The 57,671-nt window shown below is 42.2% G+C and carries 54 protein-coding genes, 5 tRNA genes, 1 pseudogene and 1 riboswitch (2 of these 61 running past the window's edge); of the genes and pseudogenes, 29 read left to right on the top strand and 31 right to left on the bottom strand.

The genetic code is table 11. The annotated features are described in order from the left end of the window. Positions 1-279: the 3' portion of a cytochrome c3 family protein gene (locus tag AACW90_RS04555; protein ID WP_390231442.1), read on the top strand. It extends 234 nt beyond the left edge of the window; the window shows 279 of its 513 coding nt (coding positions 235-513); its start codon lies beyond the left edge, outside the window; the stop codon is at positions 277-279. On the opposite strand, the gene AACW90_RS04550 is transcribed toward AACW90_RS04555, so the two are convergent. Beyond that, positions 250-924, bottom strand: coding sequence for a glutathione S-transferase (locus AACW90_RS04550; protein WP_390231439.1), 675 nt, complete (start codon positions 922-924; stop codon positions 250-252). The two genes, AACW90_RS04555 and AACW90_RS04550, sit on opposite strands and share 30 nt — an antisense overlap. 92 nt (positions 925-1,016) lie before the next feature. Here AACW90_RS04550 and AACW90_RS04545 point away from each other — a divergent pair, with 92 nt between their 5' ends. Beyond that, on the top strand, positions 1,017-1,244 hold the full coding sequence (locus AACW90_RS04545; protein ID WP_390231437.1) for a cysteine-rich CWC family protein: 228 nt from the start codon (positions 1,017-1,019) through the stop codon (positions 1,242-1,244). 53 nt (positions 1,245-1,297) lie between these two features. On the opposite strand, the gene AACW90_RS04540 is transcribed toward AACW90_RS04545, so the two are convergent. Further along, a complete protein-coding gene (locus AACW90_RS04540; protein ID WP_390231435.1) occupies positions 1,298-1,600 on the bottom strand; it encodes a DUF1330 domain-containing protein in 303 nt (100 codons plus the stop codon). Positions 1,601-1,797: 197 nt separating this feature from the next. Here AACW90_RS04540 and AACW90_RS04535 point away from each other — a divergent pair, with 197 nt between their 5' ends. Both AACW90_RS04535 and AACW90_RS04530 read left to right on the top strand, forming a co-directional pair. Further along, positions 1,798-3,189 carry a sensor histidine kinase gene (locus AACW90_RS04535; protein ID WP_390231432.1) on the top strand — a complete coding sequence of 464 codons (1,392 nt, stop codon included), beginning with the start codon at positions 1,798-1,800 and terminating at the stop codon, positions 3,187-3,189. Beyond that, positions 3,186-3,818 (top strand): response regulator, encoded by a 633-nt coding sequence (locus tag AACW90_RS04530; RefSeq protein WP_275134322.1) that lies wholly within the window; start codon positions 3,186-3,188, stop codon positions 3,816-3,818. The genes AACW90_RS04535 and AACW90_RS04530 overlap by 4 nt, the downstream gene beginning before the upstream one ends. Before the next feature lie 82 nt (positions 3,819-3,900). Here AACW90_RS04530 and AACW90_RS04525 read toward each other — a convergent pair whose 3' ends face one another. The 3 genes from AACW90_RS04525 to AACW90_RS04515 form a co-directional block, all read right to left on the bottom strand. Further along, positions 3,901-4,380, bottom strand: coding sequence for a cytochrome c3 family protein (locus AACW90_RS04525; RefSeq protein WP_390231429.1), 480 nt, complete (start codon positions 4,378-4,380; stop codon positions 3,901-3,903). 12 nt (positions 4,381-4,392) lie between these two features. Continuing rightward, positions 4,393-4,959 (bottom strand): multiheme c-type cytochrome, encoded by a 567-nt coding sequence (locus AACW90_RS04520; protein WP_390231426.1) that lies wholly within the window; start codon positions 4,957-4,959, stop codon positions 4,393-4,395. Positions 4,960-5,042: 83 nt separating this feature from the next. Continuing rightward, a complete protein-coding gene (locus AACW90_RS04515) occupies positions 5,043-6,089 on the bottom strand; it encodes an ethylbenzene dehydrogenase-related protein (RefSeq protein WP_390231423.1) in 1,047 nt (348 codons plus the stop codon). Positions 6,090-6,356: 267 nt separating this feature from the next. Here AACW90_RS04515 and AACW90_RS04510 point away from each other — a divergent pair. Beyond that, positions 6,357-7,070, top strand: a pseudogene (locus AACW90_RS04510) (transposase). Here the strand turns inward: AACW90_RS04510 and AACW90_RS04505 are convergent. From AACW90_RS04505 to AACW90_RS04490, 4 genes are all read right to left on the bottom strand, one after another. Beyond that, complete coding sequence (locus AACW90_RS04505; RefSeq protein ID WP_390231420.1) at positions 6,984-7,388, bottom strand: PAAR domain-containing protein; 405 nt, start codon at positions 7,386-7,388, stop codon at positions 6,984-6,986. The pseudogene AACW90_RS04510 and the gene AACW90_RS04505 overlap by 87 nt on opposite strands. A gap of 140 nt (positions 7,389-7,528) precedes the next feature. Further along, a tRNA-Ser gene (locus AACW90_RS04500) sits at positions 7,529-7,619 on the bottom strand. A gap of 142 nt (positions 7,620-7,761) precedes the next feature. Then, positions 7,762-9,561, bottom strand: a complete 1,800-nt coding sequence (locus AACW90_RS04495; RefSeq protein WP_390231417.1) for a DUF3413 domain-containing protein — start codon at positions 9,559-9,561, stop codon at positions 7,762-7,764. A 19-nt stretch (positions 9,562-9,580) separates the two neighbouring features. Further along, a complete protein-coding gene (locus AACW90_RS04490) occupies positions 9,581-9,808 on the bottom strand; it encodes a YejL family protein (RefSeq protein WP_195703843.1) in 228 nt (75 codons plus the stop codon). 84 nt (positions 9,809-9,892) lie between these two features. Here AACW90_RS04490 and yejK point away from each other — a divergent pair, with 84 nt between their 5' ends. Continuing rightward, positions 9,893-10,900 carry a nucleoid-associated protein YejK gene (gene yejK, locus AACW90_RS04485; RefSeq protein WP_390231414.1) on the top strand — a complete coding sequence of 336 codons (1,008 nt, stop codon included), beginning with the start codon at positions 9,893-9,895 and terminating at the stop codon, positions 10,898-10,900. Between the two features lie 312 nt (positions 10,901-11,212). Further along, positions 11,213-12,325, top strand: a complete 1,113-nt coding sequence (asd, locus tag AACW90_RS04480; protein WP_390232065.1) for an aspartate-semialdehyde dehydrogenase — start codon at positions 11,213-11,215, stop codon at positions 12,323-12,325. Positions 12,326-12,424: 99 nt separating this feature from the next. Here the strand turns inward: asd and AACW90_RS04475 are convergent, their stop codons facing one another. Then, on the bottom strand, positions 12,425-13,276 hold the full coding sequence (locus AACW90_RS04475) for an ion transporter (RefSeq protein WP_390231411.1): 852 nt from the start codon (positions 13,274-13,276) through the stop codon (positions 12,425-12,427). Between the two features lie 577 nt (positions 13,277-13,853). On the opposite strand from AACW90_RS04475, the gene adhE reads away from it, so the two are divergent. After that, on the top strand, positions 13,854-16,538 hold the full coding sequence (gene adhE / locus AACW90_RS04470) for a bifunctional acetaldehyde-CoA/alcohol dehydrogenase (RefSeq protein ID WP_390231408.1): 2,685 nt from the start codon (positions 13,854-13,856) through the stop codon (positions 16,536-16,538). A gap of 138 nt (positions 16,539-16,676) precedes the next feature. On the opposite strand, the gene AACW90_RS04465 is transcribed toward adhE, so the two are convergent. From AACW90_RS04465 to znuC, 4 genes are all read right to left on the bottom strand, one after another. Next, positions 16,677-17,360 (bottom strand): SDR family oxidoreductase, encoded by a 684-nt coding sequence (locus AACW90_RS04465; protein ID WP_390231405.1) that lies wholly within the window; start codon positions 17,358-17,360, stop codon positions 16,677-16,679. A 207-nt stretch (positions 17,361-17,567) separates the two neighbouring features. After that, the gene (locus AACW90_RS04460) at positions 17,568-18,083 is read right to left on the bottom strand and encodes a VC2046/SO_2500 family protein (RefSeq protein ID WP_390231402.1); all 516 of its coding nucleotides are present in this window, start codon (positions 18,081-18,083) and stop codon (positions 17,568-17,570) included. Between the two features lie 88 nt (positions 18,084-18,171). Then, the gene (gene znuB, locus AACW90_RS04455; protein WP_390231399.1) at positions 18,172-18,957 is read right to left on the bottom strand and encodes a zinc ABC transporter permease subunit ZnuB; all 786 of its coding nucleotides are present in this window, start codon (positions 18,955-18,957) and stop codon (positions 18,172-18,174) included. Continuing rightward, positions 18,950-19,732, bottom strand: coding sequence for a zinc ABC transporter ATP-binding protein ZnuC (znuC, locus tag AACW90_RS04450; RefSeq protein WP_390231396.1), 783 nt, complete (start codon positions 19,730-19,732; stop codon positions 18,950-18,952). The genes znuB and znuC overlap by 8 nt, the downstream gene beginning before the upstream one ends. 91 nt (positions 19,733-19,823) lie before the next feature. On the opposite strand from znuC, the gene AACW90_RS04445 reads away from it, so the two are divergent. The 4 genes from AACW90_RS04445 to AACW90_RS04430 all read left to right on the top strand — a co-directional run bounded on the left by AACW90_RS04445 (position 19,824) and on the right by AACW90_RS04430 (position 23,624). Beyond that, a complete protein-coding gene (locus tag AACW90_RS04445) occupies positions 19,824-20,693 on the top strand; it encodes a zinc ABC transporter substrate-binding protein (protein ID WP_390232062.1) in 870 nt (289 codons plus the stop codon). Positions 20,694-20,890: 197 nt separating this feature from the next. Beyond that, complete coding sequence (locus AACW90_RS04440) at positions 20,891-21,118, top strand: FeoA family protein (RefSeq protein ID WP_195703834.1); 228 nt, start codon at positions 20,891-20,893, stop codon at positions 21,116-21,118. After that, entirely contained in the window at positions 21,118-23,397 is a 2,280-nt protein-coding gene (gene feoB, locus AACW90_RS04435; protein ID WP_390231392.1) for a Fe(2+) transporter permease subunit FeoB, read from the top strand. Before AACW90_RS04440 ends, feoB begins: the two co-directional genes overlap by 1 nt. Then, positions 23,394-23,624: a FeoC-like transcriptional regulator gene (locus AACW90_RS04430; RefSeq protein ID WP_195703832.1), complete on the top strand. Its 231-nt coding sequence runs from the start codon at positions 23,394-23,396 to the stop codon at positions 23,622-23,624. Before feoB ends, AACW90_RS04430 begins: the two co-directional genes overlap by 4 nt. Before the next feature lie 38 nt (positions 23,625-23,662). Here the strand turns inward: AACW90_RS04430 and AACW90_RS04425 are convergent, their stop codons facing one another. Continuing rightward, positions 23,663-24,091 (bottom strand): HIT domain-containing protein, encoded by a 429-nt coding sequence (locus AACW90_RS04425; protein ID WP_390231389.1) that lies wholly within the window; start codon positions 24,089-24,091, stop codon positions 23,663-23,665. A 134-nt stretch (positions 24,092-24,225) separates the two neighbouring features. Further along, positions 24,226-25,959: an arginine--tRNA ligase gene (gene argS / locus AACW90_RS04420; RefSeq protein ID WP_390231386.1), complete on the bottom strand. Its 1,734-nt coding sequence runs from the start codon at positions 25,957-25,959 to the stop codon at positions 24,226-24,228. A 217-nt stretch (positions 25,960-26,176) separates the two neighbouring features. On the opposite strand from argS, the gene AACW90_RS04415 reads away from it, so the two are divergent. Next, positions 26,177-26,770, top strand: a complete 594-nt coding sequence (locus AACW90_RS04415) for a VOC family protein (protein WP_390231383.1) — start codon at positions 26,177-26,179, stop codon at positions 26,768-26,770. A 135-nt stretch (positions 26,771-26,905) separates the two neighbouring features. Here the strand turns inward: AACW90_RS04415 and gloA are convergent, their stop codons facing one another. The 9 genes from gloA to AACW90_RS04370 all read right to left on the bottom strand — a co-directional run bounded on the left by gloA (position 26,906) and on the right by AACW90_RS04370 (position 34,406). After that, positions 26,906-27,322: a lactoylglutathione lyase gene (gloA, locus tag AACW90_RS04410; RefSeq protein ID WP_390231379.1), complete on the bottom strand. Its 417-nt coding sequence runs from the start codon at positions 27,320-27,322 to the stop codon at positions 26,906-26,908. Between the two features lie 75 nt (positions 27,323-27,397). Continuing rightward, positions 27,398-28,033 carry an endonuclease III gene (gene nth / locus AACW90_RS04405; protein WP_390231376.1) on the bottom strand — a complete coding sequence of 212 codons (636 nt, stop codon included), beginning with the start codon at positions 28,031-28,033 and terminating at the stop codon, positions 27,398-27,400. Positions 28,034-28,052: 19 nt separating this feature from the next. Continuing rightward, the gene (locus AACW90_RS04400) at positions 28,053-28,742 is read right to left on the bottom strand and encodes an electron transport complex subunit E (RefSeq protein WP_390231373.1); all 690 of its coding nucleotides are present in this window, start codon (positions 28,740-28,742) and stop codon (positions 28,053-28,055) included. Beyond that, the gene (rsxG, locus tag AACW90_RS04395; protein WP_390231370.1) at positions 28,735-29,370 is read right to left on the bottom strand and encodes an electron transport complex subunit RsxG; all 636 of its coding nucleotides are present in this window, start codon (positions 29,368-29,370) and stop codon (positions 28,735-28,737) included. Before rsxG ends, AACW90_RS04400 begins: the two co-directional genes overlap by 8 nt. 8 nt (positions 29,371-29,378) lie before the next feature. Continuing rightward, positions 29,379-30,425, bottom strand: a complete 1,047-nt coding sequence (gene rsxD / locus AACW90_RS04390; RefSeq protein WP_390231367.1) for an electron transport complex subunit RsxD — start codon at positions 30,423-30,425, stop codon at positions 29,379-29,381. After that, positions 30,425-32,929, bottom strand: coding sequence for an electron transport complex subunit RsxC (gene rsxC, locus AACW90_RS04385; protein WP_390232059.1), 2,505 nt, complete (start codon positions 32,927-32,929; stop codon positions 30,425-30,427). Before rsxC ends, rsxD begins: the two co-directional genes overlap by 1 nt. Positions 32,930-32,934: 5 nt before the next feature. Next, positions 32,935-33,513, bottom strand: coding sequence for an electron transport complex subunit RsxB (rsxB, locus tag AACW90_RS04380; RefSeq protein WP_390231364.1), 579 nt, complete (start codon positions 33,511-33,513; stop codon positions 32,935-32,937). After that, complete coding sequence (rsxA, locus tag AACW90_RS04375) at positions 33,513-34,094, bottom strand: electron transport complex subunit RsxA (RefSeq protein WP_195703822.1); 582 nt, start codon at positions 34,092-34,094, stop codon at positions 33,513-33,515. The genes rsxB and rsxA overlap by 1 nt, the downstream gene beginning before the upstream one ends. Before the next feature lie 236 nt (positions 34,095-34,330). Next, positions 34,331-34,406 (bottom strand) — tRNA-Asn (locus AACW90_RS04370). Positions 34,407-35,065: 659 nt separating this feature from the next. Between AACW90_RS04370 and uvrB the strand changes: the two genes are divergently transcribed. The 3 genes from uvrB (at position 35,066) to AACW90_RS04355 (ending at position 39,293) form a co-directional block, all read left to right on the top strand. After that, positions 35,066-37,096, top strand: coding sequence for an excinuclease ABC subunit UvrB (uvrB, locus tag AACW90_RS04365; protein WP_390231360.1), 2,031 nt, complete (start codon positions 35,066-35,068; stop codon positions 37,094-37,096). Between the two features lie 298 nt (positions 37,097-37,394). After that, positions 37,395-38,843: a quorum-sensing sigma-54 dependent transcriptional regulator LuxO gene (gene luxO, locus AACW90_RS04360; RefSeq protein WP_390231357.1), complete on the top strand. Its 1,449-nt coding sequence runs from the start codon at positions 37,395-37,397 to the stop codon at positions 38,841-38,843. 105 nt (positions 38,844-38,948) lie between these two features. Continuing rightward, on the top strand, positions 38,949-39,293 hold the full coding sequence (locus AACW90_RS04355; RefSeq protein WP_390231354.1) for an Hpt domain-containing protein: 345 nt from the start codon (positions 38,949-38,951) through the stop codon (positions 39,291-39,293). Positions 39,294-39,420: 127 nt separating this feature from the next. Here AACW90_RS04355 and yvcK read toward each other — a convergent pair whose 3' ends face one another. Further along, positions 39,421-40,308: a uridine diphosphate-N-acetylglucosamine-binding protein YvcK gene (gene yvcK, locus AACW90_RS04350; RefSeq protein WP_390231351.1), complete on the bottom strand. Its 888-nt coding sequence runs from the start codon at positions 40,306-40,308 to the stop codon at positions 39,421-39,423. A gap of 170 nt (positions 40,309-40,478) precedes the next feature. Further along, positions 40,479-40,633: riboswitch (molybdenum cofactor riboswitch) on the top strand. On the opposite strand from yvcK, the gene moaA reads away from it, so the two are divergent. The 10 genes from moaA (at position 40,622) to oppF (ending at position 49,456) form a co-directional block, all read left to right on the top strand. Further along, positions 40,622-41,611, top strand: a complete 990-nt coding sequence (gene moaA, locus AACW90_RS04345) for a GTP 3',8-cyclase MoaA (protein ID WP_390231348.1) — start codon at positions 40,622-40,624, stop codon at positions 41,609-41,611. (Overlaps the previous riboswitch by 12 nt.) Before the next feature lie 22 nt (positions 41,612-41,633). After that, positions 41,634-42,146 (top strand): molybdenum cofactor biosynthesis protein B, encoded by a 513-nt coding sequence (gene moaB / locus AACW90_RS04340; RefSeq protein ID WP_390231345.1) that lies wholly within the window; start codon positions 41,634-41,636, stop codon positions 42,144-42,146. A gap of 6 nt (positions 42,147-42,152) precedes the next feature. Further along, a complete protein-coding gene (moaC, locus tag AACW90_RS04335; RefSeq protein ID WP_347997272.1) occupies positions 42,153-42,632 on the top strand; it encodes a cyclic pyranopterin monophosphate synthase MoaC in 480 nt (159 codons plus the stop codon). Continuing rightward, entirely contained in the window at positions 42,629-42,874 is a 246-nt protein-coding gene (gene moaD / locus AACW90_RS04330; protein WP_390231341.1) for a molybdopterin synthase sulfur carrier subunit, read from the top strand. The genes moaC and moaD overlap by 4 nt, the downstream gene beginning before the upstream one ends. A gap of 1 nt (position 42,875) precedes the next feature. Continuing rightward, on the top strand, positions 42,876-43,334 hold the full coding sequence (moaE, locus tag AACW90_RS04325) for a molybdopterin synthase catalytic subunit MoaE (protein ID WP_275134288.1): 459 nt from the start codon (positions 42,876-42,878) through the stop codon (positions 43,332-43,334). Between the two features lie 546 nt (positions 43,335-43,880). Then, positions 43,881-45,509, top strand: coding sequence for an ABC transporter substrate-binding protein (locus AACW90_RS04320; RefSeq protein ID WP_390231337.1), 1,629 nt, complete (start codon positions 43,881-43,883; stop codon positions 45,507-45,509). A 108-nt stretch (positions 45,510-45,617) separates the two neighbouring features. Next, entirely contained in the window at positions 45,618-46,538 is a 921-nt protein-coding gene (gene oppB / locus AACW90_RS04315) for an oligopeptide ABC transporter permease OppB (RefSeq protein ID WP_390231333.1), read from the top strand. A gap of 15 nt (positions 46,539-46,553) precedes the next feature. After that, positions 46,554-47,456 carry an oligopeptide ABC transporter permease OppC gene (gene oppC / locus AACW90_RS04310; protein ID WP_275134285.1) on the top strand — a complete coding sequence of 301 codons (903 nt, stop codon included), beginning with the start codon at positions 46,554-46,556 and terminating at the stop codon, positions 47,454-47,456. 30 nt (positions 47,457-47,486) lie between these two features. After that, complete coding sequence (locus tag AACW90_RS04305; RefSeq protein WP_390231330.1) at positions 47,487-48,458, top strand: ABC transporter ATP-binding protein; 972 nt, start codon at positions 47,487-47,489, stop codon at positions 48,456-48,458. Positions 48,459-48,466: 8 nt separating this feature from the next. Then, the gene (oppF, locus tag AACW90_RS04300) at positions 48,467-49,456 is read left to right on the top strand and encodes a murein tripeptide/oligopeptide ABC transporter ATP binding protein OppF (RefSeq protein ID WP_390231327.1); all 990 of its coding nucleotides are present in this window, start codon (positions 48,467-48,469) and stop codon (positions 49,454-49,456) included. A 213-nt stretch (positions 49,457-49,669) separates the two neighbouring features. On the opposite strand, the gene AACW90_RS04295 is transcribed toward oppF, so the two are convergent. From AACW90_RS04295 to AACW90_RS04280, 4 genes are all read right to left on the bottom strand, one after another. Beyond that, positions 49,670-51,148, bottom strand: a complete 1,479-nt coding sequence (locus AACW90_RS04295; protein ID WP_390231324.1) for a peptide MFS transporter — start codon at positions 51,146-51,148, stop codon at positions 49,670-49,672. Positions 51,149-51,473: 325 nt separating this feature from the next. Then, positions 51,474-51,558 (bottom strand) — tRNA-Tyr (locus AACW90_RS04290). 110 nt (positions 51,559-51,668) lie between these two features. Next, positions 51,669-51,753, bottom strand: a tRNA-Tyr gene (locus AACW90_RS04285). Between the two features lie 143 nt (positions 51,754-51,896). Beyond that, positions 51,897-51,981, bottom strand: a tRNA-Tyr gene (locus AACW90_RS04280). 352 nt (positions 51,982-52,333) lie between these two features. Between AACW90_RS04280 and AACW90_RS04275 the strand changes: the two genes are divergently transcribed. Beyond that, the gene (locus tag AACW90_RS04275; protein ID WP_390231321.1) at positions 52,334-53,425 is read left to right on the top strand and encodes an efflux RND transporter periplasmic adaptor subunit; all 1,092 of its coding nucleotides are present in this window, start codon (positions 52,334-52,336) and stop codon (positions 53,423-53,425) included. Beyond that, positions 53,425-56,538 carry a vibriobactin export RND transporter permease subunit VexH gene (gene vexH / locus AACW90_RS04270; RefSeq protein WP_390231318.1) on the top strand — a complete coding sequence of 1,038 codons (3,114 nt, stop codon included), beginning with the start codon at positions 53,425-53,427 and terminating at the stop codon, positions 56,536-56,538. The genes AACW90_RS04275 and vexH overlap by 1 nt, the downstream gene beginning before the upstream one ends. 72 nt (positions 56,539-56,610) lie before the next feature. Here the strand turns inward: vexH and AACW90_RS04265 are convergent, their stop codons facing one another. Further along, positions 56,611-57,180 carry an outer membrane beta-barrel protein gene (locus AACW90_RS04265; protein ID WP_390231315.1) on the bottom strand — a complete coding sequence of 190 codons (570 nt, stop codon included), beginning with the start codon at positions 57,178-57,180 and terminating at the stop codon, positions 56,611-56,613. Positions 57,181-57,345: 165 nt separating this feature from the next. Here AACW90_RS04265 and AACW90_RS04260 point away from each other — a divergent pair, with 165 nt between their 5' ends. Next, positions 57,346-57,671, top strand: partial view of an Lrp/AsnC family transcriptional regulator gene (locus tag AACW90_RS04260; RefSeq protein ID WP_390231312.1) — the 5' portion only. The gene runs 133 nt beyond the window's last position; the window shows 326 of its 459 coding nt (coding positions 1-326); it begins with the start codon at positions 57,346-57,348; its stop codon lies off the right edge, out of view.

The raw sequence follows: 57,671 nt of genomic DNA, 5'->3' as shown, positions 1-57,671 counted from the left end.
AAAGAAGCCTATGAATCGGGCCATTACGAAACGCGTTTTTATCCGCGTGACGTTAATAATGCGTTTTGTCTCGGCTGCCATGAAGATTATGATGGACTGAGTGAACGTACCCTAGAGTTAGAAAAGGTGACGGGTATAAACCCGCACAGGCCACATTTGTCGCAAAGAGATTGTGCTAGCTGCCACAAGATGCATCGCCGCTCTCGTTTCAGTTGCTCTGAGTGTCATAAAGGGGATTGGGAACGAGCGTTACCTGCCGGGTGGCAGATCGCAAAATAAGAAGGCTTCTCGGTTGTCGAGCCATTCAGGATATTTTGTCATCGTTTTTGTGTAGTGAGATTGTTGGTAATGCTTTGTTAACCAGTATCGAAGGTTCGGGTAGGGGGCATTTGCGTACCATTTACGGTCCACACGAGAAAACTGACGGATAAATGGTAGAAGGGCATAGTCCACTAAACTAGGAGCATCCCCCATTAAATAGCCACGAGCAGTAAGGCGATGCTCTAATTCAATAATAAACCGTTCACACTCTTGTCTATGGTCAATCACGGAGTCGTCATGGTAACGGGATGCCGCTTTATACGCGTTGAGTGTACAAACGAATTCTTTATCATTGAGATTGATAAGTTTCAGCATTTCTTTGAAGCCACTTTTCTGACCACTCAATAAAAGGTTGTCAGGGTCATTTTGTGTAAGAGCCCAAACCATAATATCAATGCTTTCATCGACCACCGTTCCGTCGCTTAGTAATAGGATAGGCACGGTACCTTTTGCCGATGTAGCTAACATTTCGTCAGGCTTATTCCTCGTAACAATTTCACGTAACATCACGGGTTGCTGTGCCAACAATAGTCCTAATCTTGCACGTATGCAGTATGGACATTGTCGTAGTGAGTAAAGAATGGGGAAGGGATTATCATTCACCGAGTGACCTACTTTGCGTGTTTCGTATTGGCAATCTTTAGTGTAGATGATAGTGTCGGGTCATTGCTACAAAGCGAAAGGGTATTCAGATAATGACCAATGAACTTGATGACAAACATTGTCCATTTTGTAAAAAAGAAAACCGTTGTATGGCCCAGAGTGCACCCAATTCATGTTGGTGCAATGAGGTAAAAGTCCCTACCGAGTTACAAAAACTAGTTCCAATAGAGTGGCAACACAAATCCTGTATTTGTGCTGCTTGTGTCACTCGTTTTAACCAGGACCCTTCTGCGTTCCAAATCAAAACCGTTACGAAATAGTTCTATAGTGACCATGCTTTCCGCTGCGAGTATACGGTGTCTTCAACGTGTCGTTACACTAGGTCGTCTTTACCTTCAATTAAAAAGTGATGACTGATAGAACCAGCAGTGCGTGCTTTAAAATGTGGGGTGTACTCGGGGTCGTTCATGAAGTTGACCGCCGCTTCCTTTGATGGCCATTCAATGATTACGCGCAGAGCTACTGGTTCGCCTTCACCCTCTAAGCGTTCATGACTAGCGGTTCGAGCAAGGTATATACCGCCGTATTTCGCGACAACCTTGTTTGTTGGGGCAATATAGTCAGGAATCCAATCTTCAGTTGATGGGGTTACTTCTAGTACTGAGTAATAAGCCATTTGTTTTTCCTTTAAGAAGAATGAAGCTTAAGGACGTGACGGGTTGATAAAGAGCATAGTTGTGTTTGTAGGAATTGACAATATTCACGAGAATTACTGGTTTACTAGCGGATATGAGCCTTACGTAACCGTAATGAATGAACGAGTTTGCTAATATTCACTGATATGTATTCTATTTATGTCACGGTTACTTTTTGATGAAAGAGCTATTTGAGTTCAGTCTTTATCTTCTTTATGGCCTAATTTTTGTCGTTATTGGTTTTACTATCTTTTTTAGAGATTTCCGATTTAGTAATCTTTCGATTGCTTCTGCGTTACCCACTTTGGCTGTATTCGGATTCATACATGGACTGCATGAATGGTCTGAAATGTACCTGTTTGTTTACAAACAAGAACTAAGCATGCATACCACGGTTAAGCTATTCAAAGTGTTCAAATTGTGGCTCTCTTTCTTGGCATTGGGTTATTTCGCAATTCAAATGCTATCGATGACGAAATGGCGCTTGAGAAAGCAGTTATTGATTGTCGCTGAGCTCGTCAGTGTCGTCTTTCTGTTTAGTGTCATTTATCGATATTTTCATCAAGACTTGAATGACTTTGTTAGAGACACAACCTTGCAGACTCGTTGGCTGTTTGGATCTTGTGCCGGGATTTTAGCCGGTGCTTCTTTGATGAATTATTCACAGAAGTTGAAATTGGAAGAACGAAAAGCGGCCAGTGCGGTTGGCCGATTAGGGATATGCATTATTATTTATGGGCTATCTGCCGGAATTTTTTATATAGAAGATCTCGCTATAGGTGCGTCCATTAGAACGGCAATAGCGTTTATGATTTGGCTCTATTTAAGGCAAACATTGAAACTATTTGAAGACGAAAGGCAGCTACAAATAGAGGGGGCCATTCGGCAGTTTCACCATGATAGTAAACTTAGAGAGTTAGGCGAACTGTCGTCGAGTATTACTCACGAAATCAAAACGCCACTTAGTAGTGCGTTGATGCGCTGTGATTTGTTAGAGAAACAGATTGATCAAGATGACGTTGACAGAGAAAAAATGAAACGACAGCTCTCTTATATTCGAAAAGGGTTGCTGAAGGCCGCGCATATTAGTCAGGAGTTACTGCAATTTTCGCATAAGAGAAATGCAATAAAACAAAAGGTCTCGATGGATGAACTCGTCAACGAAGCGCTTAACCTGATGGAACATAGGCTACATTATTTTGATATTCAAAAAATTATTATGCCTAATCTCTTTTTTTATGCGGACAAAGAACAGTTAGAAGAGGTGCTGATCAATTTGATTAACAATGCGATTGATGCATCAGAAGAGAACAAAAAAATAGTGATAAAAGCAGAGCAGAAAGGCCTACGAGTAATTTTATCTGTCATTGATTTCGGAACAGGTATAGACGAAGCCATATTGGAAAAAGTCACATTGCCTTTCTTTACAACGAAAGATAAACATCATGGTACAGGGTTAGGTTTAACCCTTTGCCAAAAAATAGTCGATCAGAATGGGGGCAGCCTCTTAATTGAAAATACCGGTACCGGATTGTGTGTCAGTATAGAACTGCCTATGGAGAGCCAATGAGTCTTAAATTACTTGTCGCTGAAGACGATTTAGATCTAAGAGAAGTCATTACAGAAGCATTAAGCGCAGACGGCTTTGTTGTGGATGCTTATGAAAGCGCGGAGCAAGCGATCAGTTGTGCCACTCGCTACCAGTATGATGTTGCGTTGCTGGACTTTGTGATGGGAGGAATGAGTGGTATTGACGCCATTTCAATTCTAAAGCAGCTTAACCCCAACATGGGAATTGTCATTATCACCGCGTTTGGCACGATAGACACCGCCGTTGAGGCGATGAAGAAAGGGGCCGACGAGTTTTTGACCAAACCTTTTGATGTTCAAACACTGTCTGTTACGCTTAAAAAAGTGCATGCGGAAAAAACACTGAAATCCCCTCGTTTCGATAAAGACAGCGACCTGGTGTTTAGTGCGCTTGCAAACCCTATTCGCCGAAATGTTATCTATCAGCTTAAAACCCACCAAAAGCTCAAGTTTATGGACTTATGTAGGCTGGTGGGGATAGAAGATCATACAAAGTTCAATTTTCACCTTCGTCAACTAACGAAAAGTGGATTAGTCGAAAAAGACGATGACAAAGAGTATACATTGACCAAAGTTGGGTTAGAGATTGAGTCGCGGATATTGACCTAATCGTTGCTTGGTTGTCGCGTTCAAAGAAAAGGGGTGTACCCATGATGTTGGATCATTGAGTACACCTTGTCTGTTTAGCTAATTACCGTGATGGAAATTCTCTGTTTTGTTTTTTCAATTTGGATTCAATAATCTTTGGGTGCTCGAAGTAAACAGACTGATTAATACTGGCCTTCATCGCGTCAGAAAACACGCTAGTGTAAAAACCATCCAGCTCTTCATCTTCTTCGTCATGGCAGTCGGTACAGATGTCTTTTGGTTCAAACTCTTCGTGAGGCAGATGACATTCGACACATTCCATCTCTTCATTATCTTGATGTTTGATATTATGCTGTCGCCCTTGCAAATTTTCCATCTTATCGTGGCATTCAATACAACTGTTATATTCAAACTCTAGGCTATCAGATGGCTCTTCACCTTCGTGGCATTGGCCTGCGCATGTTTCATCTTTTAAGTGGAAGTTAGCAAGATTATCTTCATCCGGGCTGGGTAGGTCTTCTGCCCATGCCGTTGATAAGGATAGTGTGCAAAAGATTAATAATAGGGTTTTTATGAGTTTCATTGCTGTGCTCCTTTAATTACCTACGCCATGACAGTCTATACACATCAGTATTCGTTCTGTGTGTTCAATATTTTTCATTGGGTCGATGTCATTGTGAATATTGTGGCAAGAAGCGCAGCTTACTGGTTTCACGTGCACATCATGCGTCCACTCAGCGTCTCTCAAGTTTTCTATAGAGTGACAGTTCATGCATTGCTGGTTCTGATCAAAATTCGCCATTGAACTGTGTTCAGAAAAACTGATTATTGAGTTGTCTTTCTTAGGGTGTTTTTCTTTAATGCCATGACAGGCGGTGCAGTTATTTAAAAACGTCTCACTAGTGTGCGAACCGACGGTGGAAATGGCGCTGATGTCTTTGATGAGTCTTCTTTTCTGGTGGCATCGAATACAACGTTTGTTTTCTTTAAGCAACGTATCCATTTCAAATTCTGTGGATAGTTGAGTTTGAAAAATTTGCTCATGGTCTGTATCGATACTGGAACTGGCTATAACCGTTTCTTGAGAGTAAGAATTACTATTAACGAAGACCGAGAAAAAACCGATGATTAATATTTTGCGTAACAGGTTAACGTTAAACATGAATTCCTCTCCATTAAATAGTGCAGGAATCAAAATTAGGCCAATAATTATTGGCCTAATTTATTACTTATATCCTACGAGGATTACTTAAACTCTAGGTTTAATACACCGCGATGGAATACGTGGTTGATTTGTGAATTATCAAATACAGCGACACCAAATGGATAGGCTTTATTCATGTCTTTAAACTGAACGTCTTGTGTGTCGGCATTTTTGCCGCTCGTAACAAGCTTACGTTTCATTTCTAAAGTCCAAACGCCATCTTTCCACATTGCACCTACTTCAACATCACCACGAGAGCCAGTGAACGGCGAACCCGTCAAACCTGGTATTCTTTCAAGTTTGTCGTAGTCGGCTGTAAATGGTTTTTTCTCGGTGTCTAATATCAGTAAGGTGTCTTGCTTCAGGTTGTCTGAAACAAAAGCGGGTTGGCCATCTTTCACGTTATTAACGTAACCGCCGCCATCTTTGTCATCGCCTTTACGTCCCCAACCTTTGTTAACTTTAGGGTCGGTGTTGCTATTGACGTACTGGTCATCAAGTTGATTGTGGACCGCACTACGTACACCTTTCCAATGCCACATATCAATGTACTGGCCTTCTTTGGTGTATTTACGAGCTGGGTTCTTATCTTCAATACCATTGATCATGCCGTCTTTAGAGCGGTGACATGCTGTATTACAGCCTTTCTCTTCAAAGCCATCGGCGTTGATGTTCCAGAAGACAGCGAATTTATCTTCATAGTATGTATTGTCGTGGCCTGTACTATCTTTGTTTGAAAGCTGTTTCCATGAACCGTCTTCTTGTTTTACCCAAGGGAAGCGGTCGATACTTTTGGTTGGATCATCGTAGCTAACCAAAAAGTAAACGTACTCGTCATCGTATAAAGACTTCATTTCAACGGTGGTTTTTTTGATACCTTTGTAACCGTTATCTGGCTTGTACGGCAGTTTATTGAGCTTAACTTTAACGGACTTTGCACCGTCCCAAAGTTGGTCTGCAGTGCCATCAATGGTTATGTTTGATGTGATTTTACTACTCTCTAAAATATCACCTTTAGCTTGGGCTAAGCTAAGTGGCAATAATGATAATGCAACGGCTGTACTGGTTGCGATAATTGAATATTTCATTCTCCGCTCCTGTGGCTTTCGAAATATGTCTACCACTAAAGAGTAGGAGTGTTCGGCGTATCTAAACTTGATTAATATCAAACTAATATATATATCAATTAACTATTAAATGGCTTTGTGAGCTTACGGATAATTTATGATAAGTGTAATTATACGGCCACTAAAAGATGATAATTAAAGTTATCATCTTTTAGTGGCCGATTGATTTTTTTTCGTTGAATTAGATAGTTAGCTTGATTAGTTAACGTTATTCAAATATTCAGACTAATGTCAAAGCCCCGTGACAAAACAATCAACTGGAAGCGACATAACCAAGCTTTAATTAATCGTGGTGCACTGATATTTTGAATTTATGAAGAGGTAACCCAACACTGGAAACAGGTCAAGCAAGGCAACCGTGGAATACCTCGTTTGTTTGGTGATTTACTATTGATGTTACGGGGCTCAAAGTCTATGGTAATGGCGAGTGGAAAGTAAAAAAAATGACATTGACAGAAAGCGCCGAATCTGGCGAAAGGTTACATCTAGTGGTAGATAGCAACACGCATGAAATCATTGCTGCTGAACTAAGTCTATCGAATGTGACCGATGTTGAAGTGTAGCCTACCTTACTCAAACAAACCTGCTGAAGAATCAATGAAATATCAGGTGATGGTGCTTAGAATACAAAGTTGTGTTATGAAACAGTTCGTATCAAACGAGCGGTTCCAATCATACCGCAGGGGGGAAGGGTCCGCCTTCTGGGAACGAGGTCATCCCCGGAAACTAGCGGTCGGTTGCCAGAAGCTATGCGGTTCAAATAAGCATTGAAAAATGCGGTATGGTAATCATAAAGGTTCCCTCTCAGAGACGGTGTTATTTCAGGTGAAGAAATTGCTCGGCGGGATATTAAGATTAAGAAATTATGATGCCAAGGTTGACGAAGCTTACACCATTACCAATAGAAACCCCATTCCCCATATTTACAGGTGTTGTAGCTGAAGCGCCTAAAATTACATCATTTGGACTTTCCGCTAAGTAACAATTTTCACAACTTGTATCGACATAGTCCTTTATTTTTGCAAATGACACGCCATTCAGAATAATGTTTCTTGGACTTGTTTCTATGATTGGTCCCTTACCTCTACAAGATTTACTACCACATGTGCAATTTGCAATATCTCCGACTAAAGCAATAGGTTGGTTGTTTACTATTACGCCAGAATTATCGCTAATAACACCACCAGTTGTCGTTTTTGAACCGATTGTAATTGCATAGTTACCTATCGCTACCTTTTTCAAATGACTTAAAGTATTCAAATATATGTAGTGAAAACCGTATCATACAACTGCTTGAAGGATTTTACTTGTAGGTTAATTTGGAAAGTAGATCAAAAGTAGATCGTTTTTTTAAATAACAGAAACGAAAAAACCCACTGCAAGCAGTGGGTTTTCGAATGTGGCGGAGAGATAGAGATTTGAACTCTAGAAGGGCTACAAACCCTTGCCGGTTTTCAAGACCGGTGCTTTCGACCACTCAGCCATCTCTCCGTGTGGACGCATAATATAGGGGTTAGAATTACTTGTAAACCCCTGATATGACTGTTTGATGTTTTTTTGTGCAATCAGTGCAACATCTGTCTCTGGACGAGTCATGGATGGCTTGATTACGTCCTTTATTACATCAATATATTTATTGTTCAGACTCATAAAAACGTTTTAGCTCTGATAAGCCAAGCATCAATATAGATAGCTTAGTCTTCGAGTCTTTTTCGCGTTTATAATTGTCATCGTACACTTTGTAGTTTCCATATTTGTCTACTACGGTTGTGTAATCGTCCGTAATCAGTGCGATATCAATACCATCACCAGCCAATATCCATTTCCGTGACGACTTATTTAACAGGCTTTTACCACTGCTATAGTCTTGCGGGTTTGAAGAGACACCAAAAAGGTCCTGTAAGAGCGTGGTTGAAATGTCAAAATGACTCGTTTTATGAGCGTGCAGCTGAGCGGGTTTGTTTGGCCAGTGTATAACGAGCGGTACATTCAGCTGGTAGCGGCTGTAATTCGAGTCGGCTCCCCAACTATTGGATTTCGTTTCATTAAACTCTATCCCGTGGTTGGAGGTGATAATTACAATCGTATTATCCGCCAAATTCTGTTTGGTAAGGGTGGTAAACACTTTTTCTAGTAGTGAATCTAAGTCTGTGCTGGCCTTAGAATAGGAGGCCTTGAGTTTATCCGTTGGAGAACCCGTTGCCGTTTTATTCTCATATGACTCGTAATTGCTTATCGTAGAAAGTTCGATATAGCTAAACCATGGAGATTTTGCGTTGGTTTCAAGCCAAGTTGACCAGTTTGAAATGGTTGTCTCGTCTTTTCCGTCTTCCGATAGGTCAAATGCAGATTTGGTCGCTTTCAATATTGTGGATTTAGACTCATTGTTGTCTGAATGTTCACTACCGAAAAATCCAAATTGATAGTTTCGCTTTGCCATTTCTTCTATAACAAGTGGCGGTAGTTCTTGCGAAACAAGGCTCTTCTTATAGTTACCCGGAATCCCATAAAAGAGTCCAAATAGACTGCCAGAATCATTATTCGAACTGTAATGGTCGGTAAAACGAATATTTTCGTTAGCATAGCGTTCAAGATTAGGCATGGTTTCATCGGTAATGAAATCAGCCCTTAGGCTTTCAACCATGACAATGGCAACGTTGTAGTTTTTTGCCTTACTATTGTATTTCAATGGCTCAAGAGGATATCTAACTAAAGGTGTCAGTTTTTCATCTTCTTCTAGGCGCTTATTATATTCGGCGGTGTCTATCAGCCCGTGTTTCTGCATAAAGGTTCTCGCTGTCATTGGATAAGAGAGCGGGAAGTTGGCTTTTTGGGCGGTAATGGGTTTATAGAACGAAATGTCAGCCCAGATATACATCAGGTGGCTAGAGATAAAGCAGACAAAAAATAGAACGGTAATTGAGCGTCCAACCCGTTTATTGGTCAGTTTTCTTTGTTTACGCCAGATCCATTCTGACTGGGCCAGCTGCAATAAAAATATGACCGGTAACACGATAAACAACTGCTGAAGTTCAGTCGCAATGTTACTTTGATCTTTTTCAAGTAGTAATTCCCAAACCACAGGATTTAGATGCAAATGAATTTGCTGGTATGCCTGCGTATCTAATAGGAGAAGTGTTAACCCTACCGTTGCAAAACACACCGCTACAAAACGGTACAGTTTCCTAGAAGGAATGACAAAAGAAAGTGGAAAGAGTATGAGTAGATAGAGGGCGAAAATTAGAAAGCTAAAATGCCCAATCCATGACCCCACCAAATATAATTGGCCAAGGATGGTTTCGGGCCAAGGTGATTGGCTAATGTAACGCGTACCTATCAACATAGCGGCAACTATGTTGAAAAAGGCAAACCAATGACCCCAACTTACTAGTCGAGAGACTCGGTCACCGTATGTATTTCCGCTATCTACCATTTAATTTCTTTCTTATATATTAGTGAGTTTTGCTTTCTTCCATAGAGGAAAGAAGTGCTTGTGCAAATTTTTCTGCTATTGCTTTGCGTTGCGTTGCAGGCACATTGGTGTTCAAAACGTTGGTAGCAATATTGCCAGCAATCATGAGTGAAAGCTCTGAACTTGCACCGTGCTTGTCTAATACGGCTGCTATTTCAGTGAGAATGACTTCAATCTGGTCATCGCTATATTTTGATGTAATCGGCATAGTAACTCTAATAATGATAGTGAAAGCGGCTTATGATAACCTACTCTTCATCACAACTGAAATCGAAACCATAATTTATTCGCTATGAGCCTAAATATATCTAATGTCATCTTACATCAATTAACTAAAAATGATCAGGATGAACTAACCGTCAACTACCGGACGGAATCCCTTGAAAATAATCGTTTTTCCGAAGATCTAGTGTCAGAGCTTCACCGTGTTTTTAATGCAAAAGCGGGTAAAGGTTTTGCCGCCTTTCAATCTGACAGCAACTTTAAGAACTGGTTGCAAGAACTTCGCCAAGGAGAGAGAAGTTTTTACGATTTCTCTCAAAATTGTGCGCTGAGATTAAAAGATGAACTGTCAAAGTACCCATTTGCAGATGAAGGTATTTTGGTCCTGGCCGAATATCAGTCACTTGCAACTGATTATATGTTCATCGCGTTATTGCCATCGCATCAGAGCTTAAAGGTAACGGAAGGGCTTGATATCAGTGCTACGGACTACCTTGATATTAGCAAAATGGATATCGTGGCACGAATCGACTTATCTACGTATGAGACGGACTCTGAATCAAACCGATATCTTTCTTATATAAAAGGAAGGGTTGGCAGAAAAATCGCCGATTTCTTTTTGGATTTTCTTCAAGCTGAAGTGGGTTTAGATACGAAACATCAGAACCTAGTATTGATGCAAGCGGTTGATGATTATTGTACCGATGCGCAGCTTGATAAAGAAGAAACCACAAGCTACAAAAAACAAGTATTTGATTATTGTAGTGAACAAGTCAAGGCCAATGAAGAGTTAGAAGTTAAAGAACTATCTGGCGAGTTACCGACAAGTACCGATGGGACAAGCTTTTTGGATTACACCGAGGAGCGTGGCTATGAACTGGAAGATAAATTCCCTGTAGATAGAAGCACTGTGAGAAAACTGACCAAGTATGTTGGTGCCGGCGGTGGTTTGAGTATTAATTTCGACAGTATGCTATTGGGTGAGCGGGTTTTTTATGATCCTGAAACGGATACGTTAACTATTAAAGGCACGCCACCAAACCTAAAAGATCAACTGACGCGAAAAAATAATGGCTGATCAGTAATTGAACGTAAAAAGAGGGCGTAAGCCCTTTTTTTATACGTGCGATTTGCCAATTGATGGCTAAAGTGACTCTAAAAACACATTTTATGACTAATACTCCATGCACGTATCATATAGAACATTGTTCTTTTTCCTCGCAACAACAAGCCTAACGAGAGTGATTATCAAATACCCTTCCAGTAAACTGTTGAAAATAGCCGATTGATTAGATTTTTTTGAGTTTCACATAAAAAAACTTGTTTTTTTATCAATAAATCATTAATTATGGAAGGAGATATATTGAATTCACACGGAGTGTAGAAAATGATGAGAGTAGGTCTAGTTGGCTGGCGTGGTATGGTCGGCTCTGTATTAATGCAGCGTATGGTAGAAGAGAAAGATTTCGACCATATCGAACCCGTTTTTTATAGTACATCTCAGATTGGTATCCCAGCACCTCAGCTTGGAAGAAATACAGGGATGTTACAAGATGCTTTTGATATTGAGAGTTTAAAGAAGCTCGATGCGATTATTACTTGTCAAGGTGGCGGTTATACAGAAAAAGTGTATCCAGCATTACGCCAAGCTGGTTGGAAAGGGTATTGGATAGATGCGGCGTCGACGCTTCGCATGAAAGACGATGCAATTATTACGCTTGACCCAGTTAACCTAGCGCAGATTCAACAAGGCATTGCGGGTGGAACGAATACTTTTGTAGGTGGCAACTGTACTGTTAGTTTGATGCTAATGGGACTGGGCGGCCTATATGAAAAAGGCATGATAGAGTGGATGAGTGCGATGACGTATCAAGCGGCTTCTGGCGCTGGTGCGAAAAATATGCGTGAACTTATTTCTCAAATGGGCACCATTAGTGAATCGGTTAGTACCGAACTTGCTGACCCTTCTAGCTCGATCTTAGATATCGACAGAAAAGTGGCAGAAACAATCCGTTCATCATCTTTCCCTACCGATCAGTTTGGTGTTCCCCTCGCCGGTTCGCTTATCCCTTGGATTGATGTAAAACGCGACAATGGTCAGAGTAAAGAAGAATGGAAAGCGACAGTCGAGACGAATAAAATTCTTGGACTTCAGCAGAGCCCTGTCCCTATAGATGGAACCTGCGTCAGAATCGGGGCAATGCGTTGTCACTCTCAAGCGTTGACCATCAAACTCAAGCAAGACGTACCAATGGACGAGATAGAAGATATTATCGCGTCTCATAATGAATGGGTTAAAGTCATCCCTAATGATCGTGACATTACCTCACAAGAGCTGAGCCCTGCGAAAGTAACTGGCACACTTTCCGTCCCTGTGGGTCGTTTACGTAAAATGACTATGGGTAACGATTTCTTGAATGCATTTACAGTGGGTGACCAACTGTTATGGGGTGCGGCTGAACCACTTCGTAGAACATTGAGAATAATTCTTGAATCAAAATAGGAGATAATTCGTCATTGAACTGTCTCTAAATAAGCTTTTTAATTGAAGTAAATATAGAAAAAATAAAAGGCGCACTACTTTTTAAGTTGCGCCTTTTTATTACTCATCATCTGCAGATACTACTCGATTGTCTGGATCCGCAAGCTCACTACCACAATGTTTACAGAACATAGAGTCAGGATCGTGTCCGCTTTTCATACAATTAGGACATTTGACCAAGCTTTTGTGCGAATTCATTTCTTGACTCAATTCGGCGGTAATAATACCCGTAGGAACGGCCAAAATGGAGTAACCCAATAACATGGTTATGGCTGCAACAGCTTTACCCAACCCAGTTTGAGGTACCAAATCACCGTAACCAACGGTGGTAATGGTCACAATGGCCCAATAGATACTTTGAGGGATGCTGGTGAAGCCGTGCTCTGGTCCTTCAATGACATAAAGCAAAGCACCAAAAATAGTCACTAATATCGCGACGGCGCTGAAGAATATAAATATCTTCCGGCGTGACATCAGTAAGGATCTAAGCAATATGTTGGAGTCTTGTAGGTATCTAACCAGTTTTAATATTCGGAAAATCCTTAAAACCCTTATCAATCGAATCACGGTCATGAAAGACGCGGAAGGAAAGATGATCGTTAAATAGGTAGGAAGGATAGCGAGTACGTCAATGACGCCATAAAAACTTTTGGCATATGCGGTTGGTTTTGGTGAACACCAGAGTCGAATTAAATACTCAATAGTGAAGAGGCCTGTGAATCCATACTCTAAAAAATGAAACGTATCTGACCACTCTCTGCTGATAGAGGAAACGGAGTCGAGTAGCAGCACCAATAAAGAGAGTAAAATAGCGACAATGACGCATATGTCGAAAACCTTTCCTGCAGTGGTATGGGTACCAAATATAATGACATACGTTTTATGTTTAAGCGTTTTATTCCCTTGGTCCATTTTGCACTCTTAATAGTTTTTGGTTGTGTTCGAATTGAGCGATAACACCGTCTAGTATAGGGAGGTTCTTCTGTAGAAAGAAGCGAGGGACGTAATCACCTATAGTAATTGGTGAATATTTTGTTAAAAAGCGCACATTTTTGAGAAATATGGTCATGTTAAGTGGTGTTGTCAAAAACAAGCTATATACTGCTTAGTAGCACGTCGTTCTTGTGGTTAAGTTGGTTATTTGTAAGTAAAGTGAAAGTTATTTACGAAACCTGTTATTTAAGAAATACTTACGCGGCTTAGGTTATCTTTTTTTTGAACATAAAAATTTTTTATTTTTATTTTTAAAAACAAAGTGATAGACTCAATCATAGAAGTTAATTACCCCTGATTAGATAATTAGTTTTTCAGAACTGATCTGAGTCAATTAATTTCAAGCTGTGAAATATTATACTCAGTACTGAAAGCAATTTACTAAGTTTGTAGTGTTCTTTCACTTTACCTCAAATGGTGAATGAACGATTCAAAGCAAGAGCTCAACAGCCTTAATAAAGAGTTTTTAATATTTTTTAATTTATGGAGATTAATTATGCCTGTAACAAATTTGGCTGAACTAGATGCTTTAGTAGCACGAGTTAAAATCGCACAAGAAGAATTTTCTACTTTCTCTCAAGAGCAAGTAGACAAGATCTTTCGCGCGGCTTCTCTTGCAGCTAACCAAGCTCGTATACCTCTTGCACAACAAGCGGTTGCTGAGTCTGGCATGGGTATCATTGAAGACAAGGTTATCAAAAACCACTTCGCTTCTGAGTTCATCTATAACAAGTATAAAGATGAGAAAACGTGTGGCGTGCTAGACGAAGACGTCAGCATGGGAACCATGACTATCGCAGAACCAGTCGGTATTATCTGTGGTATCGTTCCAACAACTAACCCAACGTCAACAGCGATTTTTAAATCTCTAATCTCGTTAAAAACACGTAACGGTATCATCTTCTCGCCACACCCACGCGCTAAAAATTCTACTAACGATGCAGCAAAAATTGTACTAGATGCGGCAGTAGCCGCGGGCGCACCAAAAGATATCATTGGTTGGATTGACCAACCATCTGTAGAGCTTTCAAACGCTCTTATGAAGCACGACGGTATCGCGCTTATCCTTGCAACTGGTGGTCCAGGCATGGTTAAAGCCGCTTACTCTTCTGGTAAGCCTGCTATCGGTGTTGGAGCAGGTAACGTTCCAGTTGTTATCGATGACACAGCAGATGTTAAACGTGCAGTTGCTTCTATTCTTATGTCTAAAACGTTCGATAACGGTGTTGTTTGTGCTTCTGAGCAAGCCGTCATCGTTATGGATGAAGTCTATGACGAAGTTAAAGCGCGTTTCGCTTCTCACAAAGGTCACGTATTAAGCAAGTCTGACGCGGATAAAGTACGTAAAGTACTGCTTATCGACGGCGGACTTAACGCTAAAATCGTAGGACAACCTGCGACAGCAATCGCTGAAATGGCGGGTATCAAAGTTCCTGCGGATACTAAGATTCTTGTTGGCGAAGGCCTTGGCGAAGTCTCTTATGACGACGAATTCGCTCATGAAAAACTTTCTCCAACGCTTGGTATGTTCCGTGCGTCTTCATTTGAAAACGCTGTCGCTCAAGCGGTTACTATGGTAGAGATTGGTGGCATCGGCCACACGTCTGGTCTTTACACTGACCAAGATGTAAACGCGGATCGTATTCGTTACTTTGGTGACAAACTTAAAACAGCTCGTATTCTTATAAACATCCCAACTACTCATGGTGGTATCGGTGATCTTTATAACTTTAATGTTGCACCTTCTCTTACGCTTGGTTGTGGTTCATGGGGTGGTAACTCTATCTCTGAAAACGTGGGTCCTAAACACCTAATCAACAAGAAAACTGTTGCTAAGAGAGCTGAAAACATGTTGTGGCATAAACTTCCAAGATCAATTTACTTCCGTCGTGGTAGCCTTCCAATCGCGCTTGGCGACCTAGAAGGTAAGAAACGTGCGTTCCTTGTTACTGACCGTTTCCTATTCAACAACGGCTATGCTGATGAAATCGTAAGCCTACTTAAAGCACAAGGTATGGAAGTTCAGACTTTCTTCGACGTAGAAGCAGATCCAACGTTATCTGTTGTTGAAAAAGGTGCTGCTCAAATGCAAAGCTACCAGCCTGACGTTATTCTCGCTCTTGGTGGTGGTTCACCTATGGATGCTGCGAAGATCATGTGGGTAATGTATGAGCACCCAGACACAGCATTTGAAGAACTAGCAATGCGCTTTATGGATATCCGTAAACGTATCTATAAGTTCCCTAAAATGGGTAAAAAAGCAGAGCTTGTTTGTATTACTACTACCTCAGGTACTGGTTCAGAAGTGACTCCGTTTGCCGTTGTTACTGACGACAAAACAGGTGCTAAGTATCCTCTAGCGGATTATGAGCTAACACCTCAGATGGCTATCGTTGATGCAAACCTTGTAATGAACATGCCTAAGTCTCTAACGGCGTTTGGTGGTTACGATGCCGTAACTCACGCACTAGAAGCTTACGTTTCAGTACTTGCGAACGAATACTCAGATGGTCAGGCTCTTCAAGCGCTTAAGATGCTTAAAGAATACCTACCTTCAAGCTATGCGAACGGTGCAAACGACCCAATCGCTCGTGAGAAAGTACACAATGCAGCAACAATCGCGGGTATCGCGTTTGCTAACGCATTCCTAGGTGTATGTCACTCAATGGCGCACAAGATTGGTAACGCATTCCATTTGCCACACGGTCTTGCTAACGCACTACTTATCTCGAACACAGTTCGTTATAACGCAAATGACAACCCAACCAAGCAGACTGCATTCTCACAATATGACCGCCCACAAGCGCGTCGTCGTTATGCAGAAGTTGCAGACCACTTGGGTCTATCTCAAGCTGGTGACCGTACCGCTCAAAAAATCGAGCGTCTACTTACTTGGTTAGAAGAACTTAAGGTTGATTTGGATATTCCTCTATCAATCAAAGCTGCGGGCGTTTCTGAAGCTGATTTTGTAGCACAAGTTGATGCGATTTCTATCGACGCGTTCGATGACCAGTGTACTGGTGCGAACCCTCGTTACCCGCTAATCTCTGAGCTTAAAGAAGTACTATTGACTTCTTTCCATGGTCAGCCGTACGTCGAAGGCGAAACGTTCGAAGGTACAACGGTTATCAAGAAGAAAGATGATCAAAAGCCAGCCGCTACAATAGCGAAGAAAAAGTAAGTCTTGTTGAGTTAGAGAGTTTTCGCTAGCACGTAATTCTCTCAATATAGAGACAAAAACCCATTGATTATGTCAATGGGTTTTTTTATGTTCAGAATTTAGGGAATTCGATGTTTCGCTTTGAAAGTGGTATTAATGTCACGCCTCGGCTGCCATTACCCGGCCATTAAAATACTCGTTGGAGACAATATATTCTGCACTCCGAATTAGCTCGTCTTGAATGACGGCCCAGTGTTCTATTTCGTCGCTATCGGAGGTATGAGATACGCCAGGTATGACACAGCCTACGCGAATATTAAAAGGGGCTAGCTCTTTTGCCCAACTCTTTGTAAAGCCAGAAATCATATACGTCGCACTATCCTGTCCAATGTTAGATTGTCTAAGTGGGAAGGTAATCATGTTGATGATTAGGTTCTTTTTCTTGTTGAGTTGCATATGTTCTGCACCAGCTTGACCAAAACAAAATATAGGGGAGGCGAGTGACGTTAATTGCTCTGAAAATTTTTCCGTACTAACACCGTTAGTTAATGTGGGTAAAGGTAAGCTTGGCCAGTAGTTAATCAATACATCAATTGAGAGTTGAAGATCCTGTTTTATCGTCTCGAAAAGCTGTTTAATACTGTTTTCAGAATAGTCTTTAACAGGGTAGGTAAGGACGGTGGTCGACTTCTCTTTACAGCGAAAATGTATCTCATCCAGTTTCTGAGAGTCGGTATCGATCGCAATTACTTTTGCACCAGATGATGAAAAATGAACCGCTAGTGTGCTACCAAGCGGTGTGCCTGCCGACGTGATAAGAATAACCGAACCATTAATATCCATTGTTTCCCTCTAAATACTGCACTGCAAATTCAAGGTGTTATGGATTTAATAGTGGTTAATAATTAGCAAACAAGTTGTGAATAGCATCATGAAATGCAAATTCTCGTGCGACTAAATGTTCAGGCTTAGGCTTATCTCACACTGAACTAGCCTATTTGTGAAACGTAATTTTATGATCGGTGGTGCTGCATTTACTAATAAATGTGATTACACAGAGTAGTTTATCTGGCTTCTCATTTGATTAATAACAAGTTTTTGATAGAGATGATCGGTGAGGGTCGGTGCTGGGGTGCTCTTAAGTGCTCTTTTTGTGTGGAAAGACAGGTTTCGATAAACGTCTTCACCTAAGTCGTGTGTGTGCTCAGCCAAATAAGCTAACGAATCAGGATTCAACCCGTTTTGTAATCTGGCGCTCTGTAACCCACCTTGGTGAAATTGCTGCGATATCCGGGCCCCTTTGAGATAGCTTTCTTGATTCGAACGCAATTCAGCGCTCATAGGTACCTGCAGTTTGTCTCTTAACTCTGATTCTGAATTGGACGTTAGGTCGACAGGAGAGATAGATACCGTTTCGCGAATATCTTCGGAAAACATCGCGACTAAAAGGGCGAAGTCGGCTCGGCGATGCTGTTTAACAGCGGCACAGATATTGTCACCCACTTGCAGTTCATTGATAACTGCTAGGGTGACCGGTTCTGCTATGTCCGTTGTGGTTAACTGCATGTTAGCTCCTCGCTTGATGCCAATGTATCGGCATATGTGTGAGAAGCTTTAGTCTAAATCTCGATGATTTTATGGAATATTTTTGGAATTATTCAGATGACTTCTTAAATTGAGACAGCATAAACAGCGCCGCAGCGGAAACCACCACAGAGGGGCCGGCAGGTGTGTCGTAATGCCAAGAAAGCGCAATACCTAGCAATACAGAAACGCAACCAATCAAAGATGATAAGAAAACCATTTGCTCTGGTGTGCTAGAGAACTTCCTTGCGGTTGCAGAAGGTATGATAAGCAGGGAAGTAATAATCAATGCGCCAACAAACTTCATCCCTACGGCGATGACAGTGCCGATAAGTAACATCAATATCAGTCTCATAAGATCGACATTGGTGCCTTCAACAGCGGCAAGCTCTTCACTCACTGTTGTCGACAACAATGGTTGCCAAAAATAGTAAAGAATAACTGAAATGACGATGACGCCAAGGTAGATAAAATAGATGTCCGAAGGTGAAACCGAAAGCAGGTCGCCAAACAGGTAACTCATTAGATCTATTCGTACATCATCTAGAAAGCTGATAGAGACCAAACCTAAAGATAAAGCACTGTGTGCAAGGATACCAAGTAAGGTATCTGTCCCAACGAGTTGGCGCTTTTGTAAGGCGACTAAAATGAGTGCTATAGCTAGACAGCAAACAAGAAGTGCAAGGTAGATATTGATATCTAAAAGTACACCAAGCGCTAAGCCAAGCAGTGATGCATGGGCTAACGTGTCTCCAAAATACGCCATACGCCGCCACACAACAAAGGAGCCTAGTGGTCCAGCGATAATGGCGATACCTAATCCAGCAAAAATAGCGGGAAGTAAAAACTCAATCATGACGGTGAGCTACCTCATGGTTTTCAGAACAACAATCACCTTTCTCATTTGGATAGCCGGACAAATCGTGGTGTCCGCTATGAGAATGATGATAAAAAGCGAGGGATTCATCGTTTGGACGACCAAATAAGGCGACATAAGATGGGTGGGTACTGATTGTTTCGGGTTCACCAGAGCAGCAAACATGGTGATTGATACAGACAACTTTATCTGTTTTGGCCATAACTAAGTGTAGGTCATGCGAGATCATGAGTACCGCACATTGAAAACGGTGTCGTATGGTTTCTATCAGGTTGTATAACTCAATTTGTCCTTGGACGTCGACACCTTGGGCTGGTTCATCTAAAACCAAAAGTTCAGGCCTCAGTAACAGTGCTCTCGCAAGAAGAACCCGTTGGTTTTCGCCTCCAGATAACCGGTGCATGTCGTTTCGAGCCAAATGTTCTGCGCCGACAAGTTTGAGTGCAGTAATCCTTTCTTGCTTGCTATATTTTCCGGCTAGTTTAAGAAAACGGTCAACGTGTAGCGGTAAAGTGTCATTCAATTTGAGTTTTTGAGGGACGTAACCAATAGTGAGTTTCTTCTTCTTTTCTATCTGTCCTTTGTAAGGCTTTACCAATCCAAGAAGCGCTTTAATTAATGTCGATTTTCCGGCGCCATTCGGCCCGATAATGGTGGTTATCTCGTTGGTGTTTATCTCTAAACTAATGTTGTCTAACACATCACGGTCATCAAACTGAACACTAATATTTTTCATCCTGACAAGCGAGGTCATGAATAAATCTCATTTACAAAGCGACTTGTTATAATATAACATTCGGTCTGAAATTTAAACTAGATTACGTAGCGTATAAATGAATAAAATTATCAAGTCCTCTCTATTTTTGCTAACAGTGTTATCCCCGTTGAGTTATGCGACAACGATTATTACAAGCATTAAGCCGTTTCAGCTAATCGCATTAGAGATCACTCAAGGTATTACAGAACCAGACTCGCTAATCAGTTCGACAGCATCTCCGCACGATTATGCGATGAAGCCCTCTGATCTAAAGACGGTAAAACGCGCTGATCTCGTTATTTGGTTTGGGCCAGAGTTAGAACCGTTCTTAGAGAAAGTGTTGTTAGGGTCAGAGAACTCGCTTCAGCTATCTGAAAGTGATATCGCAATTGATGAGCATGACGATTCTGACGAAACATCCCACGAAGGACATGACCATGGACGTGTTGACCCACATATCTGGCTTGGTCCAACACTCGCCAAGCAAATAGCGAGCGTAATTACTTTGAAACTGTCGGAAATAGATCAGGAAAATGCCGTTCAGTATCAAGCTAATTACACTCAATTCGTTTCCAATTTGGATAAGAGTGTCACCAAGATAACAGCCGAACTTGCCCCGTATAAAAACAAAGGTTACTACGTATTTCATGACGCCTATGGATACTTCGAATCCTATTTTCAATTGAATAAAATTGGGTACTTTACGCTTTCTCCTGAAAGAAAGCCCGGTGCAAAAACCTTGATCCAGATCCGTAGTGCACTGAAAAATGGTGCCGCATCTTGTGTGTTCTCCGAACCCCAGTTTAAGCCAGCCACTGTTGAATCTGTCATACGCGGAAGCGATGTGTTTGTTGGTGTGCTCGACCCATTAGCCACCGATTTTGAACCAACGAGTGGCGCCTATTTTAGATTTATAGAAGGGTTAGCAAGTGCTTACAAAGAGTGCCTGTCTTATTAATATCTGTTATTTTCTCAAAGATAATCGACTGTCTTAAGCGGGACAAAGTGTCTGTGATTTGTTGGAATTCAGAGGTTTATCTAAATGATAATTATTTTTAATAAGGAAGTTGATATAGAACAATTTAAATGATGCGCTTACTTGATACTATACCTTAATAGAAATTATTATCATTTGAGCATATTTAAGGGCCAACCATGAAACTATCAGAATTGAAAGATGGTGAAAGCGCAAAAATTAGGGCGTTTTCAAATCTGACATTAGAGTTGCGAAAAAAACTGATGGTGATGGGCGTGCTTCCGAACACTGAGGTGAAAGTGATTCGCCGCGCACCAATGGGTGACCCTATTCAGGTTCGAGTTAGAGGAATGTCTCTAGCAGTACGTAAAAATATTGCTTCAGAAATTGATGTCGAGGCAATTTAATGCAAACTGAATATAAAATTCTCACTGTAGGTAACCCGAACAGCGGTAAAACAACGCTATTTAATGCTTTAACCGGTGCGAAGCAACAAGTAGGAAACTGGCCTGGTGTCACCGTCGAGAAGAAAACGGGCTTTCTATATCATTCGGGCAACAAGTTTAGCCTAACGGACCTACCCGGAATCTATGCTCTAGATAGTGGAAACGACGCGAATAGCATTGATGAGTCCATCGCTTCACGAGCGGTATTAACGCATCCAGCGGACCTTATCATTAACGTTGTAGATGCAAGTTGCTTAGAAAGAAGTTTGTATACAACACTGCAGTTAAGAGAGCTCGGTCGACCAATGATAGTCGTACTGAATAAGATGGATACGCTTGCCAGAGAACGGCAGGTTCTTGATGTTAAAGCACTTGAAAAGACCCTTGGCTGTCCAGTACTCACTCTTTCTGCAAACGACCAACAGCAAGTCAATAAATTTAAAGTAAAACTCCATAAAATTCTGCTTCAAGGTGTCGCGCTTTCTGTCCATAACCTCAACTACGGTGATGATTTAGAACAGGCTATCGCGACTTTAGCTCCAATTTGGAATGAAGAGACCGTGTCCAGTCGTGCGCTCGCAATACGAGCACTAGAGAATGACGCGTTGATACTAAATAGTCTCACGGAAGAAGATAGAGCCAAGGTTCGTCAAACGATATTGAATGTCGACATTGATATCGACCTTCAGGTCGCTGATACCAAATACTCTTTTATACATAATGAACTGAAACATATCCGCAAGTCCGAAGGGAAATTGAGCCGTAGCTTTACAGAAAAAGCGGATCTGTTTATTTTAAATAAATGGGTAGGGGTACCCTTTTTCTTTATTGTTATGTATCTGATGTTTATGTTCTCTATCAATATTGGTAGCGCATTTATCGACTTTTTTGATATCAGCGTCGGTGCGCTTCTGGTCGATGGTGGACACTATCTATTAGATGCTCATCTTCCTATTTGGCTTGTCACTTTGATTGCTGACGGTGTCGGTGGTGGTATTCAAACTGTGGCGACATTTATCCCTGTGATAGCCGCCTTGTATCTGTTTTTAGCGGTTCTTGAAAGTTCGGGTTATATGGCACGAGCGGCGTTTGTTTTAGATAAAGTAATGCAAAAAATCGGCTTACCAGGCAAAGCGTTTGTACCGCTAGTGCTTGGGTTTGGTTGCAACGTACCGTCGATTATGGCCACACGAACATTGGATCAAGAACGTGAACGTAAACTGGCCGCATCCATGGCTCCATTTATGTCCTGTGGCGCGCGCTTACCTGTGTACGCACTTTTTGCTGCGGCTTTCTTTCCAAACAGTGGTCAAAACGTCGTATTCGCTCTCTATATATTGGGAATACTTGCTGCAGTTGCTACTGGAATGCTATTAAAGAAAACACTCTACCCGGGCTCAAGTGATGCGTTGATCATGGAAATGCCCGATTATGAAATACCAACCGTGCAAAATGTACTCATAAAAACATGGCAGAAATTGAAGCGTTTTGTATTGGGCGCTGGCAAGACGATTGTTGTCGTGGTGACGATATTAAGTTTCTTTAATTCGTTGGGCACAGACGGCTCATTCGGCAATGAAGACAGTGACAAATCAGTATTATCTAAAGCCGCTCAAGTTATCACTCCAATTTTTGGTCCTATTGGTGTAAACGACGATAATTGGCCTGCAACGGTAGGTATTATTACCGGGATATTCGCTAAAGAAGCCGTCGTTGGTACCTTGAATAGTTTGTATTCTTCGTCGAATAACGACGAGGGCGCCGAGTTTGATCTGGCGGCCAGTATTGAAGACGCGGTAATGACTATTCCAGAAAACTTGATGGGGCTGAGTTTCAGTGACCCGATGGGTATAGAGGTTGGTGACCTTACCGATATTGCGACGGTTGCGGAAGAGCAAGAAGTTGATACGAGCATTTTTGGTAATCTTAAATCCAATTTTGTCACAGGGCATGCCGCATTTTCGTACCTAATTTTCATACTGCTCTATACACCTTGTGTTGCCGCAATGGGCGCGTATATGAAAGAGTTTGGTCGTAAGTATGCTGCATTTATTGCAAGCTGGACTATGTTGCTTGCCTATACTGGAGCGGCGCTTTATTACAACGTTATGCATTTCAGCGCGCAACCAGTAACGAGTGCCTCATGGGTTGTCGGTGTACTTGTTGTTTGGATTGGAACCTACTTCTTACTTAAGAAAGAAGGGCAGAAACAGATGACCTTAACCGAGGCAATGGCTTGATTCTTTCCGATCTTAAAGCATACATTTTTGAACAAGGCAGTGTTACGCGCACTGAATTAGCTAAGAAATTCGCCCTGAGTGAAGACGGTGTCGATGCGATGTTGGAGGTATGGGTTACAAAAGGTTCGCTATCGCGGATAGTGGATCTGGATAAAAGAGATAACGTCAGGCAAATAAGGTATAGGGCAGTCCATAGCAACGATATTCAAATGACGGTTATCTCGTAGTCATAATTTTTATATTTTCACTTATAAACACAAAGAGCCTACTGTTTTTGAAACACACGGCTCTTTAGTAATTCATCTGTTACCTTCTTAATCAATTCGCTTTGTTCATCATTGGCTCGATACCTACCTGCTGTATTTCCCCAGATTGGCCCTGGCCATGCGATATCAGATATAAAACGCGCTACATGATGAATATGCAGTTGAGGGAGCATATTGCCTAATGCACCCAGATTTAGCTTATCGGGTAAGAAAAGCGCTTCTAACATCTTCGAGATAATTTGGCTTTCAATCAAAAACTGATGTTGCTGATCCATTGATAACTGATGTAATTCTTTTACACCATCGACCTTCGGTACCAGAATTATCCACGGTACACTGTCGTCTTTATTAAGAAGAATGGTACATAAAGGGAATTCGCCAATCTTAAATGTGTCTTGTTCTAATTGAGGATGTAATGCAAAAGCCATCACGAAGATCTCTGTTGTGTCATGATGTCTATTTATAACATGTAATGAGAATGGTAATAAACAATAAGCGGTTAATTTGCAGCAAGATATATAAAAAAGCCCCGTATTGTACGGGGCTTTTCATATTGAAAATATTACATACGTTCTAGCGTATCTATACCAAGTAGTGACAAACCTTGCTTGATTGTTTTTGCGGTTAATGCCGCCAATTTCAGGCGACTCTGTTTAACTGATTCGTTTTCTGCCACCAGAATAGGGCAGGCTTCATAGAAGCTAGAGAATAGACCCGCTAACTCAAACAAGTAACTACACATGATGTGGGGCTGACCTTCACGCGCAACAGATTGAACAGCTTCTTCAAATTGAAGTAGTTTCGCGATGATCGCCTTCTCTTTCTCTTCAGTAATTACTATGTCACCAGTGATGCCATCCATTGAGATGCCTGCTTTCGCAAAAATAGATGCAGCACGAGTATAGGCATACTGCATGTATGGCGCAGTATTGCCTTCGAAAGCCAACATGTTATCCCAGTCAAAAATATAGTCGGTTGTACGATGCTTTGATAGGTCAGCATATTTTACAGCAGCCATTGAAACGGTAGCGGCAATCGCCTCTTTTTCAGCTTCATCTAATTCGGGGTTTTTGCTCTCAATAAGCTTCTGTGCTCTAACCTGTGCTTCGTCTAGTAGGTCAGCTAGGCGTACCGTACCGCCAGCACGTGTTTTAAATGGACGACCATCTTTACCTAGCATCATGCCAAAAGCGTGATGCTCTAGTGTGACTTCTTCGGGTACATAACCAGCTTTCCGAACGATTGTCCAAGCTTGCATTAGATGTTGATGCTGACGGGAATCGATGAAGTATAATACGCGGTCTGCTTTTAGCGTTTCGTAGCGGTATTTCGCACAGGCGATGTCAGTGGTTGTGTAAAGGAAACCACCATCACGCTTCTGGATGATGACACCCATCGGCTCGCCATCTTTATTTTTGTATTCGTCCAGAATAACAACCTGAGCACCGTCGTTTTCTACCGCTAGCCCTTTTTCTTTTAGATCAGCAACAATACCCGGTAGCATGTCGTTGTACATGCTTTCACCCATCACATCATCACGGGTAAGAGAAACACTCAAACGGTCATAATTTTGTTGGTTCTGAATCATCGTGACATCAACAAGTTTTTTCCACATCTCAGCGCAGTATTGATCCCCGCCTTGAAGTTTTACGACATAGCTACGAGCGAGCTTGGCAAACTCTTCGTCTTCATCGTACAGCTTTTTTGATTCACGGTAGAAAGTTTCAAGGTCAGATAGCTCCATTGATACTTCGCCAGATTCTTTTTGAATACGCTCTAGATTAGCGATAAGCATACCGAACTGAGTACCCCAATCACCAATATGGTTAGCACGCACTACGTTATGACCAAGAAACTCAAGGGTACGAACAACCGCATCCCCGATGATAGTTGAGCGTAAGTGCCCTACGTGCATCTCTTTTGCTACGTTTGGCGCGGAATAGTCCGCGACGATAGTTTTTTGTTCTTCTACTGCCACACCTAAACGGTCATCAGCGAGTGCTAACTCAGCTTGGTTCGCAAGGAATGCTTCACTTAGAAAAATATTGATGAAACCAGGACCGGCAATCTCTGTTTTGCTAGCGATGCCATCAAGATCAAGTACGTCCAATACTTTTTGAGCAAATTCTCTTGGGTTAATGCCTAATTTTTTCGCAACGCCCATTACACCATTTGCTTGGTAGTCACCAAATTGTGCTTTTGCAGATTGGCGTACAGCAGCAGGGCTGCCTTCAGGTGCGCCAGCGGCTACAAGAGCCAGAGATACTTTGTCATTAATAAGTGCTTGGATATTCACACGAGATTCCTTCAATTCTTAGAATTGTGTTGCTATGCGTTTTCGGCGTTCTTGCGTAAGCCAACATAGGACGCATACGGCATATTTGTTTATAAAAATGAGGGTAATAATAGCAAGTTAACCCCTTGGCTAACAGATAAAGAAAAACAAATTGTTATACTTTTTTTCGTTGTTATTGATAATATCGGGAACAAATTGACAAATAGAGTAACCCACTATGATTAACCGGTTGTTTGAATGCGAGTTAACACCTGAGCAAATGCTAAAAAACGTGTCACAGTTTTCAGATAAAATCACCAAATTGATGCAAGACATTGGGCTTGATTTGACAATGTATCAAGCTGATCACATTGCTCTTCGTATCAATGATTACCAGCTAACAGAGCAAGCTCATGAAGCGTGGTTAGAATTTGGTCGGGTGATTTCTTCTGCGCATATCAATGGTCGACCGATTATTGTGTTGGAACTCGAGCAACCTATCTCAGTACAAGGCTGGACGGTAGAATGCTTAGAATTACCTTATCCAGCAAAAGGTAAGCTCTATCCAGAGCAAGGATGGGAGCACATAGAGTTTGTTGTTCCATCTGAAGCAATGACGGCTGACGAATACTTAGAAGAGCTAAAGTTGCGCATTCCTAAATTGAACGAAACGTGGGGTAAAATGGCGCAGCTAGAAATAACGACTAAGATTTCTAGCCCTAAAGGAGAGGATGAGCGCTTAGCTAATCCGACCGTTGCGTTTAAAAGGGGTGGGGTATGTATAAAACTGCACCCACACACATTGAAACGTGTCGTTTTATCGGAAGCCTGAATCCATTCGGTTAGTATTAATGAGGGGCTTTGCCATTGGATAATACAGCGACATTAGTTAAAGAATGAGGCGAATAATTGACTCTAGATGTGAACTGAAGGTCCGTTCAGAGCGAGAGTCAATTAAAATTCAAGGTTACCCTTCAAGGCCTTCGCTTGCTTCTTTATTCTGAATTAATTCAATCATATAGTTGTCTGGGTCTCTAACGAAGGCGATTTGTGTTGTACCACCTTTAACGGGGCCCGGCTCACGTGTAACGTTGCCACCAGCGTTCTTAATTGCATCGCAAGTCGTATAGATGTCATCCACACCGATAGCGATATGACCAAAGGCATTGCCCATTTCGTATTCTGACGTACCCCAATTGTAGGTAAGTTCAATAACCGAACCCTGAGACTCATCACCAAAACCGACAAATGCTAGGGTATATTTATATTCTGAATTCTCATTTTTTCTAAGTAACTTCATGCCCATAACGTTGGTATAGAACTCGATAGAACGGTCTAAATCACCGACTCGTAACATGGTGTGTAACACGCGACCATTTGACATTGTACTTCTCCCTGTTTTTATATTTAGCAACCAGCTATGCTGAGGCTATTAATCGATATTTTAACTCGTTTATCATTACAATTCTGTTTTTGAGGCGTACTCACACAGATCTTCTATGATACAGCTGCCACAGCGTGGTTTTCTGGCGATGCACGTATAACGCCCATGCAAGATTAGCCAGTGGTGAACATCGAGTTTAAATTCAGTTGGAATGACCTTTAAAAGCTTTTGTTCTACGTTATCCACGGTTTTGCCCATCGCAAGCTTTGTTCGATTGGAAACTCGATAGATATGTGTATCGACAGCAATTGTCGGCCAACCAAATGCGGTATTTAACACTACATTGGCCGTCTTTCTACCCACACCAGGTAGAGCTTCTAAAGACTCTCTATTCTCTGGTACCACGCTGTTGTGTTCTTCAAGTAAAATACGGCAGGTCTTAATGACATTCTCTGCCTTAGAATTAAATAACCCAATGGTCTTGATGTACTCTTTTACACCATCAACACCTAAATCAAAGATGGCTTTCGGTGTGTTAGCGACTGGATAAAGCTTGTTAGTCGCTTTATTAACACTAACATCTGTCGCTTGAGCAGAGAGCAATACCGCAATCAGTAGTTCAAAAGGTGAATTCCAGTTTAACTCTGTTTGAGGGTTAGGGTTGTTGTCTCGTAATCTTTCAAGAATTACAATCCGTTTTGCGTTGTTCATCGTTTACCCCAAATTCAGGTTAGTTAGTGACTCTAACCCGTTCAATAACAGGTTTTTCTACTTTTGGTTTTCGAGCGGCGATGTGTGAATCAATCACGTTTTTGAATGCGATGATAAATCCGACACCGATAAATGCACCCGGTGGCAACATCGCTAACAAGAAGTTACTTTCAACGTGAAATATTTCAATTCGTAGCGAGGTTGCCCAATTGCCGAGCAATAAATCCGCACCATCAAATAAAGTACCATTTCCTATTACTTCGCGTATCGTGCCGAGTAAAACAAGCACGGATGTCATGCCAAACCCCATCCATAACCCATCTAGAGCAGCAGGTAGTGGTTCGTTTTTTGCAGCGTAAGCTTCAGCGCGACCGATAATTATACAGTTGGTCACTATGAGAGGAATGAAGATACCAAGTGATAAGTATAAGCCGTAGGCATAGGCATTCATGAGCAATTGCACACAGGTCACCAGTGCCGCAATGATCATAACAAAAACAGGAAGACGCACCTCTTTTGCTACATAATCACGTACTAGCGACACGATTAAATTGGAGCCAATAAGAACAAGAGTAGTAGCGATGCCCAATCCCAATGCGTTCGTTACCGTAGATGAGACGGCAAGCAAGGGGCAAAGGCCTAAAAGCTGAACCAAAACTGGATTGTTTTTCCATAAACCATTTTGCAGCAGTATTTTATGTTCACCCATTGTCTTCTCCACAATTTAGCGGTTGAGAATGTAAAGCGTCGCGGTTTTCATTGTAGAATATAACGCCTCGTTTTACTGCTTTTACGACGGCTCTGGGGGTAATAGTTGCGCCAGTGAATTGATCAAACTGACCGCCATCTTTCTTTACTTTCCAATTATCAAGGTTATCTTGTGTTACCTGTTTTCCTATGAAACCGTCGATCCAATTGGATATTCTCGTGTCAATTTTGTCACCTAACCCCGGTGTCTCTCTATGAGCAAGTACGCGTGTACCCGTTACTACACCCTGAGAATCGATGCCGACTATTAGCTTTATTTTCCCGTTATAGCCATCAGGTGCAATAACTTCTATTGCAACAGCACTTGGCCGTCCATTTTTTCTTGCGATGTAAGCGGGCAATGGATCGTCGCTACCGAGTTGCACCGACTGTACCAAAGTACAAGCCGAATAGAGTTCATTGTCATGCATCTGATGCGGTATCACTTCGTTAAGTATCGATTTTAGTTGGTCTCGCTCTTGCTGCAAGATGGTATTTTCAGTCAAGTAATGAGTAATCGCTACGAGACCTGTACAAGCGCAAGCAAAGATAGCTAATGTCGCGCCGTTTTTTTTAATCGCGGTTAACATATTTTTCCTTAGTGCCCATAGGTTCTTGGTTTTGTATAACGGTCAATAAAAGGAACCATCATGTTCGCAATAAGCACGGCGAAAGCAACGCCGTCCGGATACCCGCCCCAAGTTCTGATAACAAAGACTAAAGTTCCGATGAAAAACCCAAATAACAACCTTCCTTTGACGGTCGTTGAAGCGGTAACGGGATCCGTTGCAATGAAAAATGCGCCAAGCATTGTCGCGCCAGAAAAAAGATGCAGAAGGGGACTTGCTACCGTATTTGGGGAAAAGAGATAACTAACGCTGCTGACAAAAATAAGACCTAGCAAGAACCCCGCAGGGATATACCACTGAATGATGCGTTGTTTTACGAGCGCTATCCCACCCAATAAATAGGCCATGTTTACCCATTCCCATCCCGTTCCTGCAATGATGGAAAACGGAGGCAGAGACATAATTTCATTGGCAGGCATCGATGATCTTACGGCTGTTTTAAATGCATCAAGCGGCGTTGCCATTGTTATGCCATCTATACCTGCCCGGACTTGTTGTAGAGAAAAACCATCGTCGTCAAAACCAGTAAAGATCAACTTCCATGAATCGTACAAGTTAATATCAGAAGGGTTTAGAGAGTCAGGCGCTATCCAGCTTGTCATTTGCAAAGGAAATGAGATAAGTAGAACGACGTAGGCAATCATGGCTGGGTTAAAAGGATTTTGCCCAAGGCCACCGTACAGCTGTTTAGCAACAACAATGGCAAAAAACAACCCAATGACCATCATCCACCATGGCGAAAGGGGAGGAATGGCAACAGCTAATAGCCAAGCGGTAACAATAAAGCTGTAGTCACGTAATGCGCTAAACGGAGAACGTTTACGAAACAGCATGACGGCGCTTTCTAATAAAAAGGCGACAACGAATGCAATCAATAATTGAATTAACGTTCCCCAACCGAAGAAATAGGTTTGAGCCAATAAGCCGGGTATAGCTGCAATCGCAACCCACTTCATGAGATCTTGCGTGCTCTTACTGCGATGGGTGTGGGGTGAGCTGGCAATAAAAAAGGCCACTACTCTTTCTCCTTAACGTTTTGAACGGCAGCCTGTGCGGCCTTTTTTGCTTTAGCGCGCGCGATGGCAGCGGCCACGGCGGCCTTTTTCTTGTCCTCAACAGGGGGAGTCTCACTCTCTGCTGGTGACATTGTCGTTTCGTTACTTTCTGCCGCTTGAGTTTGAGCTACTTTCTTTGCTTTAGCGCGCGCAATGGCAGCGGCGACGGCGGCTTTTTTCTTGTCCTCAACAGGGGGAGTCTCACTCTCTGCTGGTGACGTTGTCGTTTGGTTACTTTCTACCGCTTCAGTTTGAGCTACTTTCTTTGCTTTAGCGCGAGCAATAGCAGCGGCAACGGCGGCTTTTTTCTTGTCCTCAACAGGGGGAGCCTCACTCTCTGCTGGTGACGTTGTCGTTTGGTTACTTTCTGCCGCTTCAGTTTGAGCTACTTTTTTTGCTTTAGCGCGAGCAATGGCAGCGGCGACGGCGGCTTTTTTCTTGTCCGCAACAGGGAGAGTCTCACTCTCTGCTGGTGACGTTGTCGTTTGGTTACTTTCTACCGCTTCAGTTTGAGCTACTTTCTTTGCTTTAGCGCGAGCAATAGCAGCGGCAACGGCGGCTTTTATCTTGTCCTCAACAGGGGGAGCCTCACTCTCTGCTGGTGACGTTGTCGTTTCGTTACTTTCTGCCGCTTCAGTTTGAGCTACTTTCTTTGCTTTAGCGCGAGCAATAGCGGCGGCAACCGCAGGGTTTTTATTGACAGTGTCTTCGGAAGGGCGGCTCTCGGCAGGTGGCTGAGCCGACAGGGTCGCGTCCTTTTCTGCTTTTCGTTCTCTGGCAAGGCGTTTACGCTCCTCGCGTAAGCTGACCATTTCTGAGTTATCTGGTGTATCAATGTTGGATTTCAACGCTTCGGCTTGTTTTGCTTTTGCCCGTGCTATTGCAGCGGCGACAGCCGGTTTAACTTCAGAGCTACTTTTCAAGGTTGATTTTTGTGCCTTAACACGAGCAATAGCAGCGGCAACAGCATCACCATCGTTATTATCCAACTTTTCCATTTCTTTGCGGCGATTTTTAGCGGCTTCTTTAAAGCGATTATCTCGTTGTTCTTTGTCTCTCTCAAGCCTTGCTTTACGTTCTTCAAATCGCAATTTGGCTCTTTCAGCCGATTCGGTTTCTTCTTTATGGATGCGAATTTCAGCCTTTGCCTGGCGATAATAATGAACCAGCGGTATTTCACTTGGACAGACATAGGCGCACGCACCACACTCTATACAGTCAGAAAGGTTTAACTCTTCACACTTATCAAAATCTTTATCTTTTGAATACCAAAAAAGTTGTTGTGGTAATAGAGACGCCGGGCAAACTTCAGCACACTGTCCGCATCGTATACAAGCTATTTCATTTTTTTCGGGTGCGATCTCTTTTTTTGTTGGTGCCAAAATACAGTTGGTTGTTTTGGTTATAGGTACCGCTGCAGAGGGCACAGTAAAGCCCATCATAGGGCCACCCATTATTATTCGAGGTGATTTTTTATCTTCTATATAACCATATTCGTCTAATAGAGCTTGGACGGGAGTACCTAATCGCACCCATATATTTTTAGGTTGGGCGAACGTGTTCCCCGTTAATGTTACGATTCGTTCAATTAGCGGCTCTCCATCGATCACCGCCTTTTTGATAGCATGAATGGTCCCGACATTTTGAACCAGCACACCAATATCAGCGGGGATCCCTTTTTTCGGAACCTCTTTATTAGTTAACAATTTTATTAGTTGTTTTTCACCGCCAGAAGGATACTTAGTCGGAATACCGCGTATTACCAAGTTTCTGTTTAGCGCGGCATGTTCTAGCGCTTTTATTGCTTCGGGTTTATTGTCCTCGACGGCAATAATAATTAAATCTGGCTTCAGAATGTGCTCAAGCACCTGAATGCCTTCAATAATCTCAGTCGCATTTTCTCGCATCAACATATCATCTGCGGTGATGTAGGGTTCACACTCTGCAGCATTGATAATAAGAATTTCGGTTTTAGCCACGCCAGATTGGATCTTATGACCAGTGGGAAAACCTGCACCACCCAACCCCGCAACGCCAGATTGTCGGATAACGTTTATAAGTTGTTCAGGTGATTCTGATTTAAAGTTGGTTAATGGATTTTTCTGTATCCATCTATCTTCGCCATCGGATCTTAATATAATACAGTTTTCTGTCAAACCAGAAGGGTGGGCCGTTTGTCTTGGCTCAATTGAAATGATTTCGCCTGATGTAGGTGCATGCACAGGTAACATAAAGCTGTCGGTAAACTTAGTCAGCGGTTGACCCTTTAACACTTTATCGCCCACCTTTACTGCGAGATCTCCGGGGCGGCCGATATGCTGTTTTATGGGTAATATAAATTCGTGTGCTAAACGTGCTTTATCAACAGGCGTCTGAGTAGATTGAGTTTTGTTTTCTGGTGGGTGAATGCCACCAGGAAAGTCCCAGATATCACCATGACGAATTCTTTCAACTAATGGCACCATATCTTTCATTTAACTCGCGCTTCTGGTTTATCTGTTATATCTACGGCTGGAATGGCGTTTAATGTCCATTTCCAGTTAGCAATGGTTGTTTCAATCGGTATCATTTCTATGCAGTCTGTTGGGCATGGAGCCACACATAGGTCGCATCCAGTACATTCACTTTCTATTACCGTATGTAAGGCTTTAGTTCCTCCCACAATGGCGTCCACGGGACAAGCTTGTATGCATTTTGTGCATCCAATACACATGTCTTCGTGTATGTACGCGACGGTTTTAATGGGTTCGATATCGCCTTGGTTTTCTGTTTCTGGCTCGACACCCATCAATTCGGCTATTTTTTCGATAGCTGCCTGTCCACCTGGCGTACACTTGCTGATACTGTCGCCGTTGGCAACCGCTTCTGCATAAGGCCTACAACCCGGATAACCACATTGCCCACATTGGGTTTGAGGTAAAATGGCGTCTATTTGTTCAACAATTGGGTCGCTTTCGACCTTAAAACGAACAGAAGCGAAGCCTAGAAAAGCACCAAATATGCCCGCGAGGATAGCGATAGCGAGAATAGCAACGAATATTGATACCATTACAACTTCACCAATCCAGTAAAGCCCATAAATGCCAGAGACATTAATCCTGCGGTTATCATCGCTATAGATGCACCCTGAAATGGAGAAGGAACATCAGCTGCTGCAATTCGTTCGCGCATTGAGGCGAATAAAACTAAGACTAAGGAAAATCCGACAGCGGCACCGAAGCCGTAAATAATGGATTCAATAAAATTATGATTCTCATTGATGTTTAGCAAGGCGACGCCTAATACCGCGCAGTTTGTCGTAATGAGGGGCAAAAATATGCCGAGTAATCGATATAGCGTTGGGCTGGTTTTGTGAACAATCATCTCAGTAAATTGCACAACAAACGCAATCACCAGGATAAAACTCATCGTCCGTAGATATTCTATTCCTAACGGAGCCAAAATATAGGTTTCAACCAAGTAAGCGCAAACGGACGCAAGCGTCAGTACGAATGTGGTTGCTAAGCCCATACCAATAGCGGTTTCCAGTTTTTTGGAAACACCCATAAAGGGACATAAACCCAGAAATTTAACCAGCACAAAGTTGTTAACCAGAACAGTGCCGACTAGTAACAGTAAATAGTCAGTCATGATAATTCATATTAGGAAATCCTTAATGTTATATTATCTCGTTTTGAGGCACTAATAACAACCGAGAATCCTTAGGGTTTTTCATCATTAGTGTTGTTTTTAAGCACCATACACGGTTTTTTTGATCTCGAAATTGTAATTAGGCGGGAAAATATCTGTTATGTACCCATGTAGGACGCGTTTTTAATCGTCTTTTTAAACGAAAAAAGCCACGTCTAAGACGTGGCTTTAAAATGTGGCTCCCCCTGCAAGACTTGAACTTGCGACATACGGATTAACAGTCCGCCGTTCTACCAACTGAACTAAGGGGGAATCGATTTGAGTTGCGGATTTTAGCGATATGGACGAAAAGTGTCAACACAGAAGTCGAATCTTTTTATAAAAATAAATTCGTAATTGCTATTGATTTTTTCAGACTGCCCATCGATAAAAGCGCCGACTTACTTATCCACCAAAATTGTGGATAAGTGTGTGAATTAAACTTGAGTAAAAACCCATTGAATTTATTTAGAGTAAAAATACTATATGATAAAGCTGTAATTCGTTGAAAAAAAAGACTTTATGCCATTTGTCGTTAACCCGTATAATTTATGCATCTTGTGCATAAGTTAAATTTTGATCAAAAATGCATCATATTTGCACTAAGTTGGGGAAAACAAGTGGATTAAAAATAATTGAAATTGAGGGTTGTATCTAGAGAAGGGCGGAGACTTTATCAAATTTTAGAAAGAGGTTCTACTGTTTATGCAGTTTTACTTCACATTATTTATCTAATTATATTTTTCTCCAAACGACCAAACTGAATTCGGGTTAAACCGATCGTCAATTGATGGCTCGGTGACAAAAGTTATCTTTGCGTCAGTAGATTGGATATCATGCGAAGCAATTTATTTTAGAATTCGTTATCATGCTTAACGCTGTCTTCACATGTAGAACATCGCATATTAATCATAAAGAATAAGAACATAATTATGAGCAAAGAATACAACCTAGTTTCCGATTACAAACCGTCCGGGGATCAACCTACCGCAATAGTAAAGCTGTTGGATGGTCTGGAAAATGGGCTTGCACATCAAACACTGTTAGGTGTCACTGGCTCAGGAAAAACTTTTACGTTGGCGAATGTGATCGCACAATCAAAGCGACCAACCATAATCCTTGCGCCGAATAAAACGCTTGCCGCGCAGCTTTATGGGGAAATGAAAGCTTTTTTCCCTAATAACGCCGTAGAGTACTTTGTTTCTTATTATGACTACTATCAGCCTGAGGCTTATGTACCTACAACAGATACCTTTATTGAAAAAGATTCGTCAATAAATTCACATATAGAACAAATGAGGTTATCCGCGACCAAAGCACTCTTAGAACGAAAGGATGCCATTATCATTGCCTCTGTATCGGCGATTTATGGTTTAGGTGACCCCGATTCGTATCTAAAGATGATGCTACATGTAAGACGCGGAGACCATTTAAACCAACGCGATGTTATACGGCGACTAGCTGAGCTTCAATACACTCGAAATGACGTATCGTTTGAACGTGGGCAGTTTAGGGTTCGAGGTGAAGTGATAGATGTCTTCCCTGCAGAATCCGATCAGGAAGCGGTACGAATAGAGATGTTCGATGAAGAGATAGAATGTATAAGCCTGTTTGACCCACTAACAGGTGCAATTAACCAGAGAGACTTGCCTAGATTCACTGTCTATCCAAAAACGCACTATGTTACGCCTAGAGAAAAAATACTAGAGTCAATTGAACATATAAAGGTAGAACTAAAGAGCCGAAAAGCCTATTTACTTGAAAATAATAAACTATTGGAAGAACAGCGGATCTCCCAAAGAACGCAGTTTGATTTGGAGATGATGAACGAATTAGGGTTCTGTTCAGGTATCGAAAACTACTCTAGATACCTCAGTGGTCGAGAAGAAGGCGAGCCGCCACCGACGCTTTTTGACTACCTACCCAGTGACGGACTGTTGGTTATCGACGAATCTCACGTGACCGTTTCTCAAATTGGCGCAATGTTTAAAGGAGATCGGTCACGAAAAGAGACCTTAGTTGAGTTTGGCTTTCGTCTTCCTTCAGCGCTAGATAATAGGCCACTTAAGTTTGATGAATTTGAAGCATTGGCTCCGCAGACCATATTTGTATCCGCAACACCGGGTAATTATGAGCTCGAAAAATCAGGTAACGATATCGCGGATCAAGTCGTGCGCCCCACTGGGCTTTTAGACCCAGTTATTGAAGTGCGTCCAGTGACAACGCAGGTCGATGATTTATTGTCTGAGATCCGTATAAGGTCAGTAAAAAGTGAGCGAGTCTTAGTGACGACACTGACGAAGAGAATGGCGGAAGATCTGACAGAATATCTTCATGACCACGGTGTAAAGGTTCGTTATCTGCATTCTGATATCGATACCGTTGAACGGGTGGAGATTATCCGTGATTTGAGGTTAGGCGAATTTGATGTATTGGTGGGAATTAACCTATTGAGAGAAGGGCTGGATATGCCAGAGGTCTCTCTTGTGGCCATTCTAGATGCGGATAAGGAAGGATTCTTAAGGTCAGAAAGGTCGCTCATACAGACGATAGGCCGTGCTGCGAGGAACCTAGAAGGAAGAGCCATTTTATATGGTAACTCCATTACCAAATCTATGAAAAAGGCAATGGATGAAACGAATCGTCGTAGGGGAAAACAGCAAGAACACAATGAAAAAAATGGCATCGTACCTCAGGCTTTAAAAAAGAGTATCAAAGATATTATGGAAATCGGCGACATCGCTAAAACCCGTAATCAAAGAGTCTCGAAACAAGTACCTTTATCGAAAGTGGCTGAGCCATCACAAAGTTATCAGGCATTTACACCACAACAATTAGAGAAAGAGATTATCAAATTGGAAGCGGCCATGTACCAACATGCTCAAGATTTGGAATTTGAATTAGCGGCAGAAAAGAGAGATAGAATAGATAAGCTAAGAAAACAGTTTATTGTAAACAGCTAGTTAAAAGAAAATGCAGGCAAAAAAATAGCCAACTGGAATATGTCCGGTTGGCTTCATTTTGTGGAAAACATGTCCACTAACAACGTCAGTTGGCTAGGTGACCCGTTAGGGTCATAGTTATAAAAGCATTTATTGTGCCAATTAATAAGCACAGAGATATAAAGGCTTATCTCGAATATATCCGCACTATAAATAGGTATATTTGCATTTTGCAAAGCGAAATGCGATTCTTTCCTAAATTGCAATCAACTTTCTTTTGATTCGCTCAAATCAAACAATATCTTTTAAAGGCTTGGATATGAAAAAACCGGATCTTGGTATGACAGCTAAGTATTTGCTTATGGTCGAAGATACCGCTTCAGTTGCGGCTTTATATCGTTCTTTTTTAACGCCTCTCGGTATCGATGTGGAGATTGTTGGTACGGGTAAAGAGGCGCTGGAATCACTGACCATCCGGATTCCGGATCTCATCCTCTTAGATTTGCGCCTTCCCGATATGACAGGTATGGATGTACTTCACTCAGTAAAAGCATTATACCCAGAAGTCCCTATCATCTTTATGACGGCACACGGTTCGATTGATACTGCCGTAGACGCAATGCGATATGGCGCTCAGGACTTCTTAATCAAACCTTGTGAAGCGGATAGGCTCAGGGTTACGGTAAATAATGCCATACGCCGAGCCAGCAAAATCAAAGGTGGTGAAGGCGAGCAAGGATCAAGCGTTAGTAGTTTGAATAACTATCAAGGTTTTATTGGTAGTAGTCAGAATATGCTTTCGGTTTACAAGACTATTGACTCGGCAGCAACAAGCAAAGCGAGCATTTTTATAACTGGCGAGAGTGGCACAGGTAAAGAGGTGTGCGCTGAAGCGATACATGCTGCGAGCCGTCGCAGAGACAAACCATTCATAGCAATTAATTGTGCGGCTATCCCGAAAGATCTAATTGAAAGTGAATTGTTCGGTCACGTTAAGGGCGCTTTCACGGGAGCGGCGACTGAACGACACGGTGCTGCAGAACTTGCCGACGGTGGGACACTGTTTTTGGATGAGCTTTGCGAAATGGATTTGGATCTGCAGACCAAACTATTGCGTTTTATCCAAACGGGTACGTTTCAAAAGGTCGGTTCCTCAAAGATGAAGAGTATTGATGTACGCTTTGTTTGTGCAACCAACAGAGACCCTTGGAAAGAGGTACAGCAAGGACGTTTTAGAGAAGACCTTTATTACCGTTTGTATGTTATTCCGCTGCATTTGCCTCCATTAAGAGACCGAGGAGAGGATGTCGTCGAGATAGCCTATTCGTTATTGGGCTATATGTCATTGGAAGAGGAAAAATCGTTTACTCGTTTTGCACAAGATGTAATAGATAGATTCATCTCCTATGAATGGCCTGGAAATGTGCGTCAGCTTCAAAATGTAATACGCAACGCTGTTGTATTAAATAATGGGAAGGAAATCACATTAAACATGCTTCCTCCACCAATTAACCAAATGAGCACAAAAATTGCTTTAATAAACAATAGGGAAGGATTATTGCAAGATAGATTTGGTTCAAACAACATTGATTCCACCCATGAGAGTCTCCAATCATTATCTGCTGATGACATAACACCTTTGTGGCGGGTTGAGAGAAATGTGATAGAGCAAGCAATTCAAGCCTGCGGGGGGAACATCCCGCAAGCAGCAAATGCATTAGAAGTCAGTCCATCGACTATTTACAGGAAAAAACAGTCATGGTTATAGAAAATAACGATGATGTGAACACGAAAAATATGAGCATGAAATTGACGTAGCTAATCGCTTGTTTTTTTACATGCAACGAAGGAAATGTTAGGAGAACCTTAAACGGTGACGACTTATTTGAACTCCAACAAAATTGAAGACTTGTGTAACGAAATTGGCCAAGAAAATTTGCCGGTATTGTTGGACATATTTTTGGGTGAGTTAAACAGCTATCACGTTTCGCTAACAGAAAATGGCGATAACGTAGAGCGTTTGTTAAGTGACATTAGCCATGCACTAAAAAGTAGTGCAGCTAGTTTCGGTGCTGATGACTTGTGTAAAAAAGCGCTGCATATAGATGCCAAAGCCAAAGCCGGCGAGAAGGTTTCCACGGTTGAAAATCGCAATTCGCTACTGGATAGCATTGAAGCTACTATCCGCGCATATGGGGCCTTATACCAAGCCAAGTGAACTTGTGCCAATATGGGATATCATTTCACAGGTCGCGAAAGACATCCTCGCACTTTCATTAGTGAGGATGTCAGTATTGTCAATGAGCCGAAGTGGCAGTGGAAACGTTTTTTAAATTAGCGCTGTACTATTTAAGTTGCTCGACAATCGCCTTGGACAGCTTGTTCCTATCGTGTCGCCAAGCCCTATTCGGCGATGCAAGATCGACAGTAACGCAACGCCACTCGTTTTCTAGATCTTGATGTGCCACGTCACCTAATACAATATCTATTTTTCTGCCTCGACAAGCCCTTTGGCACCACTCCAGTTTTTGACGTAAAGTCATTCTTCCGGCGGGGCCATATTCAGGTGACAGGTTCTCGATGTAGATTAATGTCGCGTTGGTGTTTTTTAATATGGCATGTCCCAATTCGGAAAGTAACAGAGGTGGCATAATGCTAGTAAGGAAACTACCTGGTCCAAGTATGATGCAATCGGCATGGTTAATGGCCGTAACGGCCTCACTTGTGGCGGGTACTTCTGGTTCTAGATCCAACCTGAGAAGGTCGTTTTCCATCTCGTCTACGCTGGTTTCACCATGAACCCAATTACCATCAACAGATAATGCTTTTAGATCAGATGGGTGTTCGGACATAGGGATAATGTTGACATCGACTTTCAACATGTTACGTATCAGCTGTATTGCCTCTAGAGGCCTGACAGATAAGTTATCTAATGAGGCCAACATCAGGTTGCCCAAATTATGCCCATTTAATTCGCCAGAACCTTTAAATCTATACTCAAACATCATCGATTCAACAGATGGTTCAGTAATCAGCTGATTGATGCAGTTTCTCGTGTCACCCCAAGCAATACCGCCCTGACAATAACGGATGCGGCCAGTAGAACCGCCGTTGTCGGTCGTCGTAACAATCCCGGTAGCGTTGTTACCGAACTTGTTTAAAGCGGCCAGAACTCGTCCCAAGCCATGCCCGCCACCTACCGCAACGATTTTTTTGTTTTTATATATTTTCATTTAATACTTAACTTATTTTAATATTATGCAATAACTTGCCGTCATTTTTAATAATAAACACCTTAGGCTAATTAAAGTGTGCTTATTGATGGATTTTTCATGATTGCCTATGGAATTATAACCCGTAATTAAGTATTTTATCGAATAGCAGTTAATCTGATTTCAGTGATTAGCAGCCATAACTCCGAGCCTTTACCGCTAAGTTTGATTTTTGGCAAATGTTGAAATTCTATATGCGTTAGAGGCCAGTGACACAATGTTACAAGGGTTTGCTTAGAAATGAGTAGGCCTCCCGTATTTGGAAAGGTGTTCCGTGGCGATACAATTCGAAGATAAATTTAAACGCAAGTTTTATTACTTGCGTCTCTCTGTTACAGATGTCTGTAACTTCAAATGCACATACTGTCTTCCTGATGGCTATAAGCCTTCGGGGCGTAAAAACTCGTCTTTTTTATCCATACCGGAAGTGAAACGTATCGTTAGTGCGTTTGCTAGTTGTGGTACCTCTAAGGTGCGCATAACCGGAGGTGAACCGACTTTACGTAAAGATTTCAATGACATCGTACAAACCATTGCTACTACTGATGGAATTAGTAAGGTGGCAATGACAACCAACGGTTATCGTATGGAATCTCAGGTTGCGGACTGGCGCGAGGCAGGATTAACCCACATTAACGTGAGTCTGGATAGCTTAGACCCTCGAATGTTTTACCAAATCACAGGAGAGAATAAATTTTCCAACGTGATGTCCGGTATAGACAGAGCTTTTGAGGTCGGATACGAGCAGGTTAAAGTCAACGTTGTTTTAATGAAAGATCTTAATAGCGGTGAGTTACCCGCTTTTCTCAATTGGATTAGAGACCGACCTATACAGTTAAGGTTTATTGAGTTGATGCAAACCGGGGAAATGGATTCATTCTTCGATAAATACCATAAATCAGGTGTGAGCATCCAGAATAAACTCATCGCAGAAGGTTGGATTCCAAAGGTAGCAGAAGCGAATGATGGGCCTGCAAAAGTATATATTCATCCTGATTACAAAGGCGAAATAGGCTTGATTATGCCTTATGAAAAGCATTTTTGTGAGAGTTGTAACCGATTAAGAGTTTCCGCAATGGGCAAATTGCATCTTTGCTTGTTTGGTGAGCAAGGCGTAGAGCTCAGAGACCTTCTTCAAGAAGACAAGCAAGCGGATGCATTAATCGACCGCATTCAAGCTCAACTCCAAACTAAATCAGTCAGCCACTTTCTACAAGATGGTAATACTGGAATGACGCCACATCTCGCCTCCATTGGCGGCTAAAAAATTAAATATAGGTGAAATTATGGGACACGCTGTAAGTGAATTTAAGCCAGCAAATATTGCAGTATTAACCGTTTCTGATACTCGTACAGAAGAAAATGACACGTCTGGGCAATACTTTGTCAATCAACTTAAAGAAGCTGGACATCATCTAGCGGATAAAAAAATAGTCATCGATGACAAATATAAAATCCGCGCGATAGTTTCGCAATGGATAGCAGATGAAGGAATTCAAGTCATCATGATTACCGGCGGTACGGGATTTACTTCAAGAGACAGTACGCCAGAAGCTCTTGTTCCACTATTTGACAAGCAGGTTGAAGGGTTTGGTGAACTATTTCGTCAGGTTTCTTACGACGAAATTGGTACCTCAACCATTCAATCACGTGCTATTGCAGGTTTTGCAAACCATACGGTTGTATTCGCAACGCCTGGTTCAACTGGCGCATGTAGAACGGCGTGGACAAAGATTATCAAGCAACAATTAGATGCGAGTCATCGCCCTTGTAACTTTATGCCTCACTTGTCGGTGTAGTCTAGTATGGAACAGTTTACTCATATTAACGCCTCTGGCGAAGCCAACATGGTTGACGTGTCTGCGAAAGCAGAAACAGTAAGAGAAGCAAGAGCTGAAGCCTTTGTTCATATGGCACCAGAAACATTGCACTTGATTGTTTCTGGTAGTCACCATAAAGGCGATGTGTTCGCCACCGCTCGAATTGCTGGAATACAAGCGGCCAAAAGAACGTGGGATTTGATTCCACTTTGTCACCCTTTACTGCTTACTAAGGTAGAAGTTCAACTAGAAGCTATTGAAGAAGACAGCGTTGTTCGAATAGAATCTCTCTGTAAACTCTCGGGTAAAACGGGTGTGGAGATGGAAGCGCTAACAGCAGCATCGGTTGCGGCATTGACTATCTATGATATGTGCAAGGCCGTACAAAAAGATATGGTGATTAGTCAGGTTAGACTACTCGAGAAAAGTGGTGGAAAATCAGGTCACTTTAAGGCGGAAAAATGATCAAAGTACTTTTTTTTGCTCAAACTAGAGAGCTGTTAGACCTTGATGGCCTCGATATCGAGCCTAACTATGCCACCGCTGAAGAGCTGCGTGCTTTTTTATGCGAAAAAGGCGATAAGTGGTCCCTAGCTTTAGCTCATGGGAAATTACTCGTCGCTATCAATCAGACAATCTCACCGCTTGATAGCGTGATAACCGATGGTGATGAAGTGGCCTTCTTTCCTCCAGTCACAGGTGGGTAATATGACGTATTCAGTTTCCGTGATGCGTGAAGACTTTTCTGTGGCAGAAGAATACGATTTATTAGCGCAAGGGTCATCTGCTGGTGCTGTCGCCATGTTTTCCGGCAAAGTGAGAGACATGAATTTGGGTAGTAATGTTACGGGGCTTACGCTAGAGCATTACCCTGGCATGACTGAAAAAGCACTTTCTGATATCTGTCAGCAAGCACTAGACCGTTGGCCGCTGCAAAAAGTGCGTGTGATACATCGGATTGGTGATCTCGATATTGGTGATCAAATTGTCTTTGTTGGGGTAACAAGCGCCCATCGTGGTGCCTCTTTTGAAGCATGCGAGTTTGTAATGGACTTTCTTAAAACCAAAGCGCCATTTTGGAAAAAAGAAAGGACAACAGAAGCATGTCGTTGGATTGACTCTCGAGCGTCGGATCATAAAGCCGCTTCTCGTTGGACTGAAAAATGATCAGATAATCTACAACCCAATAAAGATGACTAGCCAAGCTATATTGCTTGGCTTTTTTTCATCCTAAGGTTTTACACTTATGAATAAAGGTGTAAAACTTTCGTTCCAATGCGTTGAATTGACATTGTGTTCAGATATTCACCAATATTGTTACTACCATCCCCCATACTAAAGATAGATAATGAATAATAAGTCATGCACCTTAACCTTATAAAGTGTAAGCTCATGTTAATTAAGATTTAGGTTTTGGTTTGTTATGGGTAAAGTGAATTTATATTAACTAAACTCTGATTTTTCACCCATTTATGGTGAATCCTTTTTGATAGAGTGCTTTTTAGGCAAACAATCTAAAACATTGACCTAGTCGAAATAATAAAGCGCTAGTTAGGCCGTTTTATGGAAAATTGAACGAATGATTGGTAGTGTGTTCAGCAATCTTTTTGGGTTTTAGAGCGTTTTTGTTAGAAACGTTCTGAATGGTCTATCGTTCGGACACCTATAAAAAAGACGTCATGGATGCTAATAAAAAAATTTGGAGTTAAATGCATGTTCAAAAATAAAATAACACAAACCCTTTTACTGGGCGCAAGCTTAACCGTTGCTGCTACCTCTTTTTCAACTCTTGCAGCAGATGTTCCTGCAGGTACTAAACTTGCTAAGGTGCAAGAATTAGTGCGTGGTAACGGTACAGAAGTGGCGTCTATCGACCCACATAAAACTGAAGGTGTGCCAGAATCTCACGTTATTCGTGATTTGTTAGAAGGTCTTGTAAACCAAGATGCAAACGGTAATACCATTCCTGGTGTGGCTGAGTCTTGGGACACAACAGATAACCAAACATTTATTTTCCACTTACGCAAAGATGCGAAGTGGTCTAATGGCGACCCAGTAACAGCAGAAGATTTTGTATATAGTTTCAAGCGTGCTGTTGATCCGGCAACGGCTTCGCCATATTCTTGGTATCTAGAGATGACCAATATGGTCAACGCTGCGGAAATCATCGCTGGTACTGCAGATAAAGAAACGCTGGGTGTGAAGGCAATTGATGCTAATACACTAGAAATTAAATTGACTACAGCGGTTCCATATTTCGTCATGATGATGGGGCACACAACAGTTAAGCCAGTACATAAGGCTACCGTAGAAAAATTTGGTGACAAATGGACCAAGCCTGAGAACTTTGTTGGCAACGGTGCATTTGTGATGGACAACTGGGTAGTGAACGAACGTATCGAATTGGTTCCAAATAAGAACTACTGGGATAACGCGAATACCGTTCTAACGAAAGTAACGTTCCTTCCTATCGAAAACCAAGTTGCAGAAATGAACCGTTTCCTTTCTGATGAAATTAACTTCACGAACGAATTGCCTAATGAGCACTTCAAGCGATTACAGAAAGATCATGCTGAATCGGTATCTATCCAAGGTAACTTGTGTTCTTACTACTACGGCTTCAATAACAAGAGAGCACCATTTGATGACGTGCGTGTACGTAAAGCGCTTTCTTTTGCTATCGATCGTGACGTAATAACTAAGTTCCTATTAGGGCAAGGTCAACAACCTGCTTATTTCTTAACGCCAGAAATCGTCGCAGGATTCAATCCTGAGGTTCCAGCTTACGGCAAATTAACCCAAGCTGAGCGTGTTAAAGAAGCAATGAGTCTTCTAGAAGAAGCGGGATTCAACAAAGAGAATCCACTTAAGTTTACACTTCTATATAACACGTCAGAAAACCACAAGAAAATTGCAGCCGCAATTCAATCTATGTGGAAAAAGTCTTTAGGTGTTGATGTTCAGCTAGAAAACCAAGAGTGGAAAACATATTTGGACACACGTCGCCAAGGTGACTTTGACGTGACTCGCGCAGGTTGGTGTGGTGATTATAACGAAGCTTCTTCGTTCCTTTCGCTAATGCAAAGTAACAACAGCTCGAATGACCCTAAATACAACAGCGCTGCTTATGATGAAACTATGAAGAAAGCACTGTATTCCACAAACGCTGATGAGCGTAATGCACTTTATGCTGAAGCCGAAGTATTATTGGCGAAAGATATGCCAATTGCTCCGATCTACCAGTATGTTAAGGCTCGTCTAGTAAACCCTAACGTTGGTGGCTTCCCAGTTAACAACGCAGAAGACAAAATTTACTCAAAAGATTTATACATTAAAGAGTAAGTTTTACTAAATAATAATAATAATTATGGGCACTGCATGTGAAGTTCACATGCAGCGTCTTTTTGTTTATCAAGATATACACTGTCACAGACTGAAAAGAGTGAGTTTATGTTTAAATTCATCGCGAAAAGAGTATTAGAAGCGATACCAACGATGCTGGTATTGATAACAATTTCTTTTTTCCTTATGCGCTTTGCTCCCGGAAACCCGTTTTCATCAGAGCGCCCATTGCCCCCAGAGGTAATGGCTAACATTAATGCTAAATATGGTCTAGATAAACCTGTGTTTGAACAGTACACCACGTACTTAACAAACGTTATACAGGGTGATTTTGGTCCGTCATTCAAGTACAAAGACTTTACAGTTAATGAACTGGTAGCCGGTGCATTACCTGTATCAGCCAAAGTTGGTTTTGCTGCCTTTATCTTTACTCTATTTATGGGAGTGGGGGTGGGTACCTTAGCTGCACTGCGGCAAAATACTTGGGTCGATTACATTATTATGTCTACCGCCATGCTCGGGGTGGTGATGCCATCCTTCGTGTTGGCACCCGCATTAATCTATCTGTTCTCCATTAACTTGGGCTGGTTCCCCGCTGGTGGTTGGTTAGATGGTTCCTTTCAATATATGTTCTTACCAGTGATTGGTATGTCTTTGTTGTATGTGGCGACATTTGCTCGTATTACCCGTGGTAGCATGATAGAGACATTGAACAGTAACTTTATCCGTACTGCACGAGCTAAGGGTCTTAGTTATCCTTATATCGTCTTAAAGCACGCGCTTAAGCCAGCAATGCTCCCTGTTGTTTCTTATATGGGACCTGCTTTCGTCGGTATTATCACCGGCTCAGTTGTTATCGAAACGATATTTGGCCTGCCAGGTATCGGTAAATTATTCGTTAACGCAGCATTTAATCGAGATTATTCGCTAGTAATGGGAGTCACCATTTTGATTGGTTTCCTCTTCATTCTATTCAACACCGTTGTTGATATTTTATTAGCGGCTATTGATCCAAAAATTCGTTATTAATTGGGTACAGATATTATGTTAACGAAAAAAGAAAACCTTGATGCGATCGAAAAGTTCTCTGAGAATTTAGAGATTGAAGGTCGCAGCTTATGGCAAGATGCTCGAATTCGCTTTATGCGTAATAAAGCCGCAATGGTGAGCCTTGCAATATTAACGGTGATGATTCTGGCGGTCATTTTTCTGCCGATGATTGCCGAGTTTACCTATGACGATACGGATTGGTATTCGCTGCATGCTGCTCCATCTGCGGATCATATCTTTGGTACCGACAGTTTAGGACGCGACCTTTATGTTCGTACACTTATTGGTGGACGTATCTCATTAATGGTCGGTGTGTTAGGTGCGTTGGTTGCCGTGTTAATTGGTACCCTTTATGGTGCCACTTCAGGCTATATTGGCGGAAGAACTGACCGAGTCATGATGCGTATTCTGGAAATATTATACGCGGTTCCATTTATGTTCCTTGTGATTGTTCTTGTAACCTTCTTTGGCCGAAATATTGTATTAATATTTGTCGCTATTGGTGCGATTGCATGGCTAGACATGGCGCGCATTGTACGTGGTCAAACCCTTAGCCTGCGTAGCAAAGAGTTTATTGAAGCGGCGCATGTGAGTGGCGTGAGTAATTGGAAGATCATTACTCGCCATATTATTCCGAACGTACTTGGTATTGTGGCGGTATATTCGACGCTGCTTATCCCAAGCATGATCTTAACGGAATCATTTTTGTCTTTTCTAGGGCTTGGTGTTCAGGAGCCAATGACGAGTTGGGGAGCGTTGCTACAAGAAGGCTCACAAACGATGGAAGTGGCTATTTGGCAGCTGATTTTTCCTGCAGCATGTATGGTGGTAACACTGTTCTGCTTTAACTATGTTGGTGACGGTCTTCGTGACGCGTTGGATCCTAAAGACAGATAAGCCCTTGGCTTAAATATACTGGAAAGAAAAATGAGTTTATTAGATGTCAAAGACCTGCGTGTTGAATTTACCACTCAAGATGGTGACGTAACCGCAGTTAACGATTTAAACTTCTCGCTAGAACAAGGTGAGACACTGGGTATTGTGGGAGAGTCTGGTTCGGGTAAATCTCAAACCGTATTCGCCATTATGGGGCTACTTGCAAAAAACGGTATCATTAAAGGTAGCGCTAAGTTCGAAGGTAGAGAAATTTTAAATCTACCTGAAGTTGAACTTAACAAAGTCCGTGCTGAGCAGATTGCGATGATCTTCCAAGACCCAATGACTTCGCTTAATCCTTATATGAAAGTTAGCAACCAGCTAATGGAAGTATTGATGCTACACAAAGGTATGGGTAAAGCAGAAGCATTTGAAGAGTCTGTACGTATGCTTGAAGCGGTAAAAATTCCTGAAGCTCGCAAGCGTATAACGATGTATCCGCATGAGTTTTCTGGTGGCATGCGTCAACGTGTGATGATAGCGATGGCACTACTTTGTCGCCCTAAGTTGTTGATCGCGGATGAGCCGACAACGGCACTCGATGTCACCGTACAAGCGCAAATCATGGATCTACTTAATGAACTTAAAAAAGAGTTCAATACGGCAATAATCATGATTACCCATGATTTAGGTGTTGTAGCGGGTTCTTGTGAGAAAGTGTTGGTGATGTACGCTGGGCGTACGATGGAGTATGGCTCTGTAGATGAAATCTTCTACAACCCTAGCCACCCATATACGGAAGGGTTATTAAAAGCGATCCCTCGCTTGGATAGTGTTGGAGAGGTTTTACCAACGATCCCGGGGAACCCACCTAACTTGCTTCGTTTACCGACGGGTTGCCCTTATCAAGAACGCTGTCACCGAGTGACAGATCGTTGTATGAAAGAAGCACCAATATTGATGCCATTTGGCGACGATCGTCAGCGCGCTTGTTTTTCTGAATGGGAGACGTGGACCAAATGAGTGATCAAATGAATACAGAAAAAAAGCTACTTTTAGATGTGAAAAACCTGAAAGTTCACTTTAGCATCGCTTCAAAGTCGGCGTGGCCGTGGTCAAAACCTGCCAACCTTAAAGCCGTCGATGGGGTTAACGTTCGTCTATATGAAGGCGAGACGCTCGGTGTAGTCGGTGAGTCAGGGTGCGGTAAGTCGACATTTGCCCGCGCTATCGTCGGTTTGGTTCAAGCGACTGAAGGTGAAGTTATTTGGTTAGGGCAAGACCTAACCAAGATGCAAGAAGTACAGCGCCGTGAAACACGTAAAGACATTCAGATGATTTTCCAGGATCCATTAGCGTCACTCAATCCTAGAATGAATATCGGCGATATTATTGCAGAGCCACTGCAAACGTTTTACCCTAAGTTGACCAAGAATGAAGTCAAACTTCGTGTTAAACAAATGATGGACAAGGTAGGTCTGCTTCCGAACTTGGTAAACCGTTATCCACACGAGTTCTCAGGTGGTCAGTGTCAGCGTATTGGTATTGCCCGCGCGCTTATCCTTAACCCTAAGATGATTATCTGTGATGAACCCGTATCGGCTCTTGATGTTTCAATTCAAGCGCAGGTGGTAAATCTACTCAAAGAGCTGCAAGATGAGCTTGGCTTGAGTTTGGTTTTTATCGCGCACGATTTATCGGTAGTGAAACACATATCGGATCGTGTTTTGGTGATGTATCTAGGTAATGAAGTGGAGTTGGCTGAAGCGAAAGAACTGTTTGCGACACCTAAGCACCCATACACCAAAGCATTGATGTCCGCTGTTCCTATCCCTGATCCTCAGATTGAACGTACAAAAGTGATTCAGATGCTCGAAGGGGATCTACCGTCGCCTATTAACCCTCCGTCAGGCTGTGTATTCCGCACTCGTTGCCCAATTGCAACAGAGGCATGTGCGAAACAGAAACCAGAGCTTAAAGGGACAGACAAGCACGCTGTGTCGTGTATCCATGTCGACTAACGGGTTGATGTCTATTTAGCCTGTGACAGGCTCAAGCGCAGTGTCTTTACGAACTGCGTTTTTTTTTGTATCTAATTTCTAACGAACCCTCGTCATTCCATGAAAACGGGAATCTGGATGGTATAAAGTCCCCACTTTCGTGGGGATGTCGATGATTTTTCTGAAGATGGCAGGTTTGAATAGCGGTATTAAAACAAGAAGGTCGAGTTTCTGTTAATTTTCTTTAGAAAGCTCTAGGTTTTGAGCGTCTTGTTCTTTCGCGCTATCGAGCATCTTACGGATGATGTAAGAGGCGATAAGAGCCACTGCCACCATAACGACAGCAAGAACCGTTAATGTACTAAAATAGCTGCCGTAGACGTCTTTAACAATCTCTTGAGTGATCACTTGGCCCTTCTCTAACGCAATAGACGTAGAGAACACAGCGCCAACAATGCCACTGAGAGCGATAGCCACTGAAAATAAACTCACCGAAAAGTTTTCAATATGCTTTGGCGCCACTGATAGGATGAAAGCAACGACTAGACTGCCTACAATCACCTCGGCAAACGCTTGGAAGAAGTGGATAGCTAAGAAAATTTCAGGACGAATAATAACATCAGCGCCAATACTTAATACTGCAGCCGCTAAAATACCAAATGCTATTGCCGTCAAGATGAAGGCAATGGCGATCTTCGTTGCTGTAGACAAAGCGATACCACGTTTTTCTAAACTAGAAAAAGTATATGCGATAACAGGTCCAGCAACCATACACCATAATGGGTTCATCGCCATTGAGGCTTCTGGTGCGATAGGGATAATGCCAAACAAATCACCGCGCATTGTGTTGATGGTGACCATTGTCATGGATGTCATCATCTGACCATAGTAAACGAAAAAAGCAGTCGTTAAGGCCGTGATGATGAGGATAGTTCCCATTTTTAGTGCATCAGATCGGCCTGCTTTAAACATCAACGAGATGAAGTACAAAATAGCCGCCGCACCGATTGCATAAACGATATTCTGGCCAATATCCATGTTTGAGAACATGAAGAACACCAACCCTATCATGGCAATTGATGTGCTTGCGAACGCCACCCAGTTTTTCACGCTAACGGGTTGTTGGTCGATATCCGCAGCGGCATTAACCAATGGCTTTCTAAAGATAACCAATACTAAGAATGCGAGCGCAGCGAGTATGCCAGACGCTAAAAAGCTGCCATGGAAACCAATAGCAAGTACGAGCATAGGGAAGGTGTACTGGCCGATCAAGGCACCAACATTATTGATGGAATAGTTGACTGGATAACCATTTTCAAAACTTTCTTGCGAGGCGAATGTACGTTTAAATAGGCTAGGGTAAGAAGGAGACATTAATCCACGCGCATAACTCGCTAAAGCGATACCGACAAGTGCTAATGGTACGTTCTGAGCAGAAGCGCCGAGAACCAACAATATGTAACCAGAAGCAAAGACAAAATAACTGATGGTAAGTGAACGATAGGCCCCCAGAAACTTATCGGCGATAAAGCCACCAACGATAGCAAAAAGAGGACCAATAGCAGAGAAAGCCCCTACAACCATCATTGTATCCGCTTCGCTATACCCCAAATCTTCTAGGAAGAAACGAGTTAAAATGACCATAACACCGTAAAAAGATAAGCCAAACATCATTTGGCAGAACATCATCGACTTATTAAGTCTATTCCACATATTTTTATCCTATTTTAGTTAAAGAAACTAGTTTATATACGCGGTAATTTTATCATTTTGTAGAGCAATAAATTGTTAAGAATAGCTGATATTAATTATCTCTAAAGATTAGTAAATCTAATCCGAAAGTGTGATGTAAGTTATGACAAAATAAAGGAAAGTTACAATTAACGAGCCTTTGATGCTTTTAATATTAAGATCTAATTGGAAGGAAAATTAAAAATGTAGAAACAGAAGTAGAATGAATTATATGTATCTGAACTCGTGTAAGAATTTTTGATCTTAAACGAAAAAGACCCGCTACGAGAGCGGGCCTTTTAAGATATGGTGGAGGGGGACGGATTCGAACCATCGAAGGCGGAGCCGGCAGATTTACAGTCTGCTCCCTTTGGCCACTCGGGAACCCCTCCAAGGGTATTTTAGATCAAGATATTACTATCTAATCTACGGTTACTCCCAAACGTAACCTTAAAAACAGTGTTTATATAACTCATCTAAACAATTATACAAACTTAAAATATGGTGGAGGGGGACGGATTCGAACCATCGAAGGCGGAGCCGGCAGATTTACAGTCTGCTCCCTTTGGCCACTCGGGAACCCCTCCAGGGTATTTTAGATTAAGATATTGCTATCAAATCTACGGTTACTCCCAACTGTAACCTTTAAACACGGTAACTCTAAAAGATAAGTTATAAAACTAATGACTTATCTAAATAGGTGCAAGCAATCAACATACACTTACAAATATGGTGGAGGGGGACGGATTCGAACCATCGAAGGCGGAGCCGGCAGATTTACAGTCTGCTCCCTTTGGCCACTCGGGAACCCCTCCAGGGTGTTCAGCAACTAGATTCAATTTTCCTAGTCACTTGGTTAGTCCCAATTCTAACCCATTATTTAACACATCTTATCATTGGTTGAACCAAGTAAGCCGACGTCAAATAGTGCCTCTAAGCGAGGAGCTGCATAATAGCAAAATCGCTAAAGCTGTAAAGTATTTTATTGGTTTTTTTGTTCGATTGATGCCTTTTTCAACAATGAAGTTAGAAAGTGAACATTTTTCGGCTTTGAACGTGTAGATATCTGCGTGTTAACGGATTCTTTGCTCTTCTTTACATAAGTTTACGCTCGTTAGGGTAAGAAGTTGGTAAACTTAAACCCTACGACTTTTTAGAGCCAAAAAAATGGATAAAAATAATTTAGCGATTCTACTCGTGTCTTCAATTCTATTACTGAATTCGCCGAGCTATGCTGCGGGTCAAGGAAAATCAGGTGGTGCTCGAAAGGCGCAAAGTGTTTTGGTGATAACAGAAACCGTCGCGACTCACGATATATCTCAAAGCTTGACCTTGGTTGGTAAGCTAGAAGCAGAACAGTCTGTCATCATTTCTCCAGAGGTTTCCGGCAAGGTCAATGCTATTAAGGTATCCGCAAATCAAAAAGTCAAAAAGGGCGATCTCTTAGTTCAGCTAAATGATGATAAAGCGAAGGCCTCAATATCCGAAGCCAAAGCCTACTTACGAAATGAGAAACGAAAATTAGCCGAGTTTGAACGATTAGCCAAAAAAGGCGCGATTACTCAGACTGAGATTGACGCTCAGAAAGCCAGTGTAGATATCGCGAACGCCCGTTTAGATGCCGCCAATGCCCAACTAAAAGATTTAAATATCACGGCACCTTTCGGTGGAACCGTTGGCTTTATTGATTTTAGTCGTGGAAAGATGGTGAACACAGGGGCTGAGCTGCTCACCTTAGACAACCTTTCAAGTATGAGACTTGATTTGCAGATCCCAGAAAGGTTCTTATCGATGCTCTCTACCGGCATGCAAGTGCAAGCAAGTAGTAATGCATGGCCTGCAACGACGTTTGAAGGGGAAGTGATTGGAATCGATACTCGTATTAATAGCGAAACGCTAAACCTAAGAGCTCGTATTCGGTTTGATAACGCTGAAAACAAACTTAAACCCGGTATGCTCATGGCGACCAAAGTACACTTTCCGGTTATCGAAGCCCCAATTATTCCTGTTCAAGCACTTCAATATTCAGGTACTAAACGGTACGTGTATGTGATTGATGGAGACAACAAAGCCACAAAGACAGAGGTATTTTTAGGTGCCCGTGTTGAAAACCAAGTGGTCATTGAGAAAGGACTAGCGATCGGTGAGAAGATAGTGGTGCAAGGTATTGTTAATATGAGAGATGGTCTTACCGTTCGCGAGCAAGGCGAAATGCCAGAGACTACCGCGAATAAAAAAGCCGACAAGGAAAGTGAATAATGTGGTTATCGGATGTATCGGTTAAACGGCCGGTTGCTGCTGTTGTTTTAAGCTTGTTGCTTGTGGTGTTTGGTTTGGTCTCGTTCGACCGACTCGCCGTGCGTGAAATGCCAGATATAGAAAGCCCAGTGGTTTCAGTCAGCACGCGTTACGAGGGCGCTTCTGCCACTATTATAGAAAGCCAAATCACCGCGGTAATCGAAGACCAACTAACAGGCATTAGTGGTATCGATGAAATCACCTCGACCACACGTAATGGTTCCTCTCGGATCAAAATTACTTTTGAGCTCGGTTACGATTTAAACACCGGTGTTAGTGATGTGCGAGATGCGGTCGCCAGAGCGCAGCGCGGGCTGCCGGATGAAGCAGACGACCCTCTGGTGTATAAAAATAACGGCAGTGGAGAGGCCTCTGTTTATATCAATTTGAGCTCATCTGAGATGGATAGAACTCAGTTGACGGACTACATAGAAAGGGTATTAATTGATCGGTTTAGTTTAATTACTGGGGTCAGTTCTGTTGATATCTCTGGTGGGCTGTACAAAGTGATGTACGTGAAGCTGAAACCAGCCCTGATGGCAGGGCGAGGTGTTGCTGCCTCCGATATCACGGCGGCACTGCGCGAGGAAAACTTAGAAAGTCCCGGTGGTGAAGTAAGAAATGATGCCGTTGTCATGTCGGTGAGAACGGCGAGAAGCTATAACGAAGCGAGCGATTTTGAATATTTGGTGGTTAAGCGAGCCAGCGATGGTACGCCTATCTACCTTCAAGATGTCGCCGATGTTTTTATTGGTGCCGAAAATGAAAACTCCACATTTAAGAGTGACGGTGTCGTAAATGTGAGTATGGGTATCGTCCCTCAGTCGGATGCTAACCCATTGGAAGTCGCTCAACTGGTTCACGCTGAAGTCGATGATATCCAGAAGTTTCTACCCGAAGGTACCCGCTTAGCGATAGATTATGACTCTACGGTATTCATCGACAGATCTATCTCAGAAGTTTACAACACGTTATTTATCACTGGTGGCTTGGTTATCCTTGTTCTGTATATATTTATCGGGCAAGCACGTGCAACCTTGATTCCAGCAATAACCGTTCCAGTCTCGTTAATATCCGCCTTTATTTCGGCCTATTTCTTTGGCTTTTCCATCAATCTCATTACCTTGATGGCTTTGATTTTGTCCATTGGTCTGGTGGTGGATGATGCCATTGTGGTGGTGGAGAATATCTTCCATCATATTGAAAACGGTGAGAGCCCTCTGGTTGCCGCTTATAAAGGGACTAGAGAGGTCGGTTTTGCCGTTGTAGCGACTACCTTGGTTTTGGTGATGGTGTTTTTACCTATCTCCTTTATGGATGGCATGGTGGGCCTGTTATTTACCGAATTTTCTGTTCTGCTTTCGATGTCGGTGATCTCATCGTCTTTGATTGCCTTGACACTCACACCAGTATTGGGTAGCAAAATTCTAAAAGCGAATGTAAAGCCAAATGCTTTTAATCGTGTGATAGAGAATTTGTTTTCCAAGCTGGAACGAGGCTATAAATTCCTGTTGAGTAAAGCTATGCGAGTCAGGCTCATCGCACCTGTAATTATACTGGGTTGCATTGGCGGTAGTTATTATTTGATGGACAACATCCCTCAACAACTGGCCCCACAAGAAGATCGCGGCGTGTTGTTTGCCTTTGTTCGGGGAGCGGACGCAACCAGTTATAACCGCATGTCTGCCAATATGGATTTGGTTGAAGAAAAGTTAATTCCGTTGCTGGGCGAAGGGTTATTAAAATCATTTAGCATCCAAACCCCAGCATTTGGCGGTAACGCGGGCGACCAAACTGGTTTTGTTATTATGATCCTAGAAGATTGGAATGACAGAAGCCTTTCTGCAAGTGAAGCCCTTGGTGTGATTCGAAAAGCGCTTACTGGCATACCAGACGCAAGGGTATTTCCCTTTACACCGGGTTTCCGAGGTGGTTCTAGTGAACCTGTTCAATATGTATTGGGAGGTTCTGATTATATTGAACTTCAACAGTGGGCAGAGTTGTTAAAAAATACCGCTGAAGATAGTCCAATAATGGAAGGGTCAGAGATTAACTATTCAGAAAAAACCCCTGAATTGGTTATTACGGTTGATAAACCCCGAGCAGCAGAGTTGGGCATAAAGGTCTCTGATATCTCCGATACTCTAGAGATAATGCTGGGCGGTAAAAGTGAGACCACATTTGTGGATAGGGGTGAAGAGTATGATGTTTACCTTCGTGGTGATGAGAACAGCTTCAACAATGCCACCGACCTAAGTCAGATCTACATGCGAACAACGTCGGGCGAATTAGTGACCTTAGATGCAGTGACTAAAATAGAAGAGGTTGCATCGGCGATACGTCTGTCTCATTACAATAAGAAGAAGGCGATTACGGTTACTGCCAATATTAGTGAAGGTTATACGCTCGGTGAAGCGCTCGATTTCTTAGATGAGAAAGCGATCGAATTACTGCCGGGTGATATCTCTATCGACTATTCTGGTGAGTCAAAAGAGTACAAAGAGAATCAAGCGAGCGTGCTGGTTGTTTTTGCACTGGCATTGCTTGTTGCTTACTTGGTGCTGGCTGCCCAATTTGAAAGCTTCATCAACCCTCTAGTCGTTATGTTTACCGTTCCTATGGGGGTGTTTGGCGGTTTTTTAGGGTTATTTATTATGCAACAAGGGCTGAATATCTATAGCCAAATAGGCATGATAATGTTGATCGGCATGGTAACCAAAAACGGTATTCTGATTGTCGAGTTTACCAATCAGCTTCGAGACCGAGGTATTGAATTTGAAAAAGCAATAATCGACGCTTCGGCACGCCGTTTACGACCAATACTTATGACTGCGTTTACTACCTTAGCCGGTGCGATACCGTTGATCAGTTCTACTGGCGCGGGTTATGAAAGCCGAATAGCGGTGGGTACTGTTATCTTCTTCGGTATGGCGTTTGCTACATTGGTCACTCTGTTCGTTATTCCGGCGATGTACCGATTGATCTCGATTTCAACGCAGTCTCCGGGGCACGTAGAAGAGGTACTAAACAAAGAACTTTCATTAGAAACAACCAGTCGCAAGAACCACGGATAGAACCACTATCCCGAGTGTAGGCAGGTTAGGTTCCTAGTAGACTTTACTAGGAACCTATAAATTGCGAAGAAACTATAACCCTTTGCCGATGGTCAATAAAAATCCATCGTAGTCTGCATCAACCATTAGTCCTGATGTTGCATAGCCATATAGATACTCACCACGCACCCAGAAATCAGAACCAATATCCCACTCAAATCCAGCACCAATATCAAACACGCCACCGGCTTCAGACGTCGAGTAATCACCATTTGGTAGGCTTCGTGCATCTTGGTAGGCTGAAATAGCCGAGGTCTTTACGTAGAGCTTGATAGGGGAGTCGCCCAATTTGTCGCTGATTAGGATAGCGGATACCCCAAGTTGAATAACATCCATTTTTATTGTTTCTGCTTTGTTTTGATTCTCGGAATAACGGAGAAATCCATCAAAGATAAGGTTGTCGTTATAGTATTTTCCTCCTCCAATAGTAAATGATGGGTTTTTATATACGGTATTACTCTCCGCCCATGAAGGTGAAAAACCCACATCGCCTATGCCCAAATAGACATAATCTTTACTCGTCGGTGTCTGCTGCGCCAGCACAGGAAGTGAAACGAATGTGATTAATAGTGGTGTCAGTACAAATTGACGTAACGGTTTCATGGGTAACCTTTTTGTAAATAAAACAGAGGTAAGTAGTCTAATTGTGAATGAGAGGAAAAGTAAGTCAAAAAGCACAGTAATTTTTGTAGAAGTGGACAATAAAAGCTATAATCGTCCTAGTATTTGACGTTTATGTGAAAATTTTTTCTAAAAAATGAGGGTTTCATGGAACTGGATAAGACAGACAGAAAGTTATTGTCGATGTTGCAAGTAGACAGCACCTTATCACTTAATGCATTAGCCGAAGCGGTTAACCTAACAACAACACCTTGTTGGAAAAGGTTGAAAAAACTGGAAGACAATGGGGTGATCAGTAAACGGGTTGCTCTGTTAAATCCTGAAAAGCTGGGGCTTTTATTTACCGCCTTTGTTCTTATCAAAACCAGTAATCATTCACATGAATGGTATAGCCATTTTGTCGAGACGGTGACCCCTTTTCCTGAGGTGATGGAGTTTTATCGTATGGCCGGAGAGTATGACTATATGATGAA

The sequence above is a fragment of the Vibrio frigidus genome (assembly GCF_042465995.1).
GTDB lineage: Bacteria > Pseudomonadota > Gammaproteobacteria > Enterobacterales > Vibrionaceae > Vibrio.
Note: the sequence above shows the minus strand (reverse complement) of the source record. Positions and strands in the feature narration are given on the sequence as shown.

Bases quoted from the DNA above. Each gene is read 5' to 3' on its own strand.
- AACW90_RS04545 (WP_390231437.1), top strand. From the start codon at position 1,017: ATGACCAATGAACTTGATGACAAACATTGTCCATTTTGTAAAAAAGAA.
- AACW90_RS04540 (WP_390231435.1), bottom strand. From the start codon at position 1,600: ATGGCTTATTACTCAGTACTAGAAGTAACCCCATCAACTGAAGATTGG.
- AACW90_RS04535 (WP_390231432.1), top strand. From the start codon at position 1,798: ATGAAAGAGCTATTTGAGTTCAGTCTTTATCTTCTTTATGGCCTAATT.
- AACW90_RS04530 (WP_275134322.1), top strand. From the start codon at position 3,186: ATGAGTCTTAAATTACTTGTCGCTGAAGACGATTTAGATCTAAGAGAA.
- AACW90_RS04525 (WP_390231429.1), bottom strand. From the start codon at position 4,380: ATGAAACTCATAAAAACCCTATTATTAATCTTTTGCACACTATCCTTA.
- AACW90_RS04520 (WP_390231426.1), bottom strand. From the start codon at position 4,959: ATGTTTAACGTTAACCTGTTACGCAAAATATTAATCATCGGTTTTTTC.
- AACW90_RS04515 (WP_390231423.1), bottom strand. From the start codon at position 6,089: ATGAAATATTCAATTATCGCAACCAGTACAGCCGTTGCATTATCATTA.
- AACW90_RS04495 (WP_390231417.1), bottom strand. From the start codon at position 9,561: ATGGTAGATAGCGGAAATACATACGGTGACCGAGTCTCTCGACTAGTA.
- AACW90_RS04490 (WP_195703843.1), bottom strand. From the start codon at position 9,808: ATGCCGATTACATCAAAATATAGCGATGACCAGATTGAAGTCATTCTC.
- yejK (WP_390231414.1), top strand. From the start codon at position 9,893: ATGAGCCTAAATATATCTAATGTCATCTTACATCAATTAACTAAAAAT.
- asd (WP_390232065.1), top strand. From the start codon at position 11,213: ATGAGAGTAGGTCTAGTTGGCTGGCGTGGTATGGTCGGCTCTGTATTA.
- AACW90_RS04475 (WP_390231411.1), bottom strand. From the start codon at position 13,276: ATGGACCAAGGGAATAAAACGCTTAAACATAAAACGTATGTCATTATA.
- adhE (WP_390231408.1), top strand. From the start codon at position 13,854: ATGCCTGTAACAAATTTGGCTGAACTAGATGCTTTAGTAGCACGAGTT.
- AACW90_RS04465 (WP_390231405.1), bottom strand. From the start codon at position 17,360: ATGGATATTAATGGTTCGGTTATTCTTATCACGTCGGCAGGCACACCG.
- AACW90_RS04460 (WP_390231402.1), bottom strand. From the start codon at position 18,083: ATGCAGTTAACCACAACGGACATAGCAGAACCGGTCACCCTAGCAGTT.
- znuB (WP_390231399.1), bottom strand. From the start codon at position 18,957: ATGATTGAGTTTTTACTTCCCGCTATTTTTGCTGGATTAGGTATCGCC.
- znuC (WP_390231396.1), bottom strand. From the start codon at position 19,732: ATGACCTCGCTTGTCAGGATGAAAAATATTAGTGTTCAGTTTGATGAC.
- AACW90_RS04440 (WP_195703834.1), top strand. From the start codon at position 20,891: ATGAAACTATCAGAATTGAAAGATGGTGAAAGCGCAAAAATTAGGGCG.
- feoB (WP_390231392.1), top strand. From the start codon at position 21,118: ATGCAAACTGAATATAAAATTCTCACTGTAGGTAACCCGAACAGCGGT.
- AACW90_RS04425 (WP_390231389.1), bottom strand. From the start codon at position 24,091: ATGGCTTTTGCATTACATCCTCAATTAGAACAAGACACATTTAAGATT.
- AACW90_RS04415 (WP_390231383.1), top strand. From the start codon at position 26,177: ATGATTAACCGGTTGTTTGAATGCGAGTTAACACCTGAGCAAATGCTA.
- gloA (WP_390231379.1), bottom strand. From the start codon at position 27,322: ATGTCAAATGGTCGCGTGTTACACACCATGTTACGAGTCGGTGATTTA.
- nth (WP_390231376.1), bottom strand. From the start codon at position 28,033: ATGAACAACGCAAAACGGATTGTAATTCTTGAAAGATTACGAGACAAC.
- AACW90_RS04400 (WP_390231373.1), bottom strand. From the start codon at position 28,742: ATGGGTGAACATAAAATACTGCTGCAAAATGGTTTATGGAAAAACAAT.
- rsxG (WP_390231370.1), bottom strand. From the start codon at position 29,370: ATGTTAACCGCGATTAAAAAAAACGGCGCGACATTAGCTATCTTTGCT.
- rsxC (WP_390232059.1), bottom strand. From the start codon at position 32,929: ATGGTGCCATTAGTTGAAAGAATTCGTCATGGTGATATCTGGGACTTT.
- rsxB (WP_390231364.1), bottom strand. From the start codon at position 33,513: ATGGTATCAATATTCGTTGCTATTCTCGCTATCGCTATCCTCGCGGGC.
- rsxA (WP_195703822.1), bottom strand. From the start codon at position 34,094: ATGACTGACTATTTACTGTTACTAGTCGGCACTGTTCTGGTTAACAAC.
- uvrB (WP_390231360.1), top strand. From the start codon at position 35,066: ATGAGCAAAGAATACAACCTAGTTTCCGATTACAAACCGTCCGGGGAT.
- luxO (WP_390231357.1), top strand. From the start codon at position 37,395: ATGAAAAAACCGGATCTTGGTATGACAGCTAAGTATTTGCTTATGGTC.
- yvcK (WP_390231351.1), bottom strand. From the start codon at position 40,308: ATGAAAATATATAAAAACAAAAAAATCGTTGCGGTAGGTGGCGGGCAT.
- moaB (WP_390231345.1), top strand. From the start codon at position 41,634: ATGGGACACGCTGTAAGTGAATTTAAGCCAGCAAATATTGCAGTATTA.
- moaC (WP_347997272.1), top strand. From the start codon at position 42,153: ATGGAACAGTTTACTCATATTAACGCCTCTGGCGAAGCCAACATGGTT.
- moaD (WP_390231341.1), top strand. From the start codon at position 42,629: ATGATCAAAGTACTTTTTTTTGCTCAAACTAGAGAGCTGTTAGACCTT.
- moaE (WP_275134288.1), top strand. From the start codon at position 42,876: ATGACGTATTCAGTTTCCGTGATGCGTGAAGACTTTTCTGTGGCAGAA.
- AACW90_RS04320 (WP_390231337.1), top strand. From the start codon at position 43,881: ATGTTCAAAAATAAAATAACACAAACCCTTTTACTGGGCGCAAGCTTA.
- oppB (WP_390231333.1), top strand. From the start codon at position 45,618: ATGTTTAAATTCATCGCGAAAAGAGTATTAGAAGCGATACCAACGATG.
- oppC (WP_275134285.1), top strand. From the start codon at position 46,554: ATGTTAACGAAAAAAGAAAACCTTGATGCGATCGAAAAGTTCTCTGAG.
- AACW90_RS04305 (WP_390231330.1), top strand. From the start codon at position 47,487: ATGAGTTTATTAGATGTCAAAGACCTGCGTGTTGAATTTACCACTCAA.
- oppF (WP_390231327.1), top strand. From the start codon at position 48,467: ATGAATACAGAAAAAAAGCTACTTTTAGATGTGAAAAACCTGAAAGTT.
- AACW90_RS04295 (WP_390231324.1), bottom strand. From the start codon at position 51,148: ATGTGGAATAGACTTAATAAGTCGATGATGTTCTGCCAAATGATGTTT.
- AACW90_RS04275 (WP_390231321.1), top strand. From the start codon at position 52,334: ATGGATAAAAATAATTTAGCGATTCTACTCGTGTCTTCAATTCTATTA.
- vexH (WP_390231318.1), top strand. From the start codon at position 53,425: ATGTGGTTATCGGATGTATCGGTTAAACGGCCGGTTGCTGCTGTTGTT.
- AACW90_RS04265 (WP_390231315.1), bottom strand. From the start codon at position 57,180: ATGAAACCGTTACGTCAATTTGTACTGACACCACTATTAATCACATTC.